The sequence below is a fragment of the Lentilactobacillus raoultii genome, assembly GCF_900411375.1.
Lineage (GTDB): Bacteria > Bacillota > Bacilli > Lactobacillales > Lactobacillaceae > Lentilactobacillus > Lentilactobacillus raoultii.
Map to the genome: position 1 here is coordinate 484004 of NZ_LS422984.1, position 45245 is coordinate 529248.

38 protein-coding genes, 1 tRNA gene, 1 CRISPR repeat array and 1 riboswitch (1 of these 41 cut by a window edge) are annotated in these 45245 nt (G+C 40.8%); of the genes, 21 read left to right on the forward strand and 18 right to left on the reverse strand.

Annotation, left to right across the window (positions count from 1 at the left end):
• Positions 1-92 carry the end of an SDR family oxidoreductase gene (locus tag ED605_RS04035; protein ID WP_121977609.1) on the forward strand. 775 nt of this gene lie to the left of the window's left edge, so only the last 92 of its 867 coding nucleotides appear in the window; its start codon lies beyond the left edge, outside the window; it ends in the stop codon at positions 90-92.
• 108 nt (positions 93-200) lie between these two features.
• Here the strand turns inward: ED605_RS04035 and ED605_RS04040 are convergent, their stop codons facing one another.
• The 5 genes from ED605_RS04040 to ED605_RS04060 form a co-directional block, all read right to left on the reverse strand.
• Positions 201-398 carry an LBP_cg2779 family protein gene (locus tag ED605_RS04040; protein WP_121977610.1) on the reverse strand — a complete coding sequence of 66 codons (198 nt, stop codon included), beginning with the start codon at positions 396-398 and terminating at the stop codon, positions 201-203.
• A 215-nt stretch (positions 399-613) separates the two neighbouring features.
• Entirely contained in the window at positions 614-928 is a 315-nt protein-coding gene (locus tag ED605_RS04045) for a hypothetical protein (protein WP_121977611.1), read from the reverse strand.
• Between the two features lie 113 nt (positions 929-1041).
• Complete coding sequence (locus tag ED605_RS04050; RefSeq protein WP_121977612.1) at positions 1042-1695, reverse strand: energy-coupling factor transporter transmembrane component T family protein; 654 nt, start codon at positions 1693-1695, stop codon at positions 1042-1044.
• A complete protein-coding gene (locus tag ED605_RS04055; RefSeq protein ID WP_121977613.1) occupies positions 1696-3126 on the reverse strand; it encodes an ABC transporter ATP-binding protein in 1431 nt (476 codons plus the stop codon).
• Between the two features lie 16 nt (positions 3127-3142).
• Positions 3143-3733 (reverse strand): ECF transporter S component, encoded by a 591-nt coding sequence (locus tag ED605_RS04060; RefSeq protein WP_121977614.1) that lies wholly within the window; start codon positions 3731-3733, stop codon positions 3143-3145.
• A gap of 363 nt (positions 3734-4096) precedes the next feature.
• Positions 4097-4187: riboswitch (TPP riboswitch) on the reverse strand.
• Between the two features lie 375 nt (positions 4188-4562).
• On the opposite strand from ED605_RS04060, the gene ED605_RS04065 reads away from it, so the two are divergent.
• Positions 4563-5375, forward strand: coding sequence for a Cof-type HAD-IIB family hydrolase (locus tag ED605_RS04065; RefSeq protein ID WP_225419036.1), 813 nt, complete (start codon positions 4563-4565; stop codon positions 5373-5375).
• Here the strand turns inward: ED605_RS04065 and ED605_RS04070 are convergent.
• Positions 5361-6299 carry a linear amide C-N hydrolase gene (locus ED605_RS04070; RefSeq protein WP_121977615.1) on the reverse strand — a complete coding sequence of 313 codons (939 nt, stop codon included), beginning with the start codon at positions 6297-6299 and terminating at the stop codon, positions 5361-5363. The genes ED605_RS04065 and ED605_RS04070 overlap by 15 nt on opposite strands.
• A 202-nt stretch (positions 6300-6501) precedes the next feature.
• On the opposite strand from ED605_RS04070, the gene ED605_RS04075 reads away from it, so the two are divergent.
• On the forward strand, positions 6502-7128 hold the full coding sequence (locus ED605_RS04075; RefSeq protein ID WP_121977616.1) for an LVIS_2131 family protein: 627 nt from the start codon (positions 6502-6504) through the stop codon (positions 7126-7128).
• A gap of 219 nt (positions 7129-7347) precedes the next feature.
• Here ED605_RS04075 and ED605_RS04080 read toward each other — a convergent pair whose 3' ends face one another.
• From ED605_RS04080 to ED605_RS04090, 3 genes are read right to left on the reverse strand one after another with little or no spacing between them, the layout of a single operon-like run.
• Complete coding sequence (locus ED605_RS04080; RefSeq protein WP_121977617.1) at positions 7348-9228, reverse strand: FAD/NAD(P)-binding protein; 1881 nt, start codon at positions 9226-9228, stop codon at positions 7348-7350.
• A gap of 21 nt (positions 9229-9249) precedes the next feature.
• A complete protein-coding gene (locus tag ED605_RS04085) occupies positions 9250-9813 on the reverse strand; it encodes a M15 family metallopeptidase (RefSeq protein ID WP_121977618.1) in 564 nt (187 codons plus the stop codon).
• 52 nt (positions 9814-9865) lie between these two features.
• Entirely contained in the window at positions 9866-10513 is a 648-nt protein-coding gene (locus ED605_RS04090) for an NAD(P)H-hydrate epimerase (RefSeq protein ID WP_121977619.1), read from the reverse strand.
• 295 nt (positions 10514-10808) lie between these two features.
• Here ED605_RS04090 and ED605_RS04095 point away from each other — a divergent pair, with 295 nt between their 5' ends.
• From ED605_RS04095 to ED605_RS04115, 5 genes are all read left to right on the forward strand, one after another.
• Positions 10809-11132, forward strand: a complete 324-nt coding sequence (locus ED605_RS04095) for a hypothetical protein (RefSeq protein ID WP_121977620.1) — start codon at positions 10809-10811, stop codon at positions 11130-11132.
• 55 nt (positions 11133-11187) lie between these two features.
• Positions 11188-11259 (forward strand) — tRNA-Arg (locus ED605_RS04100).
• A 156-nt stretch (positions 11260-11415) separates the two neighbouring features.
• The gene (locus tag ED605_RS04105; RefSeq protein WP_121977621.1) at positions 11416-11601 is read left to right on the forward strand and encodes a hypothetical protein; all 186 of its coding nucleotides are present in this window, start codon (positions 11416-11418) and stop codon (positions 11599-11601) included.
• Between the two features lie 177 nt (positions 11602-11778).
• Entirely contained in the window at positions 11779-12678 is a 900-nt protein-coding gene (locus tag ED605_RS04110; protein ID WP_121977622.1) for a macro domain-containing protein, read from the forward strand.
• Between the two features lie 12 nt (positions 12679-12690).
• Positions 12691-13722, forward strand: a complete 1032-nt coding sequence (locus ED605_RS04115; RefSeq protein WP_121977623.1) for a DarT ssDNA thymidine ADP-ribosyltransferase family protein — start codon at positions 12691-12693, stop codon at positions 13720-13722.
• Between the two features lie 398 nt (positions 13723-14120).
• On the opposite strand, the gene ED605_RS04120 is transcribed toward ED605_RS04115, so the two are convergent.
• The 3 genes from ED605_RS04120 to ED605_RS04130 all read right to left on the reverse strand — a co-directional run bounded on the left by ED605_RS04120 (position 14121) and on the right by ED605_RS04130 (position 16147).
• Positions 14121-15410: a CAP domain-containing protein gene (locus ED605_RS04120; RefSeq protein ID WP_121977624.1), complete on the reverse strand. Its 1290-nt coding sequence runs from the start codon at positions 15408-15410 to the stop codon at positions 14121-14123.
• A 170-nt stretch (positions 15411-15580) separates the two neighbouring features.
• Positions 15581-15856, reverse strand: a complete 276-nt coding sequence (locus ED605_RS04125) for a type II toxin-antitoxin system PemK/MazF family toxin (RefSeq protein ID WP_306419366.1) — start codon at positions 15854-15856, stop codon at positions 15581-15583.
• A gap of 18 nt (positions 15857-15874) precedes the next feature.
• Positions 15875-16147, reverse strand: coding sequence for a type II toxin-antitoxin system PrlF family antitoxin (locus ED605_RS04130; protein ID WP_121977625.1), 273 nt, complete (start codon positions 16145-16147; stop codon positions 15875-15877).
• A 245-nt stretch (positions 16148-16392) separates the two neighbouring features.
• Between ED605_RS04130 and ED605_RS04135 the strand changes: the two genes are divergently transcribed.
• From ED605_RS04135 to ED605_RS04190, 12 genes are all read left to right on the forward strand, one after another.
• Positions 16393-16749 (forward strand): PadR family transcriptional regulator, encoded by a 357-nt coding sequence (locus ED605_RS04135; protein WP_121977626.1) that lies wholly within the window; start codon positions 16393-16395, stop codon positions 16747-16749.
• The gene (locus tag ED605_RS04140; RefSeq protein ID WP_121977627.1) at positions 16727-17557 is read left to right on the forward strand and encodes a DUF1129 domain-containing protein; all 831 of its coding nucleotides are present in this window, start codon (positions 16727-16729) and stop codon (positions 17555-17557) included. Before ED605_RS04135 ends, ED605_RS04140 begins: the two co-directional genes overlap by 23 nt.
• 175 nt (positions 17558-17732) lie before the next feature.
• Complete coding sequence (locus ED605_RS14860) at positions 17733-17825, forward strand: DUF5776 domain-containing protein (protein WP_263852927.1); 93 nt, start codon at positions 17733-17735, stop codon at positions 17823-17825.
• Between the two features lie 1429 nt (positions 17826-19254).
• Positions 19255-20565, forward strand: coding sequence for an isochorismate synthase (locus tag ED605_RS04145; RefSeq protein ID WP_121977628.1), 1311 nt, complete (start codon positions 19255-19257; stop codon positions 20563-20565).
• Positions 20566-20569: 4 nt separating this feature from the next.
• The gene (menD, locus tag ED605_RS04150) at positions 20570-22282 is read left to right on the forward strand and encodes a 2-succinyl-5-enolpyruvyl-6-hydroxy-3-cyclohexene-1-carboxylic-acid synthase (RefSeq protein WP_121977629.1); all 1713 of its coding nucleotides are present in this window, start codon (positions 20570-20572) and stop codon (positions 22280-22282) included.
• Positions 22279-23349: an o-succinylbenzoate synthase gene (gene menC / locus ED605_RS04155; RefSeq protein WP_121977630.1), complete on the forward strand. Its 1071-nt coding sequence runs from the start codon at positions 22279-22281 to the stop codon at positions 23347-23349. Before menD ends, menC begins: the two co-directional genes overlap by 4 nt.
• A 142-nt stretch (positions 23350-23491) precedes the next feature.
• Positions 23492-23860 carry a DUF1648 domain-containing protein gene (locus ED605_RS04160; RefSeq protein WP_121977631.1) on the forward strand — a complete coding sequence of 123 codons (369 nt, stop codon included), beginning with the start codon at positions 23492-23494 and terminating at the stop codon, positions 23858-23860.
• A gap of 100 nt (positions 23861-23960) precedes the next feature.
• Positions 23961-25269: direct repeats of the CRISPR family, unit length 28 nt; unit sequence GTATTCCCCACGGATGTAGGGGTGATCC.
• 1365 nt (positions 25270-26634) lie between these two features.
• Entirely contained in the window at positions 26635-30510 is a 3876-nt protein-coding gene (locus tag ED605_RS04170) for a DUF5695 domain-containing protein (protein ID WP_121977633.1), read from the forward strand.
• A 34-nt stretch (positions 30511-30544) separates the two neighbouring features.
• Entirely contained in the window at positions 30545-32062 is a 1518-nt protein-coding gene (locus tag ED605_RS04175; RefSeq protein WP_121977634.1) for a hypothetical protein, read from the forward strand.
• Between the two features lie 508 nt (positions 32063-32570).
• Complete coding sequence (locus tag ED605_RS04180; protein ID WP_121977635.1) at positions 32571-36605, forward strand: DUF5695 domain-containing protein; 4035 nt, start codon at positions 32571-32573, stop codon at positions 36603-36605.
• Between the two features lie 368 nt (positions 36606-36973).
• The gene (locus ED605_RS04185; RefSeq protein WP_121977636.1) at positions 36974-38386 is read left to right on the forward strand and encodes an amino acid permease; all 1413 of its coding nucleotides are present in this window, start codon (positions 36974-36976) and stop codon (positions 38384-38386) included.
• A gap of 17 nt (positions 38387-38403) precedes the next feature.
• Positions 38404-38832, forward strand: coding sequence for a universal stress protein (locus ED605_RS04190; protein ID WP_121977637.1), 429 nt, complete (start codon positions 38404-38406; stop codon positions 38830-38832).
• Positions 38833-39259: 427 nt separating this feature from the next.
• Here ED605_RS04190 and ED605_RS04195 read toward each other — a convergent pair whose 3' ends face one another.
• From ED605_RS04195 to ED605_RS04220, 6 genes are all read right to left on the reverse strand, one after another.
• Positions 39260-39694, reverse strand: a complete 435-nt coding sequence (locus ED605_RS04195) for a GNAT family N-acetyltransferase (RefSeq protein WP_121977638.1) — start codon at positions 39692-39694, stop codon at positions 39260-39262.
• Between the two features lie 28 nt (positions 39695-39722).
• Complete coding sequence (locus ED605_RS04200; RefSeq protein ID WP_121977639.1) at positions 39723-40472, reverse strand: amino acid ABC transporter ATP-binding protein; 750 nt, start codon at positions 40470-40472, stop codon at positions 39723-39725.
• Positions 40465-41253 (reverse strand): amino acid ABC transporter permease, encoded by a 789-nt coding sequence (locus tag ED605_RS04205; RefSeq protein ID WP_121977640.1) that lies wholly within the window; start codon positions 41251-41253, stop codon positions 40465-40467. Before ED605_RS04205 ends, ED605_RS04200 begins: the two co-directional genes overlap by 8 nt.
• A gap of 12 nt (positions 41254-41265) precedes the next feature.
• Positions 41266-42108 carry a transporter substrate-binding domain-containing protein gene (locus ED605_RS04210; protein WP_162919741.1) on the reverse strand — a complete coding sequence of 281 codons (843 nt, stop codon included), beginning with the start codon at positions 42106-42108 and terminating at the stop codon, positions 41266-41268.
• A 20-nt stretch (positions 42109-42128) separates the two neighbouring features.
• Positions 42129-43049, reverse strand: a complete 921-nt coding sequence (locus ED605_RS04215) for a glutathione S-transferase family protein (protein WP_370824489.1) — start codon at positions 43047-43049, stop codon at positions 42129-42131.
• 178 nt (positions 43050-43227) lie between these two features.
• The gene (locus tag ED605_RS04220; RefSeq protein WP_121977643.1) at positions 43228-44190 is read right to left on the reverse strand and encodes a glutathione S-transferase family protein; all 963 of its coding nucleotides are present in this window, start codon (positions 44188-44190) and stop codon (positions 43228-43230) included.
• An 848-nt stretch (positions 44191-45038) separates the two neighbouring features.
• Here ED605_RS04220 and ED605_RS04225 point away from each other — a divergent pair.
• Positions 45039-45245: helix-turn-helix domain-containing protein (locus ED605_RS04225; protein WP_162919742.1), on the forward strand; the 207-nt coding region annotated here is incomplete at its 3' end.

Here is a 45245-nt window from a genome sequence, read left to right on the forward strand (position 1 = left end):
AAGACACCACGGATTTGGCGGACGTCCTTCAAAAGCCGATTCCATCCTTGGAAGAACAGGTTCAAGCAGTGTTTGAAACATCGAAAAAGTAATGATTGAAATTAAATTTTAGAGATAAAAAGAAGGCCTTGACATTGCTGCCGGGTCTTCTTTTTTGTGTACCTGTTTAATTTTTGGTCATAAATAATTGCGTTGCATGCTTATCGCACAAAGTCTTCAATGAGTTTCTTTTCTTCAGGAGTCGGTTCGGATTCCATCGATTTGATATCGTGGAGGCGTTCTACAGTAATCCGCAAATTAAAGGCTAACTGGGTGTCTGGCATGTCGTTCTTTTTTTGATAATTAATAATTTCTTCAGCTAAGGTACTAAATTGTTCTGCCATTCTAAATTCCTCCATTGCAAGACTCAAAGTTACTTGTAATTCTATTATAGCAATAAAAGGAAAGTGTGCGTAGTCAAACGGTTAACATCTGGAATATAAGACGTCGATTGGGGAAATCCTGTTCTTGGATTTTTCCAATCGATCTCTTATATGGAATGATGTTGTTTGGCGTAGCAGTCCTAGAAAAGTGTGCGTATTCAAGCGGTTAGATTTCGGATGATAAGACGTCATTAACGATGCTTTAACCCGAATTCCAGTAAAGCAACCAAAATGACTGCGATAATTATGGCAATCCACAAGTTGTTATTTTGGATGTAAAAATAGTAAAAAACACCAATCCCGATGATTCCTTGGATGATGTAGCGTTCAAGTCGGTTCGGAATCGATAGGAAAGCCAACCCAATGCCTAAAATAAAGCTACCGATCAACACTTCTTGAGCACTGTCGATTGTCCCAAATTGATTAAATACCCCATAAAGATCGACGATTGCCCCAACAATTAATGCAAAAATTCCAAACGCAAGTGCAAATTGATTTGCCCGCATAAAAAACGCCCTCTTTCAACTTCTCTCGATTACATTAATTATAATGCAAGCAATCAAAATAACGAAGTTTGAGGACGTTGGAAAATAAAGTTGTTAGGTTTCTGTTGATGAAATTAGTAGTGAATTGAGAAGACCAGGGCCTGAACAATCACGAGTAGCCCAATGAACAATCCCCAGTCAAGCGTGGTAATTCGAATCACTTTGTAGTGAGTCCGCGGTTCATCCTCGACAAAGCCATGTGACGTCATTGCTTCAGCGAGATTTTGTGACCACTGAATTGAGGATAAGATCGCTTTAAAATAAAGCTTGGGTGACCAGACGTGAAAGACTTCGCCTCGCATCAGGGCGGCTGTTTTGATAATCTGGACCTCTTCTCTGATTTTGGGCATTAGGTTAAAGGCCGCCAAAACGCCATAGGCAAATTTTGATGGCAGCCGGAAGTCTTGTTCCAAGGTCAACGATAAATCGGTGATACTGCTTGTCAGGGTGAACGTTGCCCCTAAAAAGACATAGGCGTAAATCCGTGTAAACAGCACCCAGGCAAAGTGAATGCCGGCTGAACCGTAAAGCCACTGGGAAACAAAGAGGCCTAAAGCTGGAAAGAGCGGCCAGAAGATTAAGAGAAATAATGTTTTAAAGTTCATTCGCTTGATCATGACGTACCCAAAACTAACCGCAATCAGGATCACGTTGACAATTAAGCTTTGCGTAAACGAAATCTCAAGCGCGATGAGGACGACTAATAATAATTTCATTCCCGGATTCATTTAGATCGCCCCCTGATACGTTAAATTCTGGTCTTGAAAATGGGCGTGGTAGTCAATCAAGTCTTCCAACCCTGATAATTGGTGGGAGATGATGATTTGGGTCTGGCCGGAATCGGTTTTGGCCTGCTTAAGAAAATCGGTCACGGTTTTTAACGACCGGTAATCCAGTCCTTTAAATGGTTCATCCAGCAGTAGGACGGGTGGGTTCATGATCAGCATTTCCACAATTTGGAGCTTCTTTTTTTGGCCTTCACTTAAAGAATAAACGACTTGGTCATCGCGACCTTGCATCCCAAGCCGTTCCAGCATTTGGTTAACTTGTTCGTGAGTATAAGCTTGATTTGTACGGTTGGCAAATGACAGATCGAGTTCCTCTTTGACCGTCACATTGAGAAATTGGTTTTCGGCATCCTGAAATAGCAACGTCACATTTTTAGCATACGTTAACGGCTTAATTTTTTGAATATTCTTGTCGTTATAGGTGATGGTGCCCTTGTAAGTCAATAGCTTGGTAAGCGCGTTAAATAGGGTGGATTTGCCAATTCCGTTCGCCCCGGTAATTAAAGTGGTCCGTTGTCGATAAAAATTAAAGTGGGCCAACTTTAACAGTAAGGCGTTGTGAGGAGCTAATTGGAAGTCACGGAGCTTTAAAATCGCGCTTTTATCATCTACAGGTGGGACCGCCAGCTGCTTGTTAATAGTTTGGGTGGACTTAAATTGATCAAACAACCGTTGAGATTCCTGTTGATTTAACAGATTAATCCGGTGGGTTTGAGGATCCAAATAATAAAATTCATCAATTAGTCCCTGATAGTTGCCTAAATCGTGATCAGCCAGGATGATTGTTTTACCATGGCGTTCTTGAAGTTCTTTTAATTTGTGAATTAGAGCGGTTCTGGAAGCTGGATCAATACTGGCAAACGGTTCGTCTAAGACAATTACCGGAGGATCCATGGCCACAATGCAGGCGAGGGCCACCCGTTGCTTTTCACCGCCGGATAAGGTGTTGATGACCCGATCTCTTAACTTCTCAATGCCGCAAAAGCTGAGTGCGTGATCAATGATAGCGTCCATTTTGGCCGGTTCGGTCTTGATGTTTTCCAAAACAAACGTCATTTCGTGAATCACAGTATCCATGGCGAATTGCTGGTTGGGATTTTGAAACATCATGGCCACCTGTTGGCTGACCTGATTGCGGGGAACGTCCTTTATGTTGGTTGGCCCAAAGGAGATTGTGCCGGTGGCATCGTTACCAATAAATCTTGGGTAAAGGCCCGCAATGAAGTATAGCAAGGTCGACTTACCACTTCCGGATGGACCTGAAAGCAGTGAAAAGTGATTGTGTTTAAAGGTTAAATTAAGATCATTTAAGACCTTGGTGTCACTATTTGGATACTGGTACGTGAAATTGGTGATCACTACGTCCGTCATGGCTAACCTCCACTACTTATAAGTTAAATGCATTACTACGGTCCAATAGTTTAACGATCATTTTGGTGACCACACCGCCAAAGATGAAAGTGGAGATGTAGCGGGTAATGAATAGGCCGATTAGTAGTGGCAACGCAAATTTATCGTAACCATTTTTAATCATATCCCAAGCAAAAGTAACAATAACAGTCGTTAAGATCGAGGCATTAAGTGAAACCCAGTCGTAACGCTTGTAGCCCGTGAGTGTAAAGCCGAGTTCGGAACCGATTCCTTGAACCAGTCCGGAAATAAAGGCGCCGGCACCCCATTGACCACCGAGAAAGACTTCGACTGAGGCACCCAGGAATTCTCCCAAAAAGGCGGAACCGGCTGTTCGAATAATGAATCCGGTCAGGGGTCCGGCCATGCACCAGAGTCCCATTAAAATATCGTTGGCAAACGGTGCTGCACCAATGGGAGTTAAAGCGACGGTTAAAGCAGTGTAAAGAAAGCCAATTCCCCAAAAGATAATCCCGCAAAAGATGGCAATTAGTGCGATTAAAATAATGTTTCGTAGTGTCCATTTACTTTGATGCGGCTGATTATCTGCATGACTATTGTTTTCCATAAAAAGACCTCCAATTTGTATAGTGTGCGGACAAAAGCGGTTAACACCCGGATGATAAGACGTCAATCTGGGAAAGCCTGGGTTTGGCTTTTTCAGATTGATCTCTTATCAGGAGTGGTGTTGCTTTTGGTAGCAGTCCTAGATAAGTGTGCGGAGCCAAGCGGTTAGCACTCACTTCAGACCTCAAAAATCAGATACACTTACAACTGGAGTGACAATAGGTTGAAAAATTAATTAACAATTAATAAGGGAAAATAGCAAAATAAAACTGAAAACCTTGCCCTAGTCAATTTTAGTCAGCAAAAAGAGGCTCGGACAAGATGTCCCAGCCTCGAAATTCATCAATGCGCTTAATCCATTTCGTGCACAACGGAATATGCTCCCTTCGCTGGTATTAACCAGATCAGGTTCGATGGGTTTTTCTCTCAGCCTAAAGGCACCCCAGATAAGTTGTATCATCACGACTAGTATACTAAAAGAGGGGGGAATTTACAAACAGTGTGCGGAGCCAAGCGGTTAGACTCCGGAGTGTAAGGCGTCAAACTGGGAAATCCTGGTTTTGGATTTTTCAGTTTGATCCCTTACATGCAGGAGTCTGCTTGGCGAAGCAGTCCTAGATAAGTGTGCGGATTCAAGCGGTTAGACTCCGAATGATAAAAGATGTGGCTTTGTATCAGGAGAGGTGTGGCTTTGGACCGCAATTTTAAATCATTGTGTCTAAATACGTTTGCTCTCCGCAAAGCAGTGTTTTACATGTCTCTCAGAAACCCTTAAAATATAAATAGATTTGCACCATTAGATTAATACTAACAGTCAGGAGAAAACGATCGTGATTAAAGTAATTGCCAGTGATATGGACGGGACCTTTTTAAATGATAAAGGTACCTTTGACAAAAAGAGATTTCAGACTCAATTAGATCAGTTGGCTCAAAAGCAGATGCACTTTATTTCTGCCAGCAGCAATCAATACCAACACTTGTTAAATACGTTTAAAAACGTTACCGGACCGATTTCGTATGTCTGCAATAATGGTGCTCTGGTAGTGGATGAACGAGGGGTTATTTTGTCTGAGGACGTGATTGATCATCTAATCCTACGTAAAGCGCTGGATTGGATGCTGACAACACCAAGCTTTTTTGGTGCAGAAATTATTTTAGTTGGTCGAAACGGCACGTACTGCAACCTGCCCAGTCAGTCAAAACGGTTTCAGGCTTCAAAGTATTTCTATGAGAATATGCAATCAGCTAAAGACCTGCGATTAATTTTTGATTCAATTTATAAAATCGATATTACTTGGGAAGCCGGTGGCGTTTTGGAACGTCAAAGTGCCTTCAACCATCAATTTAGTGGTCAACTGCACGCGACTTCTTCTGGGATGAATGGGCTGGACGTGATGAATGATGGTGTCACAAAATTAAGCGGCATTCAGACATTACTGGATCACTGGCAACTGTCCTTTGATGAGGTGGCCGCCTTTGGTGATAACGGTAATGATTTTGAAATGCTTAACGCAGCCAAAGAAGGTTATGCCATGAAAAACGCTGCAACGGACCTGCTAGCCCGCGTCGACCAAGTAACAGATTTGACGAATGATCAACAGGGCGTTCAAACATTAATTGATCAATATTTAGCGCAGAAATAAGTTTTCTGCAGGATGGTTGGCCAGTTCGTCTTTTAACGAATAGCTAAAGACTTGGTTAGTGTCGTGGTATCTAAAATAATAGGTCTGATCAGTCGTATCAAGAACTGAAATATAGTGCGTGTAATTGTAATTTGGATGTTGATCCATGGAAGGTGTGTAGGGGATAGCTACTGCTTGTAAATCGTTAAATAATCGGTTGCGGGCTTCAAATTGATTGTGGCTGGCCTGGGCTCCTAACTTATTTACTGCCGTTACCAAGAAACGGGTAGTGGGTGTATTGGTAGCCTGAGGCAGGTTTTGAGTCATGATTAATTCCTGAGAAGCCTGAGTTAAGTCACTTACGGCCTCATCGGTGCCCAATTCCTTGGCAAACCGTGCTAAATGTTCCGGATAGATTGGTGAATTAGTTAGAACGCCAATCGAATCGGTAATCACTTCCAAGCCGTTAATGGTCGGCTCAATCAGCAAAGTATGTCCGGATGGATCGGTTAAAATCCAGTGAAAGGCAAACACTTCATTACCGGCCAGCCAGTTTTGACCAATCAGGGCGATGTGATCGAGGTCGGCTTTCACGGCTTCAAGAGACGCGTGTTCACCAAGGACCCACGGTAAAAAGTCTTGCGGGGTTAAATTGAGTTTGTTGGTCACTGGTTGGTCCAAGTAGTGGGCTTTAAGCGGAAACATCAATTCCGCACAGCTCAATCCCTGGGTATTAACGCCATCTGCCACTAAGATTTGATGGTGGCCTTCGTTGCGACCGCCGCCAATATAAGGGTATTTGATTGGTCGTTTACCTGATAAAGCGGTTTCATAATTAGCTTGATTAATCAGCGTTGGTTTCCAAGTCGCTTGAACCGGAAAGTCCATCGTTCGGGCTAGAAGGACATGCTGGTTATCGGTTTGTAAAGTTAGACTGGTACACATGAGATCACCTCGTTAATTGTTGGCACTGAGAAATACTGCGTGGAGATTGATTTGCGCGATTTAAATCGGGATTTTCCAGCTTGATGCCTTATCATCCGGGTGTTAACCGCTTTTTTTTCACACACTCTATATTTCTCGCACTCCATCTAATATTAGTGTACACTGAAATCAAAATGTTTGTTAGAAGGGGAATCGAATCACAATGAAATCCACCTGGAATTTAATTGGAATGGCCCTTTGGCTGATTCTGTTTATTTATTTTGTTTGGATGATTCACAATATGCGCAGTCGACGATTAAAAGTGATTGTCCAAGAAAAAAAGGCTTTTACCTGGCATAACTTTTGGATTTCCTGCGGTGAACTGGTCGTCTTTTTATTAGTCTTTTGGGGGATGAGTTACACCACGTTCTTCCAGGATGTCAAAAAGTTAAACCACCGTGCGGTTCGGGTCAGTTACTCTTACAAGCCACTGATTATTCGCTATCAGCCGAACCAGTCTGATTACGTGGTCGTTAATAACGGCAGTGGTCGAAAGCCGATTCAACGATATACATATTACGTTGAGGGCCACAAATATCAGACAGATAGCACCAGTGCTACTGTGGTTTACGGAACCACCAACTTAAACGTTCAGGCTCAGGCCTACAAATGGAACAAGCAAAAGTTAAACCACATGGATGATCGGTATCAACGCGCATGGGTTGCCACCGTTACGACAACGTATAAGAAAAATTGGTTTAACGGCATTGGCCTTCACGCAGGACGTCAAGCTGATCGTTTCAGTTTAATTCGAATTCCGGACAAGTCATTCATGACGGTTAAAAAATAAGATGTTAAAAGTAATTTTTCGATTTTGCTGCTACTTGGTACCCATCATTTTGTTGTGGGTTTTAGCTTTTGGGATTGGTTTTGCATTGGGATTTTAAAAACTTAATAAAGCAGGAACAAAGCCTGCTTCTAAAAATAAAAGGAATCAAATCAGCTTAAAAAACTGGTCTGCTTCCTTTTTCGTTCTGTGTAAACATAGTGCTATTTTTGCGCTACTTTTTTAGTTCATTTGAATATTGGTGGCACTTGGCACACCCAAGACATTGGCCGCAATTTTATCAGCTGTTTGAAGTGCCGGATCATTCACACCAGGTCGGGGACTAGCGGCTGTAATATATCTAAGTCCATCCAATGACAATCCCCAGATGTAAAGGTCTTGTTCAACGTTGCCGGCTTTATTCCGTAGCTGATCGGTTTTGGGATCAACGTCAACGGAAGGTAGCTGAACCTCTTGTTGGTCGGCTTGCAGAATTCGTGGGCGGGCATTGCCATTGTTGACCAAATCTTCCAAGACCGGATTAGCACTAATAGTTAGATTTGGTTTTGGCAGCCGAGCTTCCAAGAGGGTTGATGACCTGAATTGATCGGTATTTCGCTTGGGAGATGCTGCCACAAACCAGCCATCTCGGCCTTTAACCTGCATGCCGGGTGCCATGATGATCACGAGGCCACTACGGATTAACGCTGAGAGCTGTTCACTTCTCAGGGCTGGCGCGCCGATTGAGAGAAAGTTATTATCACTATCAAATTGCCCTAAGAACTTGTTGATATAGTCGGCGTTTGATAAGCGTTCTTTAGCAACCATTTCTCGAATTTGGGTTCGAAAGTCCCGTAATAGTTCCAATGCGGAACCCAGTGGCCCAGTCTTAGAACCCATTTTGGCATCAGTTGTGACGTTGTCCAGCCAACTTAAGATAATTGACTGATAGTCCTGCGTACTGACGACTTTGACGTCCTTAAACGGGTCCAAAATGTAATCCCAGTCAAAATGGTCCTCCTCTTCAAAGCCAAATGACTTGACCACCATTTCAGGATCATCCGCAGCGATAAACTGTTTTTTAAATGCGGTGGCACTTTTACTTGGATAGCGATCATTAATGACTAGGCTGTAGTAAACGAGTGCCATATCTAACGTTAGTAACTTAATAAATTTAGCATAGGGCAACTTACCGTTAATTGAAGCAGCGTCCATATTTGCATCAGTTAAGAAAACCGGCTTAACTTGTTCGCCATAGCCCTTTTCGCTAATTGCTTTTGGATAATAGGGAATTCCCCGCCCGGAACCGGCGATTATTCGCGGTTCACGTCCGGAGGGCTGGTAGGAGAGACTGCCGTCAGGATTATGCATAAATTGACCGCCGCGACCCAAAGTTAATTCGGAAATGTAATCGTTAAAGCTGAGCCCCAATCCCCGGATCAGGATGTCTTCACCAGCAGGAATATCGCTAAGATCTGCATCACCCGGATGAGTGGGTGCCAAATATCGTAAGTGATTGTCCTCGGCATATTGGGCGAAAGACTGCTCGGATTTACTCAAGTAATTGTCTTGCTGACCGAGTGACATCACCACTTTATCAAATTTAAAAGTCTGATCGTGAGTTGCCAGCTTGGCGCCACCGCCGGGTTGAGGCGTTAAGGCAGTTACCTGATCCTCTTGAAGTGTGACAGTAATTTCATCCGGCTTTAGTTTTAACAATTCATCGTAGAACCAGCGAATGTAGGCACCGTAAAGGACCCGGGGTGCGTAATCCTTGCTGCCAAGGTGCCTAGCGGCGTTAATCATTGCCTCGGAATAACCGTGACTGGTTAGATAATCGTGGGCATCGTCACTAGGAGCCCACTCAAATAGGCACGGCCCATCGAACACTTTACCGGTCATGTTAACGGATTCATCAGTAAATAAAGTGATTTGGTCCGCCGGTGTGTTCATAATTAAGCCTTCCCATTGATCGGCCCGCCAAACCCGACCGCCAATGCCGTAGGGGTCAAACAGTGTAATCGAGAGTGGTGCTGATTGATCGGAATTGTATTTGTACTGATTAAATAGTTGGGAGGTCACAAGGATGCCCCTTGGACCTGCCCCGATAATACCAACTTCCATTCAACTTCTCCTAATTTTTGATTAATAATCTTTCGGATCGACTTCAAGCGGTCCAAATTCGTCAGCGTCTGAATCGCGATAGTCCCACCATTCATTTTCGTAACCGACAAAGCCCGCTTGGGTCATCGCCTTGTCCAGAATTTCATAGTTCTTTTGAGCGGCGGGCGTCCAGTTTGCCTTTTGATTGCGTTTGGCAAGGCCTGAAAAATCATCGAATGGCGTGGGCATTTCTAAATTATTGCCATCTTGATCGGTGAGAGTCAGGTCAAACGTGACGCCCTTTTGGTGACTGAAATTTGGATTGGGCTTTGCTACCCAGATCGGGTCGGGGTAAACTTCGAATAAACGCTTTTGCGCATAAATTGGCCGATAAGCATCCCAGATGCGGAGCCGGTAGCCCTGCTGTTTTAAGAGCTGACTGACCTTGCCGAGTTTTTTAACGGTATCAATTCTTGAGATGGCCTGGTTGAAATCGTAAATCACTTGGTGAGTGAAATTATCAGTGGTTGCGTATTTGAGATCAACGATAATCTCGGGATCAACATCGTGAACGTTTAGGTAGCCTTGGGCTTGTTTACTGGTCATGTGCGGTTCCTCGCTTTCAAGTTAATTAATAACTGATGGGTAATAGATATTGTCAGTCACCTTCGAATTGATTGCCTCGATAAATCCCGATGTCATCGACAAAAATTCTGCCGGTGTAGGCTTTGGCTTGATCTTTAAGCATGCCAACTTTTGGATAGGCAACTGTCGAAGTTGAAGTGGCTTTAATGGCAGTGCCCATGACTTCACCAGTGTCACCGTTTAAGCCGGAAGGGATGTCAATGGCGTGGCACTTGGCGGTTGAAGCATTTGCTTTATCAATGACGGTCGCAAAATCACCACCGACATTGCGGGAAAGCCCGCTGCCAAATAAGCCATCAACTATTGTAGTGTATTTATCAAAATTTTCATCTAAAAAGACTTTTGGGATTTGGTAGTAATCACAAATCTTGGCTTGGGTAACGTGATCATCACTGGCGTGGGCGGGATTGCCGACAGTCAGGGTATGAACTTTGTAGCCATGGGTAACTAGGAGTCGGGCTACAACTAATGCGTCGCCACCGTTATTACCGGTACCGGCGAGAATTAGCGTGCTGCTTAGGTCTAAATCGTTATTACTGATCATATTTTCATAAATTTTTAAGCCAGCCCGTTCCATTAAAACAAGGGAAGGAATGCCAATTTCATTGATTGTCTTGGCATCGAGCTGACGTGATTCTTCTACTGTAATTGCGTGTGTCAAAGTTTAAACCCCCTTAATTAAAAATGACAGTCTTACAATTTCAATGGTCGACTAAAATGTCCAAAAAAGCAAGTCAAAAAACCGTTTTTTAGTCGTGGTACAATATAATTTGTTTGTTGTAGAATTTCTGGGTGATGATGTTAGCAAAAGATGATCCCTTTAGTGAAACTTAGGTAGTTTTGGTTAAAGTAGACGCTGCTAATCAAACTTTTTGTTTTAGAGAATTGAAGATTTCTTGAAATTAATGTTGGTTACCTTTAAAATGAGTTGAGATAAAATGATGGGAGTGGAAAAGATGTCACTGGAGTTTCCAGAAAATATGCGTGAGTTTGAGGATAAATTTGCCATTAAGAAGGCACGTGATTCAAAAATTACCAAAGAGCAGGTCATGCGTCAGACAATTCAGGATACATTTCAGGCCTATTTGGATTATGCTGAAGATGGTCATTACGATACTGGCAAATTGGTCGGCAATGAAATTCGGGTTCTGGATTTGAACAATCAAGTCACCAAAAAAATTCAGCCCATTGGCGATTCCTTTGAGCAGGACTTTGAGACCAACACAGATCGGTTACTGGGTTATCTCGAAGATGAAGCTAACAAGGCCGCGGAAATGTAGCTGAAAATTTTGCTTGTATTAATATTCAAAAGTCGCTATAATAGTATGTTGTAAGGCGTCCTTAGTGTAATGGATAGCACATGAGATTTCGGTCCTCATGATCCGAGTTCGACTCTCGGGGGACGCATAGAAGAATTGAATCGAGTTTGGTAAGAGAAGTCACTGAGAGATTGGTGGCTTTTTGTTTTTAAAAGTATTAACCAAGTTGTTTGAAGAGATAATCGCATTTTATGGTAATTTAAACTAAAAGCAAAGAATTTGATGAATAAGGAGTGGAACTAACATGGCCGACAGAATTAAACCTGACGATCTTTTAAAAGTAGGAGAAAAAATCGAGTTAACAAAATTACTGGATAAATCTTTGCATGATCCAGACTCAGAGAAACATAGGGTGTACGATGCCTTGTACACTTACTTTTTGGATAAGCGACAAGACAAAATTATTAACCGAAAGAACTTTATCCGCTAATGGGGAAACCACGATATATGATTGTTGCTGGCGTTAACGGAGTCAAATGGTGTCGGTTTTATTTAACATTGATCTTAGTGCGAATAACCATGTATGCTATACTTAATCTACGAACAAGTATACCTGTTTTACCTGTTTTCTGATTGTTATATAACATTTTGCATTGGAAGTGATTTATTGATTATCTATACAAAAACTAGTCTATTTAAAAGTCCTGCTAAAGTTCTCGTTAATACTGTGAATACGGTTGGCGTGATGGGTAAGGGGATTGCTTTAGAATTTAAACGTTTATATCCCAGAATGTTTCATCAGTACCAGCATTTTTGTGAAAATGGTCAATTAAGTATTGGAAAACTTTGGCTTTACAAGTCGCCAAGTAAATGGATTCTTAATTTCCCTACAAAGAAAAATTGGCGTAACAAATCAAAAATAGAGTATCTTGAAGTCGGATTACAAAAATTCGTTGAAAATTACCGTCGTCTCGGCATCACATCAGTATCGTTCCCTGAGCTTGGAACTGGAAATGGCGGACTGAATTGGGATAGGGAAGTTCGTCCAATAATGGAAAAGTATCTTTCAAAGCTTCCGATTAGAGTTTATATTCACTTGTATAATAAGGACAATCAAGGGGCAGAGTACATGACGGTCAAGGAGACTCAAATATGGTTGAACAGTCAGCCGAGTCTCCTAAGTTACTTAGAAGTTCTTCAAGAATTGAGAAAAGGATTAACCACTCATCCAATCCCGGGCGTATATCTACCTTCCAGCATTCATGAGGGACCAATGACTCAGGCAATACATGTTAAACATAATTCAACCGATTATTACCTAACAAGATTTGATTTGGATGAAACTTGGAATTCGCTTCGCAATTCAGGGATCCTGTTACCAATTAATTATCCAGGCATCATTGAAAAAAACAACGATTATGATCTGTATAATCAGATTTGGATGAACCTTAATTTTATAACAAAGACGACTATATCTTCACACGGTCAGATTAGGGATGTCCTTTTTCTTCGTAAAGATAGGCTTCCGTCGACACCGTCTCAAACTAGGATTGAGCAATTGGTCTAAGGAGAAGATATAATGAATTTTCAGACGACTATTAATGATGTCAAAAGTGGTGACATTCCTACTAATTTAAATGGACTTAAACGTCGACTTTGGCCGAATTATTGTTATCATTTTACAAATTTGGACAACGCTCTAAAAATCCTTGAGTCCGGTTATCTTTATTCTCGCAAGCAGGCTATGCTAAGAGGAATTATGAAAAATGATAATGCCAATCAAGATATTATTGCGAATACTCAATCGAAAATCTTTGATTATGTGAGGTTGTATTTTCGTCCCCAAGTACCGACCCTTTTCGATAATGAAGGGTTTCGAGCAAGAAAGTATTATAGGAATGCCCATTGCCCTTTTCCAGTATACTTTTTGTTTAGTTTTCCAGATGTTTTAAATTTACATGAGTCATGTTTTAGCCCAGTAAGTCTTGCTATTCATCAAGCGCCAAGGTTGTACACTGAACCAGAAAAGTTTTCAAGATTACCCTTCGATTTAATCTATAATGACAGTGCGTTTCCTTCATCTGAAAGGCAAAATTATGTGCACCATGAACAGGCTGAGGTTATTGTGAAACAGCAATTATCACTGTCGTATTTAAAGAAAATTGTGGTTCGAAGTGTCGCTGAAAAAGATACATTGGAGCGGTTACTTTTAGACAAAGGATTAAATAAATTTTTGGATCAAATAGAAATTGATGAAGATGGCATTTTCTTTTTCAAAAGATGGACTTACATGGATGATGTTACCATGAGGTCTGATGAAATAAAATTTTCCATTAGAATTGGTCAAGATGCATTTCCAAGTGACTGGAATAATAGTTTAGTGCCTTTAGTGCCAGATAATGTGGAAGAATATCTTAGCTTTAAGGTGTTGATTATAGACTCAAAAGGGGAAAAGTGGCGTTGGCCAAAAGCTGATAAAAAAGCACTTCCCCGATCTTTATCTTTGTCACTTAGCAATATTAATGACGAAAATTACACTGTTATGGCATATTTAAACGACCAGCTTACTTATCTTGGCAAGCATAATGAATTCTCTGATTTGCCATTTTAGTGACTTTAACAGTTTAAGAATCTGTCATTTACAAAATGTCTACCTTGAAGTTTAGTGAAACGGTTCAATTTAATTTTTGTAAATATTGATCACTGAATAAGGCTATGGTCAATATAAAACAGCTACTTGTGGAGAGTAGCTACTTTTATTATTGTTATTTATTGGCCTTAAAAATGAGACTTCGACCTTCACGATTAGGGATGCATTGGTGAACCTAAAACGAATTTATAAGAAAAAGAAGAGGCTGGGACATAAAGGTGCCACTCAAAATCTTGACCTACAGTTAAAAATAAAAATCCCGTGTAATCAACATTTTATCGTACTGATTACACGGGATTCCTTTGACTTGCGACCATTTTCCGACTTATGTCCCAGCCACATCAAAATTTTCCTTTCTTTTAGTCGGCCTTATGAATTGGAAACAGTTTGGTTGAATACGAAACATCTGCCATTCCATTTGGGAGATTAGAAATATTTATTGTGTATGAGTGGTTTTCTTTGATGGAATCACTATCGGGTTCATAGCTTATCGAGGTCCCAAACTCACCATATCCGGCATTGCTGATTAACACTTTGCTTACAGATACATCTTTGTTAGTAGTATTGTCATGGACTGTGATTGCTGGCTTTGCTGAGGTGGATAATCGTTGCGGAAGTGATAATGACCATCTTGTATCAGATGATGCTTCAAATGGGAATAATCCTGAATTAGGGAATTTAATTTCGGTTGGGGCAGTACTGTGATCAGTTAGATCAAATACTTTTAAATCGTTATATTCTTTTACCTGACCAACTCCGACTTCAGTAATTCCACCAAGTATCCATTCCCTATGTCCAGGAACGTCATTGCCTGAGTCATTTATATACGAGTTCACATTATCTTCTGGCGATGTAACTCCCATACTTAGGTTGCTGGTTTTTGTAGCCTGTGCACCACGATCCCAGTCAGATTGTGAGATATAATTCGGCTTACTCAAACCGACTAATCCGTGTGAAAGGCCACTATCTGCAGCTGCTAGAGTTGCGGCTCCGTATTGTGCTTCAGTGTTCCAATTTGAATTTGCTATTATTGGCTTCAGATCATACAAGTTGCGGTAAAAATTGATCCAATCAACCGTTCCTTGAATATAACTATCATTTAACTTTCCGGGATTGAACGAGCCTGATAGTGATGGCTTTTCTTGGTACATTCCTTTGGTTGAATTATAAATTCCTGTGGCTTTACTTCTTAGGCTATTTATTTGTTGTAATTCAGATGAACTATAGAAGTTAGTTTCTTTATTATCCGTGTTAGACTTCTTTGTTGGGGCATCATAATCACCAAAATTCCAACTTAAAGTCTTTACTTTCTTAGTATACCCGTGCCAAATATAACCAAATTCCTTGCCATATCTGTTAGAAAGAGTCCGATATACTGCTTTCTTACCATTTGGACGTTTTACAGTGACTGTTTCGTTCGAGTAAAACACAGTTTTTTTGTAGTTACTTGCTTTATCTTTAACTTTAGTCAAATTGTAGTTCTTATAGATAGTTCCCTTAGACACACGATATTGCTTGACGTGAGCTTCTGAACTTACAACCCTTAAAATAGACGGCTTTCTTTTAGCACTCACTTGTTTGGGCATCATTGTACCCGATCCCAACGTCAAGCCTAATGCGCCAAACAAAATGACTTTACTCAGTTTCATTACCATTTCCCCCAATATGTAAAATATAATCTTATTTTAGCATAACTTGATACCCGGATATAAAGTAATTATCAAATTTTAAAAACGTTGGGCCACATAACATTGAAAAGAATGTGTCTACTGCCTACAGAAGACCTGTTTGAGTACACTGAAAATTGTTTTAATAGTTGTTAAAGAGACCTTCTCCCAATAAATCTCACCTTAGGATAAATTGTTCTTACATGTTGCAATAGTGCTGTATCGTGAACCGCTTCTAGGCCAATACTCTTGAAGAGAGGTGAATGAATAAATCTTTCTTGTGTCTTATACTTGTCGGAAGAACTGATGAAAATTAACAATACGGTGTTCGAGTGCCGATTGTATTCATCGTTACTGACAACTAGGTATGGGCCTTGGTTTCCTGGTTTCGGTGCCTTTCGCGGGATTGAGATTGATAAATAGGATATCTCCTTGGTGTAATTCCATTAATCAAAGTCCTCCAAACCAACATCTTTACCTAAGTTAACTTCTGGCGTATCTACACTGCCATATTTCTTTTCTTGTTCATCAACTATTTTCCAAAATTTATCTTTTTCTGGAGATATCTTTTTTACGGTAATTTGACCATCGGCTCCTAATGCCCATACAATCTCATCTGATGATTTCACGTTCAAAACTTCGCGAATCGTTTTTGGAATTGTGACTTGATTTTTTGATGTTATCTTTGAAACGGCGATAATGTTGTTCTTCTTTTTCATGGGAATTGCCTCCTTATCTTTCCTTACATATTATGTTATGAACAATTGTGTAAGGCAAGTGTAAGGATGATATAGTCGTCACCTTAGAGGACGTCGATTTAATTTTTTGAAAAAGAGGAAATTGATAAAACGAGAACGATTTCAACTACGAAGCCGTTCTTTTTAATTTAGAACTAGTATGCTTTACAAACTAGTCGATTTAAGCTAAACTACCAATAAGTTAAATAAGCAGAGTAGGGATTCTAATGGTACAGGATATATCCAGCCAAATTTTAAAGGGAATCTTGCAAGGGATCATGTTGATCATCTTGGAAAAATCGCCTGAATATGGTTATGGATTAAGTAGAAAATTAAATGACTATGGATTAATGACAGTCCCCAAGGGAACGATTTATCCATTATTGTCGACGATGGAAAAACGGGGCCTGATTACAGGGAAAATGCAGTCCTCACCAGAAGGCCCGGATCGTAAGTACTATTTCATTACGCCGTCTGGTAAGACCTCCAAGTCGGCCTTTATTGACCAGTGGCAGCATTTACAAATTGTCGTTCAAAAACTAATTGATGAGGAGGATGCACATGAAGAAGCAGGAAATGATTGATCAGAACAACCAGTTGCGACAACAGTTGACGCCTGAAAACCGAACCTTCTACGAGAACTTATTGTTGTACCTGCGATTTAAGGGTGTCATGCGTGATGAAACAGCTTTAGAATCGCAACTATTAGCTATTCTGCAAGATCTTTTGGATGCTCAGGCAGATGGCATTACCGCTACTGATTATTTTGGCCCCAATGTTAAAGAAGTTGCCGATGAATTGATTAAGGATCTGCCAAGAAAGCCGGCTGGATTGGCCAAATTTTCGTTGATCACTTTGATGGCCTATTTTTTGGCGAGCGCACTTCCTGCACTGGTGCTGCCCCAAATGCCGGTTGATTTGGGCACGTTGCTATTATCGGGCGGCTACTTCTTTGTGATAATTTTGATAGCATTTAAATTATTGGGTACACTTTTGTATCGATTCATGGTCGAAAAACGCAGGCCAAAGACCTTTTTCGTTTTAACGTGGTTGCTGCTCTTTAATGCTCTGGCACCGGGAATGGGCTTGCTATTCTTTTTCAAAACACCGCTTCAATTTTCACTGGTGGGCTGGCCGGGTGTGTTAATCATCTTGGTATTATTGGCAGGGGCAGTTTGGTTCTTTTGGAAACAGAAAAATGTTCCAGTCATTCTATTCAGCATTGGGGTTGCCTTACTCGGCATTGTTATGCGGTTACCCGTTACTGGGCCGGCCTTGACCAACACTTCGGTGGGGCGATACACGTCGATTGGGATTTTAGTGTTGCTGCTGATTGGCGCTTGGGTTCTCTTCTTTGTGGAAACGAGAAAATCGGATAAGAAAAAATCTTAAACGAAATCGATTAAGTTCGTTAACTTAAATTTAACTGAAAAAGTTGCCAATTTCAAACAAGGCACGCTCTTAAAGGTAACCGGTTTTATCAAGCATCGTTTAACAACCCGTTTAATTAAGTAATGGTGATTATATCACTAGTAATCGTAAATTGGTCCGGATGGGACGTCAAAAGATGCCAAGGCAAGTGACGGTCAAACGCCCAATTTACCGGTATCGCGATGCCAACTTTGCCAAACGCAACGGCAACTTTAAAAAGGGTACTTGAGTAAAAAGTAATTCGGGAAAAGTAATTGATTACACGTTTAATTATGCAACCTCATTCTCAAAATCTGGAACAAAGCGATTGTTGGTAAAAGGTGGTTATATTACGGCTAATCAGCGATTTGTTAGATTTTGAGTAGGTGATTGAAACTGATTTAGTTTTACGTATAAGTAAGTGGTATTAAAAAGCCATCCTGTGATTTGCAAAAGTAACACAGGGTGGCCTTTTTAACGCTTATCAACTGTAGCATTAAGAATAAGTTCAGCGAAAGAAGTATTTTTTAAGTATTTTTTAAGTTATAAAGCTTGTAATAATCATCCAACTTATTCGAAAGGAGTGGAATCACAATTGGGGATGCAAACTCCGTATTACTAGTGAAGTAGAGAAATTCAAAACAATTAGCATAGATAAGGTGATTATTAAGCGAGTTGATAAGTTCTAGCAGACGTCCCCAACCTTAATAGTGAGAGACGAATACTGGCAACTTTAATTGAATCTTAAGGGAATGTTCGTTTGATGTTATGCTATGATATTTTAGTGATCTTAGTTAATGCTTAATAAGAAAGCATAAAGTAAATCATCAGTTGAACTAGTTTGGTTAGAAATCACACAGCTTGCTGGTTAAATTTGAAGAGGACCGATACTAAATGTCTTTGAGTATCAGCTTTATCCTTAACTTCAACCAAGTAATCAGATTGTGGCGGTGATTCGGTAACAAGACACAGGTGTTTATACTGCCGAGTGCGTTAGCGACAGCGCTGGTGACTTATTATCTGTTGACCGGGGTGAGTTGGTAAGAGTAGAGTTTTGATGTTAGGATTGTTTAAAAAAGTTCAAACTGATGAAATTTTGACATTTGCTAATTTCGAAATGACGGTATGACAGGGATCGTTTCGTGTATTCCTCACGGATGTGGGGGTGATCCTAGATTCAAGTCGAGTTTATCACGGAGTAGTTAGTATTCCTCACGGATGTGGGGGTGATCCTAAGTATGATGTTCCGGATCCCAGTCCAGCAGAGTATTCCCCACGGATGTAGGGGTGACCCAAATTTATTAATCATTTACCTCTTGTGCTTGTTGAAGATTGCATCCTAGTATCAAAAAGAGCTCTTGCATTAAGATGGGCCCCGATTGAATCGTCAAAGTTTTAATTTGGAAGACATTGATCATGTAAAGGCACCTTAAGTTTAAATACTATTGTCATGAATGACAATGTGAATATCAAAAAGTCTATTGGGTTGTCAACTCTTTGTATCAGCAGTTGGTCTCATCAGCTATTCTCTATCACTGTAATTATCAATACTTGATTAGCATAAAAGGCATCTTCATAGTTTCTTCGTTTCCCTTGCATTAAGGTGTTCACTAGTAAGATAATCATAAAGCAGGATAATGATAAGGCTTTGGGTCGTATCTTTAAGGTGGTAGTGAAAAGTGTTAAAACAGTCAAAAATTTATCTGCTAACTCGTGAACTAACAACAAGAATTAGCTTGGGGCAGTTGCTTTCGTGGTTTAGTCATCATCCAACTAGTAAAAGGTTTCTCTGGGAAACACCAAATCAGCAACGACAAGTTCTAGCATGGGGTGTGTTTCAGTCAGCTTTCCAAACGGCCCCAGTTAATTTTGAGCAGGGCGAGCAATTGCTTAACCGGGTGCTAGCTCGGCTTGTTAAGTTAGATCAAGCTGAGGAACGGGATTTAAAATTGGTTGGTGGAATGTCCTTTGCTTCTGAACCAAAGTTACCAACTCACTGGGGTTCTTTAAATGACGGTGCTGTGTGGGTCCCACAGGTTGTTTTTGAGAAAACCGGTCAAAAAATTCGATGTAGTGTGCTGGGGTGGACTTCGAAAACGGTTAATGATCAGCTCAAACAAATTTTAATAGATCTTTCGAAAGAAACTGAATTAGTCGCGCAGTCGGCTGATTTAAGTCATTTTGAAGAATCTAGCGTTAGCCAATGGGAAGCGGCGGTTGCTCAAGCTGTCGTAACGATTCATCAAACGACACTGGACAAAGTTGTTCTGGGGCGATTTGCCCATGGGGAGGTAACCGAGGCAATTTCTGAGGCAATGTGGTTGCAATTACGGGAAAAGCAACCCGGTAGTTATCATATTTTGCTGCAATCGGATGATGTGACTTTCCTGTGTGCGACGCCGGAACGACTTTTAGCTTTCACCCCTGATCGGCTTGAAACCATGGCACTGGCCGGGACAGCCAAGCGTGGCCGGACCCCGGAAGAAGATTACTCTCGCCAAGAAATATTACGACATGATCCAAAAAATCTGCGGGAGCATGCCTTTGTAGTTCAGTCACTGGTCACGCTTTTAAACGCAAATGGATTGCGAGTTCAATATTCGGAAACACCAGAGATCTTGCAAACGCCTTCGGTTGCACATTTAAAAACGCCGATCAAAGCAGTTGGGCCGATTAACGGCATTAAGCTATTGAATCAGATGCACCCAACTCCAGCTCTAGGCGGTGTCCCCCGAGACGTGGCAGTGGCTCTATTAACTAAGTTGGAATCGGAACAACGAGGCCTATTTGGTGCGCCAATTGGTCTTCTAAATGGCATCGGTGATGGTGAATTTGCAGTTGGCATTCGTAGTTGTTTTTTACGGGGTAACCAAGCAGAATTCTTTGCCGGTGCAGGGATTGTAGCCGATTCGATTCCGGCCAAAGAAGCAGCTGAAACCAGGGCGAAATTTAGCGCGATCTTATCGATATTTAACAAGGAGAACGGTTAAACAAATGCAAACCAGACAGGTACTTACTAAGAATATTGAAACGTTACTGTTGTCTTTGCAGCAAAGTGGGATTCGTCAGGTAGTCCTTTCGCCGGGATCACGGTCGACACCGGTAGCGATTTTATTAGGAAAATTGCAAGATCAAGGGAAACTATCCCTATATGTCGACGTCGATGAGCGCTCGGCGGCGTTCTTTGCGCTGGGGATTGCCAAGGCCACCGCGAAACCGGTCTTGCTGGTTTGTACTTCCGGAACGGCGGCTGCTAATTACTTTCCGGCAATTTGTGAGGCTTTTGTCAGTAAGGTGCCCTTGATCATCTTAACAACGGATCGCCCGCCCGAACTTCAGGAGATTGGAGCGCCTCAAACGATCGATCAAGTTAGGATGTATGGCAATCATGTCAAACACTTTTATCAGTTGCCGGTTCCTGAAACACCTTTAGCTCAGTCATCTTTGGATTATGTAGCTTATTTAGGTCAAAAAGCGGTTCATCAGGCAGTAGCGCATCCCAGGGGGCCCGTTCATCTAAACCTGCCGTTGCGAAAACCGTTAATGCCGGCGGTGAATGGTGAAGGCTCTACACATATTCGAACAATTGAAGCTTTTAGTGCTGACGAGAAAGTTGATGCATCACTAGTCCAGCGACTAACCAACTTATTTTCCGGAAAAAAAGGATTGATCATTGTTGGCCCAACTAATAATGGTCAGCAAAATCAAACTGAGATTGCCGAGTTTGCTCAACGAATGGATTGGATCATCATTGCTGATCCGCTAAGTGGGTTGCGTGGAGCTCCCAACTCACTTGCGACCGGTGACTGGATTTTTAAGGCGTTGCCACAGCTGCCGGCAGACTTTCAACCGGAAATCATCGTAAGAACGGGAGCTACGTTGGTTTCAGCAGCAATTACTGATTGGCTGAAACCCCAGTCAGTGCCGGTAGTCTACATGGATCCCGATTATGAGTGGGCAGATTCGTCAATGAGTACGTCGATGGTTGTACCTGTTTCAGCTGCGGGTTTGGCGAAATTAAATCCCAGTCCAACAACTTCAGCTTGGCGTCATCAATGGCAGGCACTCGATCAACAAATTAAATCAGCAATTCAGTCGGAGTTAAACGGGTCAACATTGACCGAATTTAACGTGGCAGTCTTACTAGGTGACTGCCTGCCAAGTGATGCCACACTATTTGTCAGTAATTCCCTCCCAGTCAGGGAACTGGATGCCTATTTTTCACCGAAAGATAAAATGATTCAGGTCTTGGCCAATCGTGGTGCTAACGGGATTGATGGGCTTAACTCGACGGCTTTGGGGGTTGCGGCCAATCGAGCCAAGACTTACCTTTACACCGGTGACCTCGCGTTTTTTCATGATTTAACAGGGTTAATGATGGCTGGTCAATATCGCCTTAATTTAACGGTAATTGTCCAAAATAATAACGGCGGTGGGATCTTTTCATTACTTCCACAGGCTGAAGAAAAAAGTCAATTTGAGAAAGTCTTTGGGACGCCTTTAAATTTAAATATCCAGGCGGTTGCCAGTTTATATAGCGCTGATTATCAGCGAGTGACAACATCTTCAGCTTTGAACCAGGTGTTAAAAAAACAGCCATCTGGTTTAACAATCGTTGAAGTACCAACTAATCGAGCCACCATTTCGACCGATTGGAAGAGAATGACCCAGCTGATAAAAACAAAGATTGAGGCGCTTTTTAAATGAAACTTGTTCGGATTAGATTGATTCCTAAACGGTTGCGTTTGAAGCGGCCGTTTGTTTCCAGCCATGAAACGCTAACGGAACGGGAAATCACGATTGTTGAAGTTAAAGACCAAAGTGGTTTGGTGGGCTATGGCGAACTCGATGCATTTTCTCAGCCATTTTATACCAGTGAAACCCAGGCAACGGCGCGGTGGGTGATTGAACATACTTTGGTAAATTTGGTTAAGAACATAGAGTTTGCGACGCCGATAGAACTATTTGATCAGATGGTGGCCGTTAAAGGAAATCAATTAGCAAAAGCCGCAATTGACATGGCCGTCTGGGATTTGTTTGCTAAGATACAGAGATTGTCACTGGCCGATGTGCTGGCAAAAAATGTTGAGCTTGAACGAGCTAAAAATGTAAGAGTCGGCATTAGTATTGGCATTCAGAATGAAGATCGAACGATGGATCAAGTTGAACGTGCTATTAAAAAAGGTTATGGGCGAATTAAATTGAAAGTCAGGGGGAATACTGATCTAACCCGGATTGCCCATGTCGCAGCTCATTTTCCGACAGCGCCTCTGTGTGTTGACGCCAATGGATCGCTGACTTATGAATCAGATTTGGCCTCAAAAATTGACCGATTACGATTGATAATGATTGAAGATCCATTCAAAGTTGATCAATCACAACTTAGTGCTCGCCTCCAGGAAGAAATGACAACGGCGCTTTGCTACGACGAAGCAATCACGTCTGTCCATGAAGCGGTTCGGGCAATCAATGCAGGTGAATGTCGGATTGTCAGTATAAAAGCTGGAATTCTCGGTGGGTTAACGCCGGCATTAGCCATGATTAGAGCACATCAGAAGTTTCATTTTCCGATTTGGTGTGGTGGCTTATTGGAAGGCGGTGTAGGTCGAGCAGCTAACTTGGCGTTGGCCAGTTTAAACACGTTTGCCTATCCCGGCGATATTTCCGAAACCAGTCGTTATTATGAGCATGATATTGCCAAACCGAACTTTCAGTTGGAAAATGGGTGTTTAGTGGTCCCGAGTAAACCGGGAATTGGCGTTGATTTGGTATGAGATAGTTTGTTATTCAAAGTGTTTGATAATCATCATTAACTTATTTTTTAGGGGAAATCCAGTCTTGCTTCTGTCGTAAAACGTGCTACTATGCTAGTTAGTTATGATATCTTATCAAATAGTTAATTAGGAAGTGGTTTCCATGAGCCGTTACTCAATGATTGTGTCGAAGATTTTTTATAAATTTGCTGGTTTTCACTGGGTTGTGACAATTTTGTCTACGATGATGATCTTGGCACTTTATCCTAAGTTACCTAACCAGGTGCCAACTCACTTTGGCTTGACTGGTGCTGATAGTTTCGGTAACAAGGCACAGGTGTTTATACTGCCGGTTGCATTGGTGATGTTGGGAGTTGCTGTTTCAAGTCATTTAATTGATAAGCAATTTCCTGATTTAACAATCCTGAATACATTGAGTAAAAGTTTGTTGTTGGCTATCATGGTGGTGGTTTGGTACGCAATAGTGATAGCGTTGGTGACTTATTATCGGTTGACCGGGATGAGTTGGTAAGGATAGAATTTTGATGTTGGGATCGTTTGGAAAAGTTCAAACTGATGTAATTTGGTCGTTTGCTAATTTCGAAATGGCGGTATGACAGTGATCGTTTAGTGTATTCCCCACGGATGTAGGGGTGATCCCTTAGTGACGGTTGTAAGTGCGAAATCAGTCACGTATTCCCCACGGATGTAGGGGTGATCCTTTGCTTATATTGATCCAAGGTAATGATTTTTAGTATTCCCCACGGATGTAGGGGTGATCCTATTTCAAAAAAACGTTTACTTGAGGCGTAGTGGTATTCCCCACGGATGTAGGGGTGATCCTAATCCCAGATTCAAGTTGATTCATCTGCTTCTGTATTCCCCACGGATGTAGGGGTGATCCTTGGTGCTTGGCATTCTTCCTATCTCTAAGTTTGTATTCCCCACGGATGTAGGGGTGATCCTTATATGGCATAAATGACTTTTTGGAAAAAGCTGTATTCCCCACGGATGTAGGGGTGATCCTTGTGATCTAGTAAAAAGAACCAAATAAGGTGAGTATTCCCCACGGATGTAGGGGTGATCCTGCACGGGAGACTTGTGAGCGGTTGGGGATCAGGTATTCCCCACGGATGTAGGGGTGATCCTTGACTCCTTTATCGTTTATTTCAATTCGATTAGTATTCCCCACGGATGTAGGGGTGATCCTCGGCTTGGGGAATATAGTATTTACTTTTAAAGGTATTCCCCACGGATGTAGGGGTGATCCCTGCATCAGCTCCTGATATGAGATACAATCATCGTATTCCCCACGGATGTAGGGGTGATCCTGCCAGAAGTCCCGTTATCAACTTGGTGAGCTGGTATTCCCCACGGATGTAGGGGTGATCCCTGATACCAGTGCAACGACATCTGTTACCGTTCGTATTCCCCACGGATGTAGGGGTGATCCTTTTCAATTAACACGTGGCAAACCGGTTGGATAGTATTCCCCACGGATGTAGGGGTGATCCTGAACAAGGCGATTGCTGCCATCCCGCAGCCAAGTATTCCCCACGGATGTAGGGGTGATCCTGAACAAGGCGATTGCTGCCATCCCGCAGCCAAGTATTCCCCACGGATGTAGGGGTGATCCCGGATGTTACTACTGTGACTACTTTTCTTTATAGTATTCCCCACGGATGTAGGGGTGATCCCGGATGTTACTACTGTGACTACTTTTCTTTATAGTATTCCCCACGGATGTAGGGGTGATCCCCATTAATCTGGATCTACGAGGTACGTTTCTTTGTATTCCCCACGGATGTAGGGGTGATCCCATGATGATCTGGAAAATGGGCGATATTACCGGGTATTCCCCACGGATGTAGGGGTGATCCTGAAGAATGTGAAAGAAATATTGGAGGAGGCTGGTATTCCCCACGGATGTAGGGGTGATCCCCATATTAATGTTGTAAAATCCATTAACATCTGATAGTATTGATCCCTTCAGTGTTGCTGGATTGACCTGATCATTAGGGGGCTTCTAAAATGATTCTTCTTATTTTGTTTTTAATTTTTCTCGCTATACTTGGAATGTTGCGATTTATCGTCACATCATTTTGGTGGATTATGTTAGTAATTTTAGTTCTCGTGGGAATTGACTTTTTAAATTGGATGCTAAGCAATACCATAACTAACATTATTTTTCTTATTTTATCACTCGGATTGATCGCTTATTCGGTAACCAAAATAATAAGAAATCATCGTGATAGAAAAAAAGTCACTCAAAATCATTTAAATTCACATTCAAAATAAATATTTTCCTCCGATCAGGGGCTTTATTTGGCACGCTCTAAGAACTTAAGTGCGAAGGGAACGACAACATGGGCCAAATTATCAAAAGTAGTGAAGAATTTAAGGTCGTTGTTTTAATTACTGAAGCCCATGTCATTCCCACTGATGGGGGGGATGATCCTAACTGTTAGGAGATTTTTAAAATTTTTCATTCATAAATATGTCAGAATTAAAACAAGAAAGGGCAAAACTTACAAAGCCTATTCTTGTTTTGATTTTTGAAATTTTTGATGATGTTTATGATCAACGTGTATTTGGTTGATATTGCAGCAAACATCTCAGTATTTCTTTGGCTAATCTCAGCATCTCTTAGTATATCCTGACCAATCATCATGTGAATTAACTCAAAAATGCGTTATCTAAAGGTAGAAAATGATTGCCAAGTTAGATAGCGCATTTTTGATTATTTAATTATAAATTTTTAGAGAAAAATTGTAAAACTACATAGCAAAAATTGAATTGGCATCCAACTAATTTTAAAAAACTCATTATTAATGCAGCTTTAAAGACGTAAATATTATAAAAATGCTATTTCATAATATAAAAATCTCCTGGACTTCTAAGCAAAATGATTTGAATAATTTGGATAGTTCCCTTTTAAAAGCGATTAGATAAGGTCATAAACGGATTTTAAAAATAATTTTATTGCTCAATATAATTATGTTTAATAGTATAAATTATTTAGTGCATTTTAGATTTAAATTAATAATTAGAATGATAACCTTATATATGTAAACGGTTACAAAAAACGTTTAATTTTGTTTCCCGAGGAGTACGAATTGAGGTGTTGTGATTATTTAAAAATGAAACCGGTATCAAGGGGGCGGTATCGACCGCTTACTCAATTTAATCGACAAGGCTGGATAAGATGTTTTTTGTGAACGAGGGGATTAGAAGTGATATCGAATCCGGCTTGATTATAGATTAGGGGTAAACCTATGAAAAATTGAAATTGAGAGGAGTTTTTTCATGCATAAACGGGTATTTATCATTGGAGTGAGTGCTTTATTAGCAGCGACGTTTGCCTTGGGACCACTTCCAGGTAGTCACGGGCTGACCCTTGCAGATACTAAAACTGCAAAGGTTGCCTCAAGTACAAGTACGCCGCAGTCAAGTAGTAGTTCAGAAATTAGCAGTTCCAGTAGCATTAATGGTGCCAGTTCTTCCAGCAGCGCTAATAAAGGAACGAGTAGTTCTTCCAGCAGTCTGCCTGATAATCAGGAATCGTCGAAGCCAAAGCAAAATACGACATCTGATGATCTAATCGCGACGGATCCAGATAAAACACCAGGTGCGGTACAGCCGAAGCAGACAGCGGACGGTTATGAGATCAGCAATAACCAGTTTAAAGTTGACATTGGCAAAAATGGGACAATCCAAGGGTTATATTTAAGCAATGATTCTTTTGATACAAATTATGTAATGAACACTAAAAGTAATCCGGCTCAGAATACGGCCGGCCACGAGTGGGTCGGTGATTTGATTTTTCAAACCCAACCGGGTGATAATGCGACTGGCGATGTTTGGCAAAAAGAATATACCAATTCATCTGACAGTACTCGTAAAGTGTCGATGTCAAATAATAAAGTTGTTGTCACTTACACACCAGGGAAAGCGACAAATGGCATTCAAAATATGGGTGTCACAGAAACGTATTCCCTTGATAATGACGGGCATCTTAAATGGGACATTACCGTTAAGAATGACAGTAATAAAGATTTAACGATTGGTGATTTTGGCTTGCCACTACCCTTTAAAGAATGGTGGTCGTATTCCGGCGCTGATAAGACAATTGATGCCTATCAACAGAGTGTTGTTTATCACAGCTTTGTTGGTCAAAATGCGTCATATATTTATGCGACTCGGCCTAGTGGAATTGGCAACTTTTTAGTAATGACACCGGATGCTTCAACCGGAGCTGGGTTTGAATATCAAGATCATTGGGGCGCTGGAACGCATGATTATACAAGTGCTGAAAATCCATGGGTCCAGTTTAATAATGGTTATGATAATGGCTTGAGTGTCTTTTATATTCATTCAAGCGCCATTCAGAAGACTAATCAAGGTTACTTGAACAACACCTCTTTAACGCTCAAACCTAACGAATCAAAAACATATTCATTTAAATTTAGTCGATCAGATATAAAAAATACAACGAATAACTCATCAACATCCGGTGACATGACAGATACCAAATATGAAAATCAATTGAAATCGATTTTGTATAAAGAGAATATCATGGACGCCGTGTCTGTTCCTGGGATGATTGTGCCAAAGAAGAGCGATGGTGACGCAACTGGCCAATTATACTTGCACACTAAGGTCCCGGCTAATGATATTAGTTTTGACTATCAGAATCAAACTAACGATTATGAATCAAAACGTTCAAATCCTGATAATGACACCAGTTCAAGCCTTGGTTCAAACGAGCAGGGAAAAGTGACCTATGAAAAAACGATTACGAAGAATGGTGAACAGTATCATCTCTATCATTTTGATTTTCATTCATTGGGTCGTAATAACGTGATCGTAAAATATAAAATTAACGGTCAACCAATGCAAACCACGCTTCAGTACTATGTCATTGATAATCCTGAAAAAGCACTCGAGCAACACGCCAATTTCATGTTGAAAACTCAGTGGAAAGATTCAAGCAAATTTTATAATGATATCTTTGATGACTGGGATTTCAACACTCAAAGCAAACGCGGCAACTTCAACGGTGCATCTAACTGGGGCAGCTTAGGCTGGGGAGATGATTGGGGCTTAACCCATGGCTTATTCCTCGCTACTCAAAACGTGAATACGCCAAATAAGGATCAAGTCCAAGCACTAAGCAATTACTTGGAAAATGGTATTTGGAATGGCTTAATGAAGAATCATCATGATGACTATAGAGTGCCTGATTGGCTTGATGAGCGGGTCGTTGGTTCTTCGGACAAGGATAATTATTCTTGGCGAGGTTGGGCTTATCCACATATTTACAATACTTTCTATGAAATGTATCAAGTGGAAAAGAATAATCCTAACTTGATCAAGTATCCAGAGAGTGCTAAAGACTATCTGCTGAAAGCGTACAATATTATGAAAGCGCTGTACGTCACAAAAGCCACTAATAACAATGACGGACTTGAAGGTGAATCAACCGATCCGAAAATTATTGCTGCGCTTAGGTCAGAAGGATTGGGTAGCGAGGCTGATACACTTCAAAATCTTTTGAAGACTAAGTATAATGCCTTTGCCAAAGATCCATATCCATACACTTCAGAGTATCCATATGATAACACGGCTGAAGAAGGCGTTTATGCGCTGGGAAATATGTTTAACAACCAGAAAATGAAGCAAATGGTAGATATGAAGACCCGAGCTTCTCGAAGTGTTCAACCAACTTGGTATCAATATGGTGTGCCAGTAACCATCAATGGTGAAAGCTGGTGGCAATTCCAGTATACAGATTCTTTGGCAGGAACGGCTATGGACAATTGGCTTCGTGAGCAGAATAACGGGATGGACCAAGACCAGTTAGGTTTAGCTGAGCGGGCCAATTATGCCGCAAAGATGGGTAACTTGACCCATATTAATAGCGGCCAGATCGACAAAAATAATATTGGTGCGGTTGCCTGGTATTATCAAGCCAGTTTGGGTAATATTACGAGAGAACACTATGGTGTTGGTGCTGGTAAGATGCATAACGGTTGGATTCCATTGTCCGGTGAAGCCGACCTGTCACTATTTGGCGCACTTCAAGTTCTATCAGCTGATGTCGTCAATGATCCAATCTTTGGTTTAGTCGGTTATGGTGCTGATGTTCAAGATAACGGCAGTTCTTTGAGCGTAACGCCAGAAGATGGCTTAAGAACCCGACTTAATCTAATTGATCAACACCTGTCATACGAATTCAATGGTGACAAATATACGCACGCGGATGTTAAGGAAGATGGGACTTCGACCACCTTTGATTTCCAAAATGTTTCTAAGGCTAAGCATAATGCTAATTTGACGATTTACGACGGTAATGGTTTTGATAATGCCACTTACAATGTTTTGTATAATGGCCAGCAAGTCACATCGTTCAAAGGCGCTGAAGGTGGCACCAAGAAGCAGGTTGAGCTCAGTATTCCAGTGACAGCTCAAGATGGTAAACTTCAAATTGTTAAAGCCGGCACTAATAACAATAACAACAGTAATAATGGTGGCAGTTCCAGTACAACGGTGCCATCGTCGACCAACAATTCAACCACTTCGTCAAGTGCCAGTTCTTCCAGCAGTAGCTCGTCGAGTTCGCAACCAGCCACTAGTAGTTCAAGTACAAGTGCCAGTTCTCAAAGTCAAACCAATGCCAACAAATTAGCGGTTCCTAAGAAGGCAGCTAAAGTCGGCACAACTATCTATGCGGTTAAGAAACTGGCTTTATACGAGCATGCGACCTTTAAAAAGTCTCAACGACTTGCGACCTATAAGAAAGCTAGTCGGACAAATCGCCCAATGTTCATTGTTGAAGGATATGCCCGTTCTGAAAATGGAGTTCTTAGATACAAGGTTAAAGACGTCAATCATGGTAGTAAAGCAGCCGGAAAAATTGGTTACATTACAGCCAAAAGTCAATACGTCTCTCCAGTTTATTATCGATCAGTGCCAAAATCCAAGACATTGACAGTTATTTCGAAAAACGGGGTTAACGCTTATCGAAGTAAAGCTCTTAAGGGTAAGCTGAAGCACTACAAGCGTGGTACCCGTTTAAAGGTTAAAAAGATTGTCAATTATCATCTTACCAGCCGATATGTTCTTCATAACGGATCTTATATCACGGGTAATAAAAAGCTGGTAATTCAAGGCAAGTATTGATCACATCGAATAAACTTCTTGGGGGAATATGATGATGTTGAATAAACAAATGATTGGCTCGGTTGTAATTGGGGCACTGTTTGGCTGTGCCTTATTGGGAAGCCAAACGGTATCTGCTAAAAGCACCGCAAAAGTTGTTTATAACCATGTACTAAAAGGGTCTGGTAATCGTCGAAATGTTAATTTGACAGGTAGAAACGGGATCTATTCTAAACCCGGGATTTTAAAGGGCGCCAGAACTATCGTTTCCAAGTCTAATGCCAAGCGATTGAGAGCCGCTAACAGTGATCCGGATAACTTTCGAGCTTATCGGATTATTAAGACCAACCGTGGTTCCTATTACTATAAGGTTGTTTCCTTCGATCAAAAGGTGAGGGGATGGGTTTACGGTGGCCGAAGTCGGACGGGCTTTTATGGTGGCGTGACACCGTTTAACACCGTCCAAAAAACGGTTACCCCTTCTTTGAAAACTGACGGAAAAACAACTTATCAACTGCCAACGTCTGAGTTAAGTAGTTCCTCGAATACATTTTTCTTCCAGGAACCACAATTCACGCAGTATAAAGTTGGTCGTAAGAAAACGGCCGATAGCAAAGTTATTACATCAACTGCAGCATACAAGAACATTCCGTTCAGCTTGGTTGGCGCTGTGCAAGCAACCAGGAGTGGAAAGGTTTGGTATCAAATTGCGTCAACTAATGCCGATATTCATCATGCATGGATTCCGGCGGCCAAATTATCTGCGGCTGATGTGGTTAAAACATCGTCGGCTAATGAAACGGCTAATTCCAACTCAAATAACAATTCAAATCAAACAACTACCAGTAACGGTTCTACCGGTACTACATCAATTGTTCCGGCAGGTCCAACAGTCGGCGAGGCCAGCTTGGCAGGACGAAATGCTTACTTGAATGGTCAAAGTTTGAATTCAAATTACAGTCATGACGCCAGCATTCAGGTGGCTTACGAGCAAGGATATCATGAAATTCAGGCGGCTGTGATGACTGCCAAACAGGCTGCAAGTACCGATTTTAAGCAGGGGACTAATTTGAATCAGTCGTATAGCAGCGATTTGGCTGTTCAGAAAGCCTATACAGATATGTATAATGCCTGCTCATCCGCCCGTCAGCAGGGGATTCAGGATTGTACAGATGGAAAACTAAGCAACGCCTCAAACTACAGTGTTGATAAGATGATTCAAGCGGCCTATCAAGATGGTTATGACTCGATCGCGGCTAAAAATGACATTTATCAATTGGGAATCAGCTTTACAGTTGACGGCAAGGACGTGAGCGGTCAGTTCTGGACCGCCTTAACTAAGCAGCAACAAGACGCTCTGGTAGCGACTGCCCAAAAGGATCGGTTCCCGCAAACCAAGACTGAAATTACGTCGGATGATGTCAAGAAGGTTTTGGAAGATGCCGGTATTCTCAGCATTACGTTTAACGGCAAAAAAATTACGTTTAAAGATGCGGATCCGGTAGCAATCACGCCAAGCACAGCTGTAACAAATGTTGCAGTTACGGCGCATTATGTGACTGCAAGTAAATAATCAATAACATTTAGGGAATCCACCTCTCTTCTTGTTGAGTCATTACGAATGAATGGCTCCAGGGTAGTTAAAAAGTCGGTAGCATTAACGTTTTTAGAAATGTTGATGCCGTCGGCTTTTTGTTCGAAAAAAGAAGTGACGATTTCAATTAGACATAGAAGCAGATAATCAAATAAGAAGGAAGACCGTACTTTTAAATGTAAATTGCTTCGGTCAAGTTAATAATTGTAAATATGATATGAACTTTTATAAAATTTCCCAAAGAAATGTAAATTGATGCTAGTCAAATTAAAAATTATTGAAGGAAAAAAGCTAACGAACCTGCAAAGTGACACTATTCACACACTACATTTAGAGAAAACGATTACATTTTTAAAAATGCTAAGATTTTATAAACATTTTGTCGGTTTATTAATTCATGTAAAAGGAATCTTCATGTAAACTAATATCTGTAAGCGGTTGCAATTCGCCTGAGGGGAAAACTATTGAAAAAGTTAGGAGACTTAGTATGTATAATCATTTGAAGGGTAGATTTTATTGCCGATTAGTGGTAACAGCGACCATGCTGTTTTCGACAATTTTGTTAGTTGGCATGAGTCAATCCAGTAAAGTTGAGGCTGCTTCAACAGTGACCATCCCAAGCAAATCTCAAAGTGCTACTGATTCGAATAGTTCAAGTCAAAGTTCACTTAGCAGCAGCAGTTCTATCACATCAACCTCGCAGAGTGATGCCATTAAAACGTCATCATCGGTTAAGACGACAACTGATACCAAGACAAGTAGCACAACGTTGCCGGACATTCAAAGTGATCCAAGTACCAACGTGACTAAAACCAAGGCAGGCTATACACTACAAAATAGCAAGTTCAAGGTTGAAATTGGCGGTTCAGGCGAAATTGATGGTCTGTATCTTCAAAATGATGCCTTTGACACAAACTATGTCATGAATACCAAAGATAATCCGAAACAAAATAATGCGGCCCATGAATGGATGGGTGAGCTAATGTTTCGAACCAAGACGGGTGATGCCAATGCCAGTATGCCTTGGGAAAAGGAGTATACCAGCCAGACACCGGTTTCGACACGTCACATATCACTTAATGGTAAAACCGTTCAGGTTACCTATGATCCAACTTCTAATGCGAACGGAAAAAATGATGGCATCAAGAATTTACAAATTGTTGAAACCTATACACTTGATAATAGTGGTCATTTGCATTGGAATATTAACCTCAAAAATCCGACAAAGCAGACCATCACAGTGGGTGACTTTGGGTTACCGATGCCGTTTAGAGAGTTCTGGCACTACACGCCAGCAAAGGGCAAATCACAACTTGATATGGCTTATGAAAACTCAGTCGTTTACCATAGCTTCGTTGGTCAAAACTCATCATATATTTACGCAACACGGCCAAGTGGGATCGGTAACTTCTTGACGTTTACACCAGATTCCAGTACGGATGCCAAGCTTGAGTATCAAGATCATTGGGAAGATGACGGGACTCATAAAGGGGACGAGTTGGCTTGGGCAATGCCTAAATTTGGCGCTGATGTTACCAAATATGGTTGGGATAATGGCCTAAATGTCTTTTATGTCAACTCGGCTGCAATTGCTCCCGGTGGTAATCGTGGTTATCTGCCTAGCACTGACACGGTATTGGCACCCGGCGCTTCCAAAAACTATGCGTTTAACTTTAGCGCTGCCGACATTAAGAATGCAGCAACTAATTCAACTAGTTCGTCATCTTCAAGTACCAGCAGCTCGGATTCTACAAGCACCACAAACACGTCTAGCTCCAATTCATCATCAACTAAGAGCAATTCATCAGTGACTGTTAATGGTGATATGACAGACACCAAGTACGAAAAGCAGTTAAAGGATATTCTTTACAATGAAGGCCTGGTGGATGCGGTTTCAGTTCCAAGTATGGTGCTCACTAAAGGATCAGATGGGGTTGCCCGCGGACAAATGTATCTGCATACAAAGGTTCCTCAAGATCAAATCAAATTGAGTTTCCAGAATCAACATGATGATCAAGTTTCCAAACAAACTGTTAAGCAGGATAAGATTGACGCTTCTGGGGTTTCAAATGATCATGGTCAAGCAACCTATAAAAAGACTGTGACCAAAGATGGTCAAAACTACTATGTTTACGATATCTCGTTTACTTCAGACGGTCGAAATAACATCATTGTAAACTATCAGCAGAATGGTCAACCTAAGCAGACAACGTTACAATACGATGTGCTTGAAAATCCGTCTAAGTCATTGGAAAAACACGCCCAGTTTATGTTGAAGACTCAAATCAAGAATTCGGGTAAATTCAATGATCAAATTTTTGATGATTGGTCAATGGATAAAAAAGCAACGGTTAATGACTTCACTACACGTTATGGTGGCTGGGGCGATGATTGGGGCTTGACCCATGGCTTATTCTTGGCAGATATGAATACTAGGCAGCCAAATAAAGATCAGATTCAAGCATTGGATAATTACATTTATACTGGCTTGTGGACGAACTTGATGAGGGCTCACCATGGTGATTATGGAGTACCAGATTGGTTGCGGGCAACTAATGACGACTTATCTTATACTTGGCGTTCCTATTCGTACGTTCACGTTTACAATACATTCTTCGAGATGTATAAGATCGCTAAAGCCAACCTAGATCTAATTAAATACAATGTCAAAAATTATCCAGTTTACAAGGCCGATCCAGCTAAATATCAAAAGAATCCGGCTAACGTTTATCTGCAAATGGCCTATAACATTTTGAAAGCTTGTTACACCAATTCCGGCATTAAATATAAAGATGATGGGTTGATGGGCGAATCAACGACCCCTCAAATCATTAAGTCACTAAAAGCTGAAGGCATGACTGATGAGGCCACTAACGTTCAGAAGTGGATGAAAGAGAAATATGAAACCTACACCAGTCAAAAATATCCATTTGGTTCAGAAATGAACTATGACAACACCGGTGAAGAATCAGTTTATATGTTAGGTAACATGTTTAGCGACAAGCGATTAATGTCAATGGCTGACATGAAGACCCGCGCTGATCGGGGTGTTCAACCGCTCTGGTATCAATACGGTGTGCCGGTAACCATTGATGGTGAAAATTGGTGGCAATTCCAATACACGACATCGCTTGCTGATATCGGTATGAATAACTGGTTGGTTTCTCAAGCTAATGGGCTGTCCCAAGATCAAAAAGGACTGGCTGAACGAGCCAACTATGCTGCTAAGTTAGGGAACCTGACCCAGATCAATACTGGTCAGATTGATACTGATAAAGATAATGACGGGGCGGTATCCTGGACTTATCAAGCAGAACTTGGCAATAATCCACAACCAAATCAAAATTCAATTGCCAAAACCGGTGCCGGTGATTTACACAATGGCTGGCGACAAACATCCGGTGAAGGGGATTTGGCACTGTTTGGTGCTTTGCAAGTTCTCTCGGCTGACGTTGCCAATGATCCGATCTTTGGATTAGTTGGTTATGGGGCAACGGTAACGGATAGTGGCTCAAACTACGATATCACACCGACTGACGGTATGTACCAACGCCTTAATTTGATTAATGACCAACTGGCCTATGAATTTACTGCCGATCAATATACACATGCGATTATCAGTAAAGATCATCATTCGGCAACCTTTAGTGTCAAGAATGTGGCAAAACAAGCGCATACGCTTCAGCTAACGATTACTAATCCAAATCCTGACGGGGCAACTTACGATATTCTTTGGAATGGTAAGCAAGTCGGTACTGTTAAAGAAGATCAAAAGACCACTGAGGTAAAGGCACCAATCGATGCTAATGATGGTCAGCTTCAGATCGTTAAGCAGGGAACTGAAGGCAATAGTAATAATAGTGTTAACAGCACTAATAGTTCCAACAATAGTTCAACGAGTTCTTCCAGTTCGGCAACCACTTCCAGTTCGTCAAGCAGCACGACCTCTTCAAATACCAATAGTTCAAGTAGCACAAGTAGCTCAACTTCGACTTCATCTGAAGAGCAGCAACCGGCTAAAGAGAACTCAGTGCCTAAGTCAGCTCACAAAATTGGCTCAACGATTCATGCAGTTAAAAAACTCAACTTGTACAAATCGGCGACTTTCAAGAAATCAGCTAGGATTGCCAGCTACGGTAAACACGTGCGAACTAATCGACCGAAGTTTATGGTGACCGGGTATGCCCGTTCCGAAAACGGTGTGTTACGATACCAAGTTCGAGATGCCAACAAGGGCACCAAGAATTACGGCAAGAAAGGTTACATCACTGCTAATAAGCGCTTTACACAGTCGATGTATTACGCAACCATGCCCAAGTCCAAGAAAATTACCGTTATTTCAAAGAAAGGGATTAATGCCTATAAGTATGTCTCACTGAAAGGTAAGGCAAAGCACTACAAAAAAGGAACCCATTTACGGGTTAAAAAGTTGGTTAAGTATCATTCAACCACACGCTATCAACTGTCAAACGGCCACTACATTACTGGTAACAAAGAGTTGGTTATCCAACAAGGCCGTTAATGCTTATTAACAAAAAACGTTGATTAAATGAAACGGAATTGGGAGAAATTCCAATTGTAAGTTAAAAGTCGAAACCGGTTTTCACATATTCTTGTGGAAATGGGCTTCGGCTTTTTGATCGATATGAGTTACAGTCGAAAATAATTGCTCGAATTAAAATTGAAGTGCAAGGTCGGAACATGTAAATAATTCCTCTTTAATGAATTGATGTGTAACTAAATGTTACATTTCAGCTTAAATATTCGCCTCCAGCTCTCAAACATTTAACGGAAAAATGAAAAATAGGAAGTATTTTGTTAGATTTTATTACATTAATTAATAAATATGTTAAAATTATTAAAAATAGATGAGAGGGAGCGAGCGTTGTGATGTCGATGTTTCGAAAGAAAGATGTTAATGAATTAGTTGCCCATGCCTCGCCTTTAAAAAGAACTTTAAGGACGTGGGACCTAACTTTTTTGGGGATTGGGGCAATTATTGGGACTGGGATTTTCGTACTGACTGGAAAGGGAGCTTTAACGGCGGGGCCTGCACTTGCGGTTTCTTTCATAATTGCGGCAGTTTGCTGCGGCTTTGCCGGATTATGTTATGCGGAATTTGCTTCAATGGCACCTGTGGCCGGATCAGCCTACACATATTCCTACATTGCTTTCGGTGAGATTGTGGCTTTTATCATTGGATGGGATTTAATTCTGGAATATGCTTTAGGTGCCGCAACCGTTTCAGTTGGTTGGTCAGGCTATTTTACAAGTTTACTCGCGAATATGGGCATTCATCTTCCTGCTGCTTTGACTGCAGCAGCTGGGACAACGCCCGGAGTGACAACCTTTTTTAATCTACCGGCATTTTTGATTGTTTTACTGATTACTTGGATTATCTCGATTGGGATTACTCAAACCAAGCGTGTGAACGATGCCATGGTATTAGTTAAGTTGGGGGTTATTGTTTTATTTATTATCTGCACGATTTGGTTTATTAAGCCGGCTCACTGGCACCCCTTTAACCCATTTGGTTGGTATTCTTATCATAATGGAACGGCTGCAGGAATTATTCCGGGAGCGTCAATTGTTTTCTTCTCCTTTATCGGATTTGATGCGGTTTCATCAAGTGCCGAAGAAACAATCAATCCCAGCAAAACGTTGCCGCGCGGGATTTTGCTTTCATTGCTGATTTCAACGATTTTATATACGGCCATGACTTTGATTATGACTGGCGTTGTGAAGTATACGCTTTTTGTTAAATACTTAAACGCACCGGTTTTGGCAGTGCTGGTTAAAACGGGGCAAACTTGGCTTTCTGTAATTGTCAGTATCGGCGCAATTATTGGCATGACGACGGTGATACTTGTGCAATTATACGGCCAATCGCGAATTAGTTACTCAATGTCACGAGATGGCTTATTTCCCAAGTTTTTTGGGCACGTTAATTCAAAGTATCAGACACCATTCAAGGGAACGTGGTTTTTTGGAATTGTGACTGCCCTTGCCGGAGGATTGATTAACTTAAATATTTTGTCGGAATTAGTCAATATTGGAACACTAACTGCCTTTATCTTAGTTTCAGCGGGTGTTTTGTGGATGCGATATAAACACCCCGAACTTCATCGAGGCTTTCGTGCGCCTGGTGTGCCAGTTACCCCGATTATTGCAATTGTGTTTTGTTTGACGCTGGTTGTCGGTCTCAATTGGGAAACCTGGGTAAGGTTCCTTGTTTGGTTAGTAATTGGTTTGACCATTTATTTTGGCTATGGCCGTCGGCACGCAACGCTCAATCAGCGTTAGAAAGGGGCGAGATTAAAATGGCTTATAAGCGAATTTTGGTTGGCTTGGATGGTTCAAAGCAGGCCGACCGAGCTTTTCGAGTGGGGTGTGAATTAGCTAAAATTTTGTCTGCTTCACTCTACGTGGTCTGGGTTGTGAATCGCGATCGGGGCATGGATTCCACTTTTGGTGTCAGTGAAGATTTCTATCAGGATCTTTATCGACAGGTTAAAGAGAAAATTAAGCCTTATATTAAACGTGGCGAAGAACAGGGCATCCACATTAATGGCAACGTCATTATCGGCAGTATCAAAACGGTTTTGGCAAAGGATTTTCCAGCTGAGCATCATATCGACCTAATTATCGTAGGAAATACCGGTGTGAATGCCGTGACTAAAATGATTCAGGGCTCTCATACTGGTTATGTGGCTCGCCAATCAACCTGTGATGTGTTGATAGTTAAGTGAAAAATCATTATTCAACGGGTGCTAATAAGGGATTACAAGTTTCACTTAATTAAATAGTGTAAAAAAATCGATAGGAGCAGCGCTTTTAAAACGTTGTTCCTACCGGTTTTGACTATCTGGAAAAAATTATCTAGCCATTGTATACATGCAAATGTGTATATCTGTAAACATGTTAATTTGTGGATCTGTATGCAAGCAAGCTTCTTAGAGGATCGTGTATTCCATCTCGCCATCAATGGAAAAGGTATTTTCATATAACAGCAAAGCTCTAACTGCTTATTTTAATAAAAGCGCCTACGAGGAGGGGTTGTATCTTTTATGTGAGTGATTAGTGTTCTAGCTAACGCGACTTAAAATTTTGACAAATAGAATTGTGCCTCGTGAAAATTGTAGGCTAGTCAACTATAAATTAGGAACCTTTTGATCGCTACAATCGTTTCTCAGTATAAATTTGTTTAACTCCATCATGAATAGCTTGTTTGCCAGTTCTCACATATCCTAATTTTTCGTAAAAGCCGATTGCGGTATCAAGACTAGTAATAATAATCTTTGAGTAACCTTTGTCTGCAATCCACTCTTCGGCTTTTCTAATTAGAAGTTGACCTAATCCCTTACCTTGATACTTTGAAACAATTGAGACTCTTTCAATTTTTGCATAATTTTCATTAGAAAAATTTAATCGGGCGGTTCCAACAGGGTCATTCTCATTTTCGATCAGAAGATATTGATAGCGTTTATCAATATCTTCATCAAATTCAACCGACCTAGGGGCAACATTACCATGAATTCTTGTTTGTCTGCGAATCCAATAAACATCAGCTAATTGCCATACTTTATCGACATGGTAGATGCTTAAATTCATACCTATGCACTTCCTTGCATAAATTTTTTTAAATTCCTTGTTGGCGATAGCGTGTTAAGAATTGCTGTGTGCGCGGATTTTGAGGTGAATCAAAGATCTGTTCTGGTGTCCCATCTTCTAGAATTTTCCCTTGATCGAAAAAAAGGACCCTTGAGGCAACGTCTTTAATGAACTGTAACTCATGCGAAATAATGATGATGGTTTGCTGTTCATTTTGTTCAATTACTTTTTTTATTGTGTCTAAGACATCTCCTACTAATTCTGTGTCAAGTGCTGAGGTTGGTTCATCCATCAATAACACATCAGTATCCATTGCCAAGGCTCTAGCAATACCGACTCGTTGTTTTTGGCCACCAGATAATTGACTTGGGTATTTATTGATTTGATCAGTTAATTGAACGCGATTAATAACATTTTTAGCTATCTTCACAGCTTGCGGACGCTTTAGCTTTTTTACGGTCATTAAGCCTTCAGTTACGTTACTGAGAATTGTTTTTTGACGAAATAGATTAAATTGTTGAAAAACCATGCTGGACTTTTGACGGAGTTCGATACTTTCTTTAGTTGAAAAATGCGGTGCAGTGACTACCTGATCATCAATTGAAATTGATCCCGAATCCGGCTTTTCCAATAAATTGATACAACGTAATAAAGTTGATTTACCAGCACCCGAAGGGCCAATGACGCCTACCACCTGTCCAGTGTCAATTCTTAAATTCAAGTCTTTGAAGACTGTTTGGTTATTATATCGCTTTGTTAGGTTTTTAAGCTTAATCATTGGTTGGCACCCGCTTTCCAGAGAATAGTCGATTAAGTCCAGAACTTTGCTGTAAGTTATGAGCTCTTAATTCAGCTGCACGTTCGAAAATGGTGACTTTATTCTCAAGAAGTCTCAAGACTTGCTCAGTAATAATAGTTAACCCCCAATAAATAAGTGCAAGGGATAAATAGGCCTCGAAGTATCGGTAAGAGTTTCCTGCGAGAATTTGTCCTTCTGCGGTCATGTCAACAACGGAAGCAACGAAGGCCAGCGACGTGTTTTTCATTAAACCAATAAATGCATTTCCTAGGGTTGGTAAAGCAACTACAAAGGCTTCAGGAATGGTGATCCTTTTCAGAACCTGCCAGCGACTCATCCCTAATGATTTGGCAGCCTCGACTTCGCCTCGATCGACGGAGAGCAAGGCGGCACGAATATTTTCCGAGTTATAAGCAGCCTCATTAAGTGAGAATGCAAGCAGGACGAATAACATTGAGGGGATATTGTTAACACTATAGGTCGTGTGTTGGTAATAGTTGACGTACTTCAATAAAATTGGAATGCCATAATAGGTTAAATACAATTGAACAATGATGGGGGTTCCTCTGATAAATGATACAAACACACTCGCAAGCTGATGGAGAACCGGAAACTTATTGATTTTGATGATGGCTAAAACCAATCCTAAAATTAAACCGATAATCATTGAAAAGAAAGTAATCAGCAGAGTATTCGGTAAATACTTTAAAAGAGCGGGAATTTCGGTAAAAATCAGTTTGAAATCAATTAAATGTTGCATACCTATTGCCTCCTACTTATTTGGGGTGTAGTTACCGTAGAAGTATTTTTCACTAATCTTTTTTGCGGTACCGTTTGTTTGAATTTTTTCCAAAGCCTTATTAATTTTGCCAAGCAGTTGCTTACCCTCTGAAGTTTTATCAATTAATAGATAACTATAAGGAGTTGCTGCAGAGATTTTTTTGCTATCAGCTTGGCTAACGTCAATTGCTTTGAGACTTTTTAGATTGAAAGTTTTTTTGTAATTACTGTATAGGGGCTTATCAATCAGTACGTAATCATATTTGTTATCTTGGACATCCTGAAGGGTCTTGGATGGATCTTCAGTTGAATACGTGATTTTAGACTTCTTTTTTGCGGTTTTATTAAAGTTTTCGATAGCAGTAGTAAAGTTGACACCAGGAGCACTGATTGTTGTTTTACCTGAGATATCTGATAGTCGACGAATCGACTGGTTGTTTTTCTTTACCACCATGACGTACTGATCTTTAAAAATTGGCTTGGAAAAATAATATTTTTCTTTTCGTTGTGGATTGGCGGCAAAATTATTAGCCCCGATTTGAAATCGACCTGAATCTAATCCTTCAAGAATTGAAGAAAATTCTGTTTTTTGAAATTTAATTTTATATCCTGGTAAATATTTACCCAATGCGCGAACTGTATCGATATCATATCCAACAAGTTTGTGAGATCCATTTACATACGTAAACGGTCTTGGTGCGCCAGAAGTGCCAACAGTAATGGTCTTCTTAGAATTAGCTCCTTTTGCGGAGTTTGAACAACCGCTTAAGCCGAGTCCGCTAATGATTAGTAAAATGACAGTGCTAATCCCCAATAGTACCTTATGCTTTTTCATATTCATTACGCTCCTTAAATTTATTTGATAGGCTCATTCCAAAGTCGCTCGTCAGGTCCTTTAGAAATTAACTGATAAGGGTTTCCTTTAATCAACTGATAACCCTTTTTAATTGCATCAAAATTGGTTGTTTCTCGAAACGCCGGAATTTGATATAATTCCCGGGCGTATCGCCAAAGATTTGGAAAATCAATTAAACGGTTACGGTTGACGTGAAAGACGGGGTAGTAAGCGGCATCAAATCTAGTGAGAGTTACGTAAAGTCTAATGTCTGAATCCGTTAATTGATCGCCAAATAAGAAGCGTCGGGTAGCTAGTCGCTCCTCTAGCCAATCAGCACGTTTAAAAAATTTGTCATACGCTGCTTCGTATGCTTCTTGTGATTTTGCAAACCCCGCTTGATAAACAGCATTATTAATCTCATGAAAAAGAATATCGTTTAATGCATCGATATCTTTTCTTAGATTTTCTGGATAAAGGTCAGGCGCGTCATTTTTTTGAAAGGGATTAAATGCTGTTTCAAATTGATTAGTCAAGGTGTGATAATCGTTATTAACGACTTTCCCGGTTTTGACATCTATTAAGGCAGGGATGGTGGCACGTCGACTATAGTTAGGATCTGCTTTCAGATAAGCTTCTCCCAAATAGTGAATGCCGAGTATCGGATCAACATCGTTAAGGTCCAAGGTGAAATTCCAGCCTTCTGAAGTCCGAATGGGGGATACTTTACCTACGCTAATGACGTCTTCAAGACCTAAGAGCTTTCTAACAATTGCAGCCCGATTTGACCAAGGACAGATTTCACCCCAAATTAAGCGGTATCGGAAGGGTTCTGGGGTTAGTTCGTGGGGACCGCTGCCGAATTTTTGTTTGAACTGATTGTCCTGACGTTTAAAGGTTCCGTCTTTAGCGATTTCATGATTGTTTTCATCAGTTGAAATTTTACTGTTTAAAATTTCATACTGATATTGATCTACTTCGCGTTTAACAGCTTTACCTGTTGAAAAATCAACTACACAGAACGCAGCATCATCCGTTTTATCAACTTTTTCTAATTCTTTTTTTAATGTATCAGTATCGTTTTTTTCTGTCATAATTAACTACTCCTCGTTTAATTTATTAGTTTTCGAAACGGTTACGATCATTAGGTTCTAACCAAAAAGATTCATCAGGCCCTTTAGGTAGAACTTGAAAGTCATCTGAGGTTCCCGCTAAGTGTCCAGAGGTATGATAATGAATTTTAATAGCATCAAATTCGGTCGATTCTTTAAATGCTGGGATGGAATATAGGTCTTTAGCGTAGTTCCAAAGATTGTTATAATCCCGAAGTCGCTTCTTGTTGCAGCGGAACTTATCATAGTAGGCAGCGTCAAATCTTGCTAATGTAGTGTAAAGTCGAATATCACTGTCAGTTAAATGATTACCGAACAAAAAGCGATGGTGACTAAGCCGTTCTTCCAACCAATCAAGCCGGTAAAATAATTTATCATAAGCGGCTTCATAGGCTGCCTGGCTGGTTGCAAACCCAGCTTTATAAACCCCATTATTTACGTCATGGAAAATAATATCGTTTAAGGTGTCAATATCAGGGCGCAACTCATTTGGATAAAGATCTGGTGCATCTGGTTTTTGATATTTCTTCCACTCAACTTCAAAGTAGTTTGTTAATTTGAAATAATCATTTTGCACTACCTTGCCAGAAGCAATATCCACAATTGCTGGTACAGTTGGACGACCATCGTAGTTTGGATCGGCCTTTAAGTACGCTTCTGATAGATCGCGAATGCCGAGCACTGGATCAACACCATCTGGGTCTAAATCAAAGCGCCAATCTGCAAACTCTTTTTTGGGACGTAAAGGGCTTGCTTTGCCAATACTAATAGCGTTTTCTAATCCTAATAATTTGATTGCAATAGCCTGACGAGTTGCCCAAGGGCATGCAGCAGACCAGATTAATCGATACTTTCCAGCTTCAACGGGAAGTTGCCCCGGTTTATTTCCAAATGGGGTATCAAATTCATTTCCCTGACGCTCAAATTTTCCATTTGTTGCAATTTCTGTTTTATATAAAAGTTTAGCCATACTTACCAATCTCCTTTTAAATTAATTAGTCACATCATAAAAAGGCTTTCGTCTCCTAACTACTTACACATAGTTAAGGGACGAAAGCCTTCGTGTTACCACCCTGATTTGTGTGGTCATTGCTAACCACACCTCAACGACACAATTCATGTCTGGGATTATATCGTATCCTCACGGGTAAGCAGCTCCCACCATTTACCACAACTCAGAGTCCATATTCACTGATCGTTTAAATCCGCCATCTCATCAACTGGCGTTCTCTGTAAATCTGACTGAATCAGCTACTCTTCTCTTCATAGTTTAATTATGAACATTTATATCATTAAATTAAATTGTGATAAGTTTATATCAACGCTTACTTATTGTCAACATTTTTTTGATATCTTTTTTAAGGCTTCTTTAATTTGATCTCCTAACATATACGGTAGCATTGAAGTATCTGTCAAATCAGTCCCCAAATGAACGGAAACAGTAGGAGTGACTCTGGTAATCATTTTTCTGATTAATTCTTACAAATGTTCGGGGAGTTAATTATTGTCATCCACTTTAGGCTCTTCAACTTTTATTGTGTTAGAAATTTGGATATGACATCGTGTAGTAGTAAAAAGTGAGCGATGGGATGTCGCCCATCGCTCACAATCGTGAGTTTCAGATACTTGGTGAATCGGCTAACCGCTTTGGTTAGTCTTTTTTGATTTCATGCTATGCACAAGCAAGAATATAAATTCCCCCGATTTAAAATTGAAGTGCAACACTTGATAACTAGACCAATTAGACTAGCTTAAAAGGCCATGAAGACCTATTCTTATTATTAACGACAAAATCAACAGATAAGGATAGGTGTCTTCATGACCCAAACTAAGAATATCATGCCTAAGCATTACCAACAACTCCAATCTTTTGAACGCGGTCAAATTGAGTCCCTGACTCGATTAGGGTTCGGCGTTCGTCAGATTGCCAGCCAGCTTCACCGGAGCCCCAGCACCATTTCTCGTGAATTAAAACGCGGGTTAACCACCCAGATTGATTCCCAGAAACATTGTTCGTATGAGGGC

What these genes read in the sequence shown, in the direction of transcription:
- ED605_RS04185 (WP_121977636.1), top strand. Translation starts at nt 36,974, where the DNA reads ATGTCGATGTTTCGAAAGAAAGATGTTAATGAATTAGTTGCCCATGCC.
- ED605_RS04140 (WP_121977627.1), top strand. Translation starts at nt 16,727, where the DNA reads ATGAAGAAGCAGGAAATGATTGATCAGAACAACCAGTTGCGACAACAG.
- ED605_RS04210 (WP_162919741.1), bottom strand. Translation starts at nt 42,108, where the DNA reads ATGAAAAAGCATAAGGTACTATTGGGGATTAGCACTGTCATTTTACTA.
- ED605_RS04040 (WP_121977610.1), bottom strand. Translation starts at nt 398, where the DNA reads ATGGAGGAATTTAGAATGGCAGAACAATTTAGTACCTTAGCTGAAGAA.
- ED605_RS04175 (WP_121977634.1), top strand. Translation starts at nt 30,545, where the DNA reads ATGTTGAATAAACAAATGATTGGCTCGGTTGTAATTGGGGCACTGTTT.
- ED605_RS04080 (WP_121977617.1), bottom strand. Translation starts at nt 9,228, where the DNA reads ATGGAAGTTGGTATTATCGGGGCAGGTCCAAGGGGCATCCTTGTGACC.
- ED605_RS04180 (WP_121977635.1), top strand. Translation starts at nt 32,571, where the DNA reads ATGTATAATCATTTGAAGGGTAGATTTTATTGCCGATTAGTGGTAACA.
- ED605_RS04220 (WP_121977643.1), bottom strand. Translation starts at nt 44,190, where the DNA reads ATGGCTAAACTTTTATATAAAACAGAAATTGCAACAAATGGAAAATTT.
- ED605_RS04060 (WP_121977614.1), bottom strand. Translation starts at nt 3,733, where the DNA reads ATGGAAAACAATAGTCATGCAGATAATCAGCCGCATCAAAGTAAATGG.
- menC (WP_121977630.1), top strand. Translation starts at nt 22,279, where the DNA reads ATGAAACTTGTTCGGATTAGATTGATTCCTAAACGGTTGCGTTTGAAG.
- ED605_RS04135 (WP_121977626.1), top strand. Translation starts at nt 16,393, where the DNA reads ATGGTACAGGATATATCCAGCCAAATTTTAAAGGGAATCTTGCAAGGG.
- ED605_RS04130 (WP_121977625.1), bottom strand. Translation starts at nt 16,147, where the DNA reads ATGAAAAAGAAGAACAACATTATCGCCGTTTCAAAGATAACATCAAAA.
- ED605_RS04115 (WP_121977623.1), top strand. Translation starts at nt 12,691, where the DNA reads ATGAATTTTCAGACGACTATTAATGATGTCAAAAGTGGTGACATTCCT.
- menD (WP_121977629.1), top strand. Translation starts at nt 20,570, where the DNA reads ATGCAAACCAGACAGGTACTTACTAAGAATATTGAAACGTTACTGTTG.
- ED605_RS04120 (WP_121977624.1), bottom strand. Translation starts at nt 15,410, where the DNA reads ATGAAACTGAGTAAAGTCATTTTGTTTGGCGCATTAGGCTTGACGTTG.
- ED605_RS04045 (WP_121977611.1), bottom strand. Translation starts at nt 928, where the DNA reads ATGCGGGCAAATCAATTTGCACTTGCGTTTGGAATTTTTGCATTAATT.
- ED605_RS04190 (WP_121977637.1), top strand. Translation starts at nt 38,404, where the DNA reads ATGGCTTATAAGCGAATTTTGGTTGGCTTGGATGGTTCAAAGCAGGCC.
- ED605_RS04055 (WP_121977613.1), bottom strand. Translation starts at nt 3,126, where the DNA reads ATGACGGACGTAGTGATCACCAATTTCACGTACCAGTATCCAAATAGT.
- ED605_RS04050 (WP_121977612.1), bottom strand. Translation starts at nt 1,695, where the DNA reads ATGAATCCGGGAATGAAATTATTATTAGTCGTCCTCATCGCGCTTGAG.
- ED605_RS14860 (WP_263852927.1), top strand. Translation starts at nt 17,733, where the DNA reads ATGCCAAGGCAAGTGACGGTCAAACGCCCAATTTACCGGTATCGCGAT.
- ED605_RS04195 (WP_121977638.1), bottom strand. Translation starts at nt 39,694, where the DNA reads ATGAATTTAAGCATCTACCATGTCGATAAAGTATGGCAATTAGCTGAT.
- ED605_RS04105 (WP_121977621.1), top strand. Translation starts at nt 11,416, where the DNA reads ATGGCCGACAGAATTAAACCTGACGATCTTTTAAAAGTAGGAGAAAAA.
- ED605_RS04075 (WP_121977616.1), top strand. Translation starts at nt 6,502, where the DNA reads ATGAAATCCACCTGGAATTTAATTGGAATGGCCCTTTGGCTGATTCTG.
- ED605_RS04200 (WP_121977639.1), bottom strand. Translation starts at nt 40,472, where the DNA reads ATGATTAAGCTTAAAAACCTAACAAAGCGATATAATAACCAAACAGTC.
- ED605_RS04095 (WP_121977620.1), top strand. Translation starts at nt 10,809, where the DNA reads ATGTCACTGGAGTTTCCAGAAAATATGCGTGAGTTTGAGGATAAATTT.
- ED605_RS04205 (WP_121977640.1), bottom strand. Translation starts at nt 41,253, where the DNA reads ATGCAACATTTAATTGATTTCAAACTGATTTTTACCGAAATTCCCGCT.
- ED605_RS04160 (WP_121977631.1), top strand. Translation starts at nt 23,492, where the DNA reads ATGAGCCGTTACTCAATGATTGTGTCGAAGATTTTTTATAAATTTGCT.
- ED605_RS04085 (WP_121977618.1), bottom strand. Translation starts at nt 9,813, where the DNA reads ATGACCAGTAAACAAGCCCAAGGCTACCTAAACGTTCACGATGTTGAT.
- ED605_RS04070 (WP_121977615.1), bottom strand. Translation starts at nt 6,299, where the DNA reads ATGTGTACCAGTCTAACTTTACAAACCGATAACCAGCATGTCCTTCTA.
- ED605_RS04170 (WP_121977633.1), top strand. Translation starts at nt 26,635, where the DNA reads ATGCATAAACGGGTATTTATCATTGGAGTGAGTGCTTTATTAGCAGCG.